The following is a 57,671-nucleotide window of genomic DNA, read 5'->3' on the forward strand; positions in this document are numbered from 1 at the left end:
CGCTACCTTTCTTGCTCTCGCTTTATTTCCTGTATTAATTAATTTTCAATACTGGACTATTCAAGCACCGTGGCCAGAATCGATAAAAATAATAGCCGAAAATCAAAAAGCGCTAAACGAAAAGATTATAGGAATATTTTTAAATGAACCTGGACTAGGAAATCTATTATTTATGATAGGTATGATAGGAATAGGAGCAGGACTGACCGAAGAGTTATTTTTCCGTGGATTGTTAATGCCATGGATAGAGCGAATTACAAAAAACACTTGGGCAGCCATCATTATGAGTGGTACAATTTTCAGTATGTTTCACTCTAATTTTTATGACTTTCTTCCTATAGTGGTTGTGGGAATCTTATTTGGCTATATATACTCAAAAACAAGAGACCTCAAACTCAACATATACATACACGCTCTATATAATAGCTCTCAGGTTATTCTGAATTATTTATATAAGAATAAAATGATAGCAGTTAATTTAGAAGAAATAGAGCAGGTTCCTATTTTAGCATGGGCCATCTGCCTTGCCGTAGTTATTTTTTTAGTATATAAAATTGTCAAAAACTATGAATACATTTCTGACCCGAGCTAGTACAGCTATTGTTTTTGCTGTTATCGTCATCGGCGGGTTGTTATACAATCGCTGGTCATATACCGCTCTGATTATGACTATTCTTATCGGCAGTGTTTTAGAATTTTATCGCATTAGTGCTCCAATGTTTAAAAAAGACAAGTCAAAGCTTAGTTTTTACAAAACTATGGTGCTCAGCATGTCTATTATTTGCGCATTCATCTCCTTTGGTGTAGCTTTCGATTATCTCTCTAGTGCTTATTTATTTTCTATACCACTATTTATTGCTGCTGTTTTCTACACAGAATTAGTTCTTAAGTCTCGCAAACCATTTCGAAGTATTGGTCTAAATCTATTAGCTTTATACTACATTGCGTTGCCATTAGCACTCACATTTTTTACAGCTAATCTTCAAAGTCAGTTTACGGGTGCCGTCCTACTGGGGGTATTGTTCATTATCTGGGGAAATGATAGTGGTGCCTATATAGTAGGTTCCCTCATTGGAAAAAACAAATTGATACCTCATGTATCCCCTAATAAGACTATTGAGGGATTTCTAGGTGGAGGTCTTTTTTGTGTTATTATAGCTTATCTCAATATTCATGTTTTTAAAAATATTTCTGCCCTTGATGCGTTATCCATAGTGAAGCCAAGTGTGTGGTATATGATAGCTGGGGTTGTGTTTATTTTTGCTACTATGGGCGATTTAGTAGAGAGTTTGCTGAAAAGAAGTCTTGATATCAAAGACTCGGGTAATATTCTTCCCGGTCACGGTGGTTTTTTGGATAGATTTGATGCCTTTTTATTTGTCTTACCTTTTGTAGTGGCCATTATCAAAATTTTTAATTAACTTTGTAGAAAAATTATAATTATGAGTGAGCTCAATATAGACGATGAATTTAAAAAAGTGAATGTCCATAAAGTAATGACCAAGGACATCATAGCTGCAAGCCCTAACAATAAGTTTTCTCAAGTGTTTCAATTTTTTAGTGAGCGAAATATAAATCATATACCCGTTTGTGAGGATGGTGTCATCAAAGGAATTATAAGCAACAAAGACATGATGCGAATTCTCTACAAATATATTGTATATGGAAAGAATTCAGATATTGCTGCTTTGGATGAGCAAATAAAGATTACGGATATCATGTCTAAAAATCCAATGACCATAGATGCTAACACGAATCTAGCTGAGGTCAGGGAGTTATTTTACAAACTTCCGTTTTCTTGCCTTCCGATCACTTATGAGGGTAAACTAGTAGGCGTTATGACTCCTAAAGATTTTGTAAAATTAAAAATCATCCAAATAGACGGCTCCGAATATGGAGGCTACTAGTACTTAGTGGTTTCAACAAAAAAAGAAAACCTCAAATAGAATTACTTCACGAGAGTGCAATAATTAAACAAAGGTCTAAGGCGAAAACTATTCAGCCTTTGACCTTTGTTTTTTTTGGCTGTGTCATATTATTATTACCTGCACCTCCAGCGTCTATTGCCATATCCATAACCTCTATTGGGTCTGTGTCCATACCAATAAGGTCTATAATACATAGGCGGAGGCGGAGCTATATATACTGGAGCACAATAGCTAGGGGGAGGAGTCACTACAACTACATTTCTTCGGCATGAAGGTGGAGGTGGAGGAGGACAACCTCTATAGCCGTAGTTTGTAGGGTAATAGTTAGGGTCTTGATAGGGGTTATCCCAACCGTTCTGACCTCGAGAGGATCCTCTTTGTGATTGATCCCAATTTCTATTATCTTGTCGATTCCAATTATTATCCTGATAATCATCCTCATTGCCCAAGGTCTGAGCATCCATGCTCATTGCGATTATGAAGGACAATGTTAAAAGTAAATTTTTCTTATTCATATCTTGAAATTTAAAATGAGTAATCAATTTAATTTTTAGAGATAAACTCGAAAGCTGGGGTTTAATGACTTAACGAAAAATAACAGACAACATATTTATCCCGAATTCAGCAATAGAGGTTTGAAAAACCGATTAGTGCTGATTATGAGGGTAATCTCTGACGGAGTCTGATACTCGTCAGAGTCATCAGACCCGACATTGCGATTGTTTTCAATTTATTGAATTACAAACACTTCGTCGAATCTGCATTTCTAATGCAGATTTTGGGATTATAGAAGTAGTTAGTCGCAGTTCTAAATCATAGCATATTGTATCGGTTCATAGTTTCATTGAGAGAAAACATCCTAATATCTGATACTAATAAGTCCCTATATTTGTTGCATGAATGTATTATTATTAGGTTCTGGTGGCAGAGAATGTACACTTGCATGGAAGTTAAAACAATCCGCGTTGTTGTCTCGTTTGTATATAACCCCAGGCAATGGGGGCACTCTTGAATATGGTAAAAATTTAGGTTTTTCTGCAACGGATTTTCCAGCTATTGAAAAATTTTGTTTAGAAAATAATATCCAACTTATCGTTTGTGGTCCAGAACAACCGGCGGTTGCTGGCATATGGGATTATTTTCAGAAACCAGAAATTAAACATATAAAAGTCGTAGCTCCTTCACAAAAATCTGCCATGTTAGAAGGAAGTAAAGCTTTTGCGAAAGAGTTTATGGGAAAAAACAACATTCCCACTGCTGACTATTTGGAAATAACTAAGGAAAATATAGAGCAGGCCTATCGATGGTTTGAAGAAAAAAATCCACCTTTCGTAATCAAGGCAGATGGTTTAGCAGAAGGAAAAGGGGTGGTATTACCTGAATCTAAGGAAGAGGCAAAACGACTAATTGATGAGTTTATTCTCAACGGTAAATTTGGAGCTTCAAGTGAGCGCGTGGTATTGGAAGAATTTTTGGACGGTATAGAATTTTCTGTTTTCGTATATACGAATGGAAGTCAATATATACTTTTACCTAATGCTAAAGACTATAAGCGCCGCTTCGAGGGCAACAAAGGTCTTAATACTGGCGGTATGGGTTGTATTTCTCCTGTACCTTTTGTAAATTATGAGCTTTTAGATCAAGTAGAAAAGAAAATTATTAAACCTACCATTGCTGGTCTTCAAAATGACCAAATGCCTTATACAGGATTTATTTATTTCGGGCTTATCTTAACCGATAAAGGCCCCAAGGTCATAGAATATAACTGTCGCTTAGGTGATCCAGAAACGGAAGTTATCCTTCCTAGAGCGAATTGTGATTTACTGGCTTTGTTTGAAGCTGGATTTTCAAACCAATTAGACCAATTCGATGTTCAAATTTCGTCTCATTCTGCTGCTACTATTATGCTCGTTTCAGATGGTTATCCCGAAACTTATGAAAAAAGCTTCCCAATTACAGGTATAGAGAATGTGCATCAGGCTCTCGTATTTCATGCTGGAACTACGATTAAAGACCATCAGCTCATAACTAATGGTGGCAGGGTCATAGCCGTAACAGGTATGGGAGAAACTTTACAGCAAGCTTTGTCTAAATCCTATGATGCCATAGAACGTATACGCTTCAAAGGCATGAAGTATCGAACGGATATTGGCTTTGAGTTTGAACATAGTTGACAAAAGCTTACTTTTTACATTAAACGAAATTTAACTACAATTTAAGTAACCTTTTAGAGTTATTAGCATCAAATAACCAAATTATCTTTAAGGCAAATTGAATTACATACACAATTTTCTTATCTACTGCGCCGGCAGTAACTTTTCTCTTATTCGTAAATCCCCTTCTGAAATCTCTAAGCACGTCGGAATAGGTGGGGTTATTTTTTTTACTGGGCTACTTGCAGCCTTGTCGAGCGGATATGCATTTTACACCATTTTTGACTCTAAGGTTTTTGCTACCCTCTTTGGAATTATTTGGGGATTGATGATATTCAACCTTGATAGATTTATCGTTACTTCTATGCGAAAAAGCGGGACTGCCTTTCGCCAATTTTTCATGGCACTCCCTAGAATGATACTTGCTGGAGTATTAGGTATAGTAATAGCCAAGCCATTAGAGTTAAAAATATTTGAGAAGGAAATTGACAAGCAACTCAATGTTATCATCAATCGAAATAAAGCCAAGCTACAGAAAGAAATTAAATCACGATACGATGAGCAAGGACAATATTACAGTAAAGAAAGAGACTCTATATTGAGTACTGAAAAAAGACTTAAAACAGAGCTCAACGAGGCATCTCTTGATTTAGAAAAGGAGATAGTGGGCACGACTACCGAAACCACTACAGGGAAAAAAGGTTATGGCACCAATGCCAAACGCAAGGAAGAGATAAAGAAGCTAAAGCAGATAGCTTACGACAATTTTATCAAAGAAAATAAAACCAAACTCGATTCTTTGGATTTAATGATAAAAATTGAAAATCTACAATTCGAACAGGAACTAAAGAATACCGATCCGCTAGAAGATCGATACAATGGTTTCGCTGCACGATTGCAAGCTCTGCAAGAATTAGGTAAGGAATATAAGATTTTAGGAATTGCTAGTTTATTCATCTCTTTGCTTTTCATACTTATAGAGATGTCTCCTGTTTTAGTCAAACTCATTATGCCTAAAGGGCCTTATGATCATCTACTTGAACTTCACGAATATCAATTCAAATGGAGAAATGATGAGGATACTCAAATAAAGTCCTCAATATCGAATGCCAAAGTGGATATACTCAAAGATGAGATAGCATATCTGACTAAGAAAAATAAGGATAGAAAGGGTATATAATTAATTTACAAAAAACTACAATATGTCCATCAACTGGGATTCACAAAAGCACTACAAAAAAAATCAACCAAAGAAACAACCGAAAGGAAAATTGGAGAAAATAGTAGCTTGGTTAAAATCGTTATTTAGCTAAGAATTTCCAGGAGCTGTTTAGCTGCATTTTTAGTATCAACTTTATCTATCAAATGAGTTACTTTGCCAACCTCATCGATTACAAATGTAGCCCGACTTGTACCCATATACTCTCTTCCCATAAACTTTTTCATTCCCCAAACACCAAAAGCCTCTACGAGTTTCTTATCCTCATCAGAAATTAACGGAAAGGGCAATTGATGATTTTCGATAAACTTCAAGTGGGATTTGACACTATCCACACTGACACCGTATAACTCATAGCCCAATTTTTTAATAGCACTATAACCATCTCTCAAACTACAAGCCTCAGCTGTGCAGCCGGGCGTATTATCCTTAGGGTAGAAAAATAGAATGTATTTCTTTCCACTTTCAGGAAATTGAATTTCTGAATTATCGTGAAGCTTCACAGAGATTTTATTGACTACTGAACCCAGTTTTAACATAATGAAATTTTAATATGTAAATATAGAGCATAACAATAATAAAAATAAAAAAGGTGCTTTTTCAAACACCTTTTAACTCAGATTTTAAGTGAAAACAATTTTAGTCCAGATTCGTATTGAACTTATTATTGTCCTTAAATAAATTCAAATTGTCCGTAATTAGCGTTTTTGACTTTTCAGAAATATTCTCTAGACCAAGCTCCAAATGATCTGAGCTTTTTAGTGGGGAATTGATATCAAAGCTAATTTTACTCAACATTCTCCGTCTTTTTTCTTCATCTGTCTCCTCAATAAACCTACCCATTTGATCTACAAATGTAGTCTCATCAGCATCTGTAATCGATATGGAAATATCATCTTCTGCAGATAATAGTTCCTTTCCCATTGTGTTCAAATCATCTATATGGTACATTTCATCATTATGCATGACTGGGGTACCGAAATCTATTAAGATTTGCTTTTCAGATTCTACGACTATGATATCTTTAGAATCTTCCACTAATTGATGATTAGGTTTGTCAATAGAAACCACTTCCTTTTTGACTTCTTGAACCTCTTTTTTCAGAACTTTAGCTTTATTAAAACCTGTGACAACAATAGTAACAGCAAGTTCATCTTCTAAGGTATTATCTACCGAAGTTCCATGAATGATTTCAATATCATTTTGTGCCGATTCGTTGACTGCTTCAATAATTTCACCAATTTCGTCCAATGTACATTCATGATCTTCAGAATATGAAATATTGACTAAGGCTTTTTGAGCACCTGTTATATCGTAATCACTCAATAATGGTGACTTTAAGGCGTTCATTACGGCTTCCTTAGCCCTAGACTCACCTGTAGCATGACCTATACCCATGATGGTCATTCCACCATCTAATAATACGTTTCGAACGTCATTAAAATCCGTATTATGAATCCCTGCACCTGTGATAATTTCTGCAATTCCTTTGGCTGCATTAGCTAAAATATCATCTGCCATAGCAAAGGCTTCTGAACCTTTTAGCTTACCATAAATTTCGAGAATCTTATCATTCGCTACTATAATGAGGGCATCCACATTTTCCTTTAGTCGCTCTATTCCTTCCTCTGCTTTGACCACAGCAGATTTACCCAGCATAGTGAATGGCGTAGTCACTATAGCTACCGTCAGAATACCCATTTCCTTCGCTAATTTGGCGACTACCGGAGAACCTCCAGTACCAGTACCTTTGCCCATTCCTGCAGCTATGAAGAGCATTCTCGTACCGTGACCTAATTCTTCCTTTATCTGGGCTATAGACTCCTCTGTAGCTCTTTTCCCAATCTCAGGGTCTGCACCTGTTCCCAGCCCCTTTGTTAATTCAGGACCCAATAAAATCTTTGTCTTTATTGGAGATAAATTCAAGTGCTGATCGTCCGTGTTAGCGATAATAAAATTAACTCCTTTTATACCTTTTTGGAACATATGGTTCAAGGCATTACTTCCTGCACCTCCTACGCCAATTACTTTAATGATAGAGGATTTCTCCTTAGGTAAATCAAATTCTAAATTATTCATTTTTTATAGTTTACTTAATTAATGGTTTTGTGAATACTATACTCCTTAGCTTCTTAATAATTATTTATCTTCAAACTCCTTTAAACTCGCCTCATCTAATAGAAAATTACCTATCTTATTTTGAATCTTATCTAACCAACTGAGGTTTTTCTGCTTGGTTTCGACTGGTTGTTCAAATTGTATAGGTGTTCCTAAATCATTCTCCTCTTGGCTAGTTTCTTTTTTCTCCATTCTCTCATATATATAGTCTTCAGAGTTATCTGCTGCTAATAAGGCTAAACCGATACTTGTAGAATATATTGTCTGAGCATAAGCTTTGTCTTGTAAATTAGATAGTCTGCTTATAGGAAAACCAATTTGCGCATGATATCCAGTAAACTGCTCTACAAAGTTTTTCAGATTTGGAATCATGGCGCCTCCACCGGTTACTACTATCCCTGCATTCAATTTATTTTTATAATACGAAGACGCGATTTCATTTTTAACCTGATTAAAAATTTGTTCTAAACAAGCATTAACCAATCGACAATAATATCGTTGCTGAATTTGAACTGGTGGCAAGCCTGTAAGATTATTCACCGTCAAAATTTTGTTCTCAGGGATATGCTGATATAGAGCGCTTGTGGCATGCACACTTTCTTTCAATTTCTTAGCAGCTTCATATCTCAACTTCAGTTTACTTTGAATCATTTGGGTGATATACTCTCCCGCATATGGGAATATAGCGGTATGGCGAATGATCCCCTTTGTAAATATGGCTATATCTGTGGTGCCTCCTCCTATATCTATCAAACATACACCTTCTTCCATTTGCTCTTCAGTGAGCACAGCCGATGCTGATGCCAGCGGTTCTAAATCAAAATCTAACAATTCTAATCCAGCCATCTGCACACTCATCTCTATACTTCTAGTAGAACTTACATTTCCTGTAATGACATGCCAGCTAGCCTCTAATCGATTTCCCATAACTCCTATAGGATTGTTTTTGATAGGTACTTTCTGGTCTACATAAAACTCTTGGGGTTGATAACTAATAATCTGCTCACCCGGCTCATTATTGAGGTTTTTCACCTGATCTTCTAGCAGTTTTATATCTTCCAAATCGATTAGCTTAGAAGAATTCTGTCTCGTATAACCCAACTTATAAACACTTGAGCGCACATGAGCTCCTGCGATACCTACAAACACTTTTTTAATTTCCACTCCAGTTTTGGCAGATGCCTTAGCACATGCAGCTTGTATATCTTCTGCCGTATCACGAATATTTCGAACTTCACCATCCTGAACTCCTCTGGAAGGTACAACTCCAGAGCCTAGAATTTCAATTTTCTTCCCTTCAACCTTCTGGGCTACAATACAACAAATTTTAGTAGTTCCAATATCTAAACCTACAATTATTTTTCCTTTGTTCATTTTTATTCTCTATTTTACTCTTTAGAATATTAACTCTTCTTTTTCGCTACCACCTGCTGGGAATATTGAAAATCCAGCTCCTCATACATGGATAAATCATGACACCGCACTGCTGTTTTAAAAAAATTATCGACCTTATGCATCCTCTTTTCAAAGTCATTATCTACATATCCTAATTTCACTATTGGCTCACAAAACGATAAGACTAAATCTATCTTTCCATTATCATTGATATATATCTGATCGATGACATCTCTCCATATGGTATTTTCTTCGGAGTATTTCAGGACTTTACTCAAAGACTGTTGAATAAAACTATCCAATTTTGTCTTAGGATTAGTAATTCCATGAACTCTGCCAGATACATATACTATACGCTTTGAATATTTATCACTTAAAGACATTCTATCCCAATCTTCAGACAAATAATAATCTCCGAATTCTGAATTAATGCGGGCAATAGGTTTTTTAGGAACCAATACCACATTTACATTATCTTGATTATCGATGTATAGTTCTGCCAACTTTACATACTCATTTTGTTTTACTCCATTTTCAATAAGATTGAACTTAATCTTAGATAATTTACTTCCTTTCCAGGAAGGAAAGGCTGAATTCACCTCTTTGAGTATATCTCTAGAATCAACAAAACCTAAATTGTCATCGTTTTTAAATCTAACTTTGATATTTTGAATATGCATACTATTTCTTTTTTCTATAGCAGCTGCTGATATCACAATAAATAAAGCTATCATGCCGATCCAGGATAGTGATTTTAAAAACAAGAGAACTTTTGGTTTACTCACGTGTACTTAGATAGTTTTTAATATCAGAAATACAGTTGCTTATATCACCTGCTCCTATAGTTAAAATCACGTCAAAATTAAGGGATTTCAGCACCTCTATGAGTTCTGCTTTATCCACAACTTCTACGTTAGTTTTCATCTTTTCAGACACTATATAGGAAGAAACACCTTCGATAGGCAACTCTCTCGCAGGATATAATGGCAGTAAGATGACTTCATCAGATAAATCCAGAGATTTAGCAAAATCTACACATAAATCCTTAGTTCGTGAGTATAAATGTGGCTGAAAAATACTAAGTATTTTCCTGCCCGGATAAATCTCTTTAACACTAGAGACAAGGGCTGCAATCTCTGCTGGATGGTGTGCATAGTCATCTATAAAAACCACTTTTTCATCACTATAAATCAACTCAAAACGTCTCTTGATGCCCCTGAACTTATCTATGGCATCTACCATTTGTTTCATTTCAAGCCCCAATTCCAACCCAACCGAAATAGCTGCTAAAGCATTCTCAATATTATGCCTACCATTGTAGTTTAATTTGAACACTTCCTTATTTTCATTGATAGTAAATGTCGAATAAGTGGGCAAAATAGTTGCGATCTTAGCTATGAAATCACCTTTATAGAATCCATAGATTTTTTTAGTGCCTGTTATGAATATTTCATCTTCCACTTTTTCATTATGAATAAGAATACCCTTAGCATCTAGTTTAGACAAAAACTCCCGAAAAGAATTGACTATATTTTCGCGATTACCATAGATATCTAAATGATCAGTGTCGATAGATGTGAGCACCACAATATCTGGAGATAGTGTCATGAAAGACCGATCAAATTCATCCGCCTCAACCACAACCACATTGCTGGATCCTTGTATATAGTTACTATTAAAATTAACAGAAACTCCTCCGAGAAAAGCACTGCAATCTACTCCACATTCCCGAAGTAAAAATGCTATCATAGAACTCACTGTCGTCTTTCCATGCGATCCAGAAACAGCAATAGTGAAGTTGTTCTCTGTAATAATACCTAATGCTTGAGAGCGTTTTATTAATGGGATATTGCTATTTTGAAAATGATTTAATAAAAAACTATCTTTAGGCATAGCTGGGGTATAAACTACCACATCATAATTATTTTCGGTCAATCTCTGATCATCAATATAAGAGACAAGAGCTCCCAATTCTGATAACACTGCCGTCATATCTGATGGAGTCTTGTCATAGCCATACACCTTGATTCCTTTGGCTAAAAAGTACTTTGCAATAGCTGACATACCTATACCACCTATGCCAAGAAATAAAACGGATTTTATGTTATCTAAATTCATTATTTGTCAATTCTCTTTAATATTTCTGAAGCTATCTCTGTAGCTGCATATGGACGTGCTAATGCCAACATTGCAGATTGCATATTACTCATTCGAGTTGTATCATTGAATATGTTTATAACTTCAGGGACTAACTTTTCTTTGCTTTCAGCATCCGTAATCATTACTGCAGCATTTTTATTAACTAATGCTTTGGCATTAGGGGTCTGATGATCATCTGCTACATACGGAGAAGGGAGTACGATTGCCGGCTTTCCTACTACAAACAATTCAAAGAGAATACCGCCTGCTCTTGTCACCACCAAATCACAGGCAGAATATACATAATTCATCTTATAGATAAAATCATAGACTCGACAATTCTCACTTTCAAGATGCTTGTACTTTTCAAAATGAGCCTTACCTGTATGCCATATCAATTGAATGTCATTAGCGTGAAATTGACTAATCTTATCTGCAATAGCCTCGTTGATGGCGCGAGCACCCAAACTGCCACCCGTGACAAACAGGGTTTTCTTATTTGGATTTAAATTAAAAAATTTAAATGCCTCACCTCGCGATACCACTTCGTTTACAAAAGATTCACGTATTGCATTTCCGGTATAGATGACCTCGCAAGTTTTAAAATATTTTTTGGACTCTTCATAAGAAACAAATGCACATTTCACTCCTGACGCTAGAAATAAATTCGTCTTACCAGGCAGCGCATTTTGTTCTTGTATAAATGTTGGAATTCCGAGCCACTGAGCCATTTTCAGAGTAGGCCCACTCGCATAGCCTCCCGTACCTATAGCTACATCAGGTTTAAATTTCAAAATAACACGCATTACTTTGAGTAAACTCGCTATAACTTTGAAAGGCAGTTGAATATTCTTAAGCAAATTAGAGAAGGATAATCCACGTTGAAAACCTGCAATTGGCAATCCGATGATCTTATATCCGCAAGCCGGTACTTTTTCCATCTCCATTCTACCATGTGCGCCGACAAAAAGTACTTCTATATCTCTTTGCTTCTGGAGCGCCTCTACTATAGCTATGGCTGGGTAGATATGTCCACCTGTGCCACCGCCAGAAACCAAAACTTTTATTTTTTTCAATGTCACAAATTCACTAATTATATTTTCTCTATATTGTCTTATTTCACTTACTTTTGAATACACCGCAAAGACGCAGAGAACACAGAGGATAAGTCATTATCCAATTCAAAATTAATATTCAAATCAACACACAAAACCATTTTCAAATTTTCAAATTGTTCCACTTTTAAATTAAGCACTAATTAAACTACCCCACTCAAATTCATTTCCACCTCGTCCATATAATTTTCCTTCGAAGGACTTTTACCCAATTCATCATCTTGCACACTTCTACTAACACTCAATATAATGCCTAAAGCCATAGCAATAAAAATGATGCTACTCCCTCCCATACTTACTAGAGGCAAGGTGACACCAGTAGCAGGCAATAAACCAATCGTAACACCTATATTAAAAAAAGCCTGAATGACAATACTCAAACCTAAACCCAAAGCTAAAAGAGCACCAAAAGTATATGGGCTTTTCATAACTAAAACAATCACACGAAACATCAATGCTAGATAAAGAAAAATAAGAAATACTCCGCCTAGAATGCTCCACTCTTCCACAATTATTGCAAAAACATAATCTGAGAACGCATTTGGCAGGAAATTTTTCTGAGAACTATTTCCTGGACCTTTTGGCAACCAGCCTCCCCTAGCTATAGCTATATTAGCTTGCTTTACTTGATAGGAAACATCCTTGTGCGATTTTTTAGCTTCAGCAAAAGAAATCAATCTAGATTTCGCTGTGCTAAGTCGCTTTATTAAAAATTCATCTGGTGCTTTTAATACAAATAAAATACCTAGTGCTACAAATGATAATCCAATAAAAATAGTACCGAAAAAATGCAAGTATCGTACTCTGCCCAAAAACATCATAATTAATGCCGTAACCATAATCATTATTGATGTAGAAATATTATCTATAAATACTAAAAATGCGACCAATAATGTCACACCAATTGCAGGTAAAAATCCTTTTTTAAAATCTGCTATGACATCTTGATTTTTACTGAGGTGTCTTGCTAAAAAAAGTATTAATGCTAAGCGAGCGAGGTCAGATGCTTGAAATGTCTGATTGATAAAAGGTATTCTAATCCAACGCCCCGCATCATTCACCTTTACACCCATAAAGGATGCATACAATAAGGCCAAGATGCCTAGAGGAAGTAATATTTTATACAATCCAGAATAATATTGATAAGAAATTTGATGCATAAACCACATAAATCCATACGCTGCCAGAATAAGAGCTATATGCTTAAATAAATAAACATGGATATCTCGATTATCCTTAAACGCTAAAAGAGACGTGCTGCTATATACCGTCATAACGCTAAATAACGTCAATAAAGTAACTATAATCCATATAGATCTATCACCTTGAAACGTTTTAGCAATCTGACGAAGGATGGTCATCTTTTATACCAATTATTATAAATTTCTTACACATTCTTTGAATTGGTCTCCTCGATCTTCATAATTTTGAAATAAATCAAAACTAGCGCAACATGGAGAAAGTAAAACTGCATCACCTTTTTCAGCTAATTGTGAAGCAGATCTCACTGCATCTTTCATACTGTCCGTACTAATAATAACATCAATTACACCACTAAATGTAGTTTGAAGTTTTAAGTTATCTACACCAAGACATACTAGAGCTTTCACTCGCTTTTTTACTAATGGAATTAAAGACTCATAGTCATTGCCTTTATCTACACCGCCGGCTATCCAAATGACATCCTTTTCCATACTCTCTAAAGCATACCAAGCTGAATTTACATTCGTAGCCTTGCTGTCATTGATATACTCAACACCTTGAATAGTCAAAACAGATTCTAGTCGATGTGGTATAGTCTTAAACGTCATGAATGCCTCACGTAAAACTTCGTCGCGAATCTCTTCATGTCTTGCTGCTAAACCAGCTGCTAAAGAATTGTACTGATTGTGTTTTCCTTTGATTGTGATCTCATTTGTTAGCATACTGAAATTGGTTTGTAAAATGTTTATGAATAATTTATTTTCTTTAATGAATCCACCTTCCTTTAATTCTTTTCGAATCGAAAAAGGATATTTTTTTGACGATATGGTTGAATAATTTGCTTTTAAATAATTCATTGTTTCTTCATCGTCCAGACAGTAAATAAATGCATCCTCCTCCGTCTGATTATTAGTTATCTTAAATTTAGAATTTACATAGTTTTTCATCTCATAATTGTATCTATCGAGATGATCCGGTGTAATATTGAGAAGAATAGCGATATCGCATTTAAACTCATGGATATCGTCTAATTGGAAACTACTTATTTCGACAACATACAAGTCCTTGGGCTCCTTAGCTACCATATAGGCAAAGCTTATTCCGACATTACCTGCCATACCAACATTGAAGCCCGCTGTTTTAAAAATATGATAGACTAGATTCGTTGTTGTTGTCTTGCCATTACTGCCTGTTATTCCTACGATTTTACCATTACAATATGGATAAGCAAATTCTATTTCAGATACTATTTTTATTCCATTAGCCCTTATCTTTTTTACAATTTCAGCTTTCTCAGGAATACCAGGACTCTTCATGACTAAATCAGCATTCAAGATTTTATCTTCACTATGTTGCTTCTGTTCATAAGGTATTTTATGCTCAATCAGCATAGCCTCATATTTATCACTGATAGATCCGTAGTCAGACACAAAGACTTCGTAACCTTTCTGTAAGGCTAGAATGGCAGTTCCTACACCGCTCTCTCCTGCTCCGAGTATGACTAGTTTCAACGTTTTTCTAGTTTAAGGTTTATAGATGAAAGTGATAAGACATAATAAACTCGCATATATATATTTCCATATATCATTACAACTAACAATAGTAATCGGGATACAACTAACTATCATTTTCACATTTTCAAATTGAGTCATTTTCAAATCCATCTATCTTACTTTTAAGAATACAATAGCCAGTATCGATAACAATATTCCCACTATCCAAAATCTCGCTACAATCTTAGCCTCATGAATTCCTAGTTTTTGAAAATGATGATGAAGTGGAGACATTAGAAAAATTCTTCTACCTTCACCGTACTTTCGTCTTGTGTATTTAAAATAAGCGACTTGAATCATGACGGATAAATTTTCTATCAAAAACACTCCACATAAAATTGGAATGATTAATTCTTTTCGAATAATGATACAGATAGTCGCAATAATGCCGCCTAATGCTAGACTTCCTGTGTCTCCCATAAAAATCTGTGCTGGGTAAGAATTCCACCATAAGAAACCAACACAAGCAGCAACAAATGCAGAAACAAAAATGACAAGCTCTCCTACATTAGGTATATATAAAATATTTAAATAATCGGAAAATATGACATTACCAGTAAGATAAGTCAGAATAGCAATAGTCACTCCTGAGATTGCAGAAATACCTGTACATAAACCATCGATTCCATCTGTAATATTGGCGCCGTTAGAAACAGCGGTAATAATAAAAATTAGTATAATAGAAAATGGTATGAAAAAGTAGAGAGGGTGAAAACCTAGAAATTCAAATACTTTGTCATAATTGAAATTATTTCCTTTTAGAAAAGGGACGTTTGTTAGGAGTGATTTGCTATCATGAGAATACCATAATCCATTTCTTTCAACTCCCTTTCCCTTGATTACGCTATCTGCGGCTTCTACATTGATAGGATTATATTGATCATGAATTTTACCTTCATTCAGAGTATATACATATACTTTAGTTAAATCCCGTACTTTTATGTCTGGATGAAAATACATCATCAAGGAAACAAAAATTCCCACGCCTATTTGCCCTACGATTTTAAATCTACCAGATAGACCTTCTTTATCCTTTTTAAATACTTTGATATAATCATCAAGAAAACCAATAACTCCTAACCATATAGATACTACTAACAACATCCATATATAAACATTGGTCAAATTAGCAAATAACAAGGTAGGAATAACAATAGAGGCTATTATAAGAATTCCTCCCATGGTGGGAGTCCCCTTTTTTTCTATCTGACCTTGTAATCCTAGGTCACGAACTGTTTCTCCGATTTGTTTTCTTCTCAAATAATCGATGAAACGCTGACCATTAAAAATCATAAGTATGATACTTAGTAGAACTGCCATAGATGCACGAAAAGAAAGATACTGAAATAAGGCAGCACCTGGAATTTTCCAATGCTCATTTAAATAAGTAAATAGATGATAAAGCATATTTATTCTATTTTATTCATTTGTGATTAATTCTAAATTTTCCTTTAAGCATATTTTATCATCAAAAGGAAATTTCTGACCGTTAATTTCTTGGTATTTTTCATGCCCCTTTCCGACAAGTGCTATGACATCTTCACCAGATGCTAAGAGACATGCGGTCTTTATAGCCTCTGCTCGATCAATTACTACCAAAGTTTTTTTCGTTGCGGTTTCATCTAAACCTTTTCTCATTTCATCAATAATCTCTTTAGGATTTTCATTTCGAGGATTATCAGATGTCAAGATGACTCTATCGCTATACTGAGCTGCTAACTTGGCCATTATGGGTCGCTTTTCCTTGTCTCTATTTCCTCCACAACCTATTACAGTTATAAGTCTTCCTTGCTTATTGATTTTCCCTATTTCTATCAAAAGTTTTTCTACAGCATCTGGAGTGTGTGCATAATCTACTATTCCCTTGACTTTGGTATTCTTGGTTTGAACTATATCTATTCTTCCTTCTACGGATCGCAGTTTTGATAACTGAACGAGCACGTCGACTTTATTCATACCTAATTCCATAGCTACTGCATAACACGAGAGGGCATTGTATGCATTGAACTCGCCTACTACATTGAGACTAATTTCATTACCATCCATTTTTACCAGCATAGATTCCATACCTAATTCTAGAATCTTTACAGTATAATCGGCCATGCTATGCATTCCCATAGATTTTTTCACAGCCTTTGTATTTTGCAACATCACCTTACCATTCTTATCGTCAATATTGGTTATAGCGAAGGCCTCAATAGTTAACCCATCAAAAAACTTCTTTTTTGCTTGAATATAATTTTGAAAGGTCTGGTGATAGTCCAAATGATCATGCGTTATATTAGTAAATACTCCGCCTCGAAATTCAATGCCTGCTATTCTATCCTGATCTACTGCGTGGCTACTCACCTCCATAAAACAATACTCGCAGCCTTTTTCTACCATATACTGCATTGACTTTTGAATGGAAACAGCATCTGGCGTGGTATGTGTAGCAGGAATTGTCTCTTCACCCACCTTAATCTGGATAGTGGAAAGTAGACCTACTTTATATCCAAGAAAAGAGAACAAATCGAAAAGCATAGTTGTAGTGGAAGTTTTGCCATTGGTGCCTGTCACTCCTACAACTTTTAATTTCTCTGAAGGTCTATCATAATAATTAGAAGCTAGTAATCCTAGAGATCTTTGACTACTTTCAACTACTATGTAAGTGATTTCTTCGTGAATATTATCTGGAAGGATTTCACATACAATAGTCGAAGCTCCTTTTTCAATAGCAGATTTTATATAGATATGACCATCTACCTGAGTACCTTTCGTGGCGACAAAAAGACAGTCTGGCACAACCATGCGAGAGTCAAATACAACAGCAGATACCGCTCTATCTTTTGACAGATGATGACTATTTAAAATTTCAATACCTACTAATAAGTCAACTAAATTTTTCACCTTACTTAATTCTATCCTAATGAAATTTTCACTTCTACTCCCTTCCAAATTCGCTCGCCCGGCATGATCGATTGACTTTTTACTTTTCCTTTTCCTTCAACTTTTACTCTCATCCCCATTGACTCTAATAGATACAGAGCATCTCTTACATTAAGTTGAATCACATTAGGCATAACTGATTTTGAAGAATAAAAATTGGGCTTAACGACAACCTTGTTTTTTGAGGAAATTACCGTCACTAAATCTGTATGCACATCGTTCGATAAAATATCCCAGTCAAAATGATTCGCTACTCTATCAACCTCTATTTTCATTCCTTTAAAAGGATTTAGAAAAAGCTCATGTTTATTCTTAACTAATTCCGGGTGAATGGTTTCATCTGTAGAATACAAGCGATCTGCAATATCCTTGAAAACAGGAGCAGCAACACCACTACCGTAGTAGCCAATACTTACATTAGGTTTATTCACCACCACAATGCAAGCATAAACTGGGTTCTGAGCAGGGAAATATCCAACAAAACTTGCTTGATACTTTTTCTCCGCAAATCCCTTATTGTTTTCAGCCAAAAGATTTGTACCTGTTTTTCCTGCAATTTTATAATATTGGTTTCGAATATTACTAGCTGTACCAGAGTCTACCACTCCCTCTAACATTCTTCTTACAGCCATTATTGTTGATGGTTTAGCTATTTGTTTGTTCAAAACCTTTGGCTCAAATTTCTCAACTACCTTATCATTGTCTCTGATCTCTTTAATAATATAAGGTTGCATCAATTTACCATTATTAGCTACAGCGGCATACAAGCCCAAAACTTGTAAAGGTGTCATTCGAATTTCATAACCAATAGATAACCATGGCAAAGTAACACCTGACCAGTCTTTTACAGGTTTTAAATCAGGCGCTGATTCTCCTTTTATACCTAGTCCATACGGCTTGGTTAAATGAAACTGCTCAAGTTTTTCATAAAATTCATCTTTATTTTTATGAAAGTGTTTGTATACTGGTTTTGATATACCCACATTTGAAGATAACTCTAGAGCTTTTGATAAAGTTACTTGACCTTTTACTGGATGATCATCTTTTAATGTCAGATCATAATATTTACACTCTCCATTTTCTAAATCTATAAGTGTATTTTCATCACAATAACCTTCATCAAGCAATGCCATTACTGACGCTAGCTTCATGACTGAACCTGGTTCATTTAACTCGTTAATTGCATAATTTTTTATCTCTCTATAATTTCCATCCTTTGTCTTACCTATATTTGCTATCGCTTTTATCTCTCCCGTTTTCACGTTGATCAATATAGCACTACCATGGTCAGCCATATGATGGGTGACTGACTTATACAAAGAAGCCTCCGTGATATCCTGAAGATTAACGTCAATGGTAGTATATACATCCAATCCAGGCTTGGAACCAAATTCACTATTGTCATTTACCGGCATATATACCCCACCAGCTACTTTTTGCATTAGTACTTCTCGATTCTCTCCAGATAATTCGTCATTAAACATCCCTTCAATTCCAATCATAGTCTTACCATTTGAAGACACATAGCCAATCGAGCGTTTAGCCAATTCACCGAATGGTAATTTTCGAGTATTACTCTGAATAGTAATGAAACCTGATTTATTCTTACCCAACTTGAAAAGTGGTATCTCTCTAATTTTTTTGAAATCTTGAAACTCTACGTTTTTTGCTAATAATAGGTGTCTTGCTTTGTTTGCTCTGGCTTCTACTAAATACGATTTCCAATCTTGTTCAGTCTTTTCAGGTAAATAAAAAGACAGCAATAAAGATAAACTATCGATATGTTTTTTCCATATCGTATCTGTCAATCCATCTGCCCTAGTATCCATACGAAGTTCAAAGGTGGGAATAGTTGTAGCAAGTATTCTGGCGTCTTCTGTAAAAATATTGCCTCGCTCAGCTTCGATCTTTACTTGGAACAAAGTTAAATCGTCACCCAATTTTCTCCAATAACCATCATGTGCAGTTTGAAGATTAACTATCTTGTATATAAAGACACATCCTAGAATTAGGAGTATGGCAAATACAAAATAGGCTCGACCTATTAAATTAATCTTGTCGCTGATATTCTTTATTTTTTACTGTTAACTTGTAAGGAGGCATATCCAACTCTTCTAACCCCATATTCTGTGCTCTAGGCAACACTTCTGTCAACTTACTCTCATACATCAAATCTGACTTAATAGTCAAATAATCCCATCTTAATTCTTTGAGCTCCTTTGCTTTTTTATTGATATCCCTCACTAAATTTTGCGCCATATGACTATTCCATATATATATCATACATAGCAAAAAACAAAAAAATAAAAATTGAATGTTCTTTGATATTTTCTCAAATACCATTTGAACTAGTTCTTCTAAATTTAAATTTTTCTCTGTTGTTGCCACGAATTATTTATTCTTTTGCCACGAATTAACGGATTAATAGTTTCTTATTACCGCAGAGACGCAAAGGATGCAAAGATTGAATACTTCAATTCTACACCTTCACATCAACCTATCACCACATTATCGTATCACCACATCCATCATTAACCTCATTTTCAAATTAACATATTGACCAATTTTCAAATTCAATCAACTCATCTTTACATCATCAAACCATCACATCATCCTATTTTCTCTATCACTCTCAACTTAGCACTTCTACTTCTTGAATTTTCTTTTACTTCTTCATCGGTTGGACCTATTGGTTTTTTATTGACCAGCTTCCAGTTCCAAGCTTTTCTCCGACCGAAAATATCGGTGGTAGGCTCATCGTTAAATTCTCCATATTTCATAAAATTTTTCACGGTTCTATCTTCTAATGAATGAAAGGTTATCACGGACAGTCTTCCTCCTATTTTAATGATATTCACAATCGACTCCAACATTTTTTCCAAAACTTGCAACTCTTGATTGACCTCCATTCGAATAGATTGATAAATTGGTGCGGCATAGGTCTCAAATGTCCCAAACTGAATTCCTCTCAGTACCTCATTCAAATCATCGCTATATTGAAATTTTTTTCCTTGACGCACTTCAACAATTTTTTGAGCCAATGTCTTTGCATTTCGAACCTCACCATATTTCTGAAAAATATCTTGGAGAGCTTCCTCCGAATAGCTATTCAGAATATCCTTAGCTGTCTTAGGCATTGACTTATCCATTCTCATATCTAAATCAATATGAGATCGATAGCTAAATCCACTCGCATCATCATTGAGCTGAAATGATGAAACACCAAGATCAGCCAACACGCCATCAACTTCTTCTACACCTAAAGCTTTTAGATAATCAAATGCATATTCAAAATTTTGATGAATGAGCATCAATCTGGTATCATCAATTATATTCTGAAAAGCATTTTCGTCCTGATCAAAGGCGTAGAGTCTTCCCTTATCACCAAGCTGATTCAAGATAAATCTGGAATGCCCTCCGCCTCCATAGGTCAAGTCAACATATACGCCATCTGGCTTTAAATTGAGTGCCTCGACGGATTCATTTAAAAGAACACTTTTGTGATATTCCATACTATCACAGATCTATAGCATCTTCACTATCTCCCATGACACGCTCAGCGAGTTCTTCAAATGAAGAAGCATCAGCTTGACTGATCATGTCATTATATTTTTTCTGATCCCACAATTCATAATAGTCTTTTACTGGTGTAAGGATGATATCCTTTTTCATACCAGCGAAATCCAATAATTGATTCGGTATATTGATTCGGTCACTGCCGTCGAGAGCACATATGGTAGCGCCACTATAAAACTTACGAACGAATTCACGCTTCTCTCTATTAAAGGTATTGAGTTTATCTACTTTGGACTTCACCACTTCCCATACATCATAAGGGTAAAGTGTCAAACAATTTTCAAAACCTCTATTCACCACAAATCGATGAGCAGCTTTATCAGACATAGCCTCTTTGAGGGCAGTAGGAATTCTCATCCTGCCTTTATCATCGAGTTTTATTACTATTTCTCCTAAAAATGCCATTTCAATTCTAAAATCTCCACAAAACTACACTTAATTTTTATTTTAACCCACATTTTCCCACTTATTTTTCCATAAAAATTTGCACAAAATCAATAACCTTTGTGGATTAAATGTTAATTATCTTCAAAACTATTATTAATAAAGAATTTAAAATATGGATAACTATACTAACATTTTCAAAGTCAGTGGATAAGTTCTAAGTTATCGACAAACAAAGAAGTGGGAATCGGTGGGTAAAATTTGATAGTTTTGTATCTCAACAAATAGAAATTACGATGAAGCTGATCATTTGGCACAATAATTCTTGCTCTACGAGCAGAAAAGCCTTAGAATATTTGGCGAACCTAGGTCATGAAATTACAATTAGACCTTATCTCACCCAGCCACCATCTGAAGCGGAACTGAGAGAAGTTATAAGCAAACTAGGGCAAGATGCTTCATTTATCTTGAGAAAAAAGGAAAAGGTTTTTCAGGAGAAATTTACGAATAAAAGCCTTTCAAATCAAGACTGGATAAAGGCTATGCACGAAAATCCTTCTATTATAGAAAGACCCATAGTCGTTTCTGATAAGAAAGCCTGGATAGCGCGGCCTTTTGATAAATGGGCGGAGGAGTTTGAGAAATCAATAAGGATTTAGAAACTCCGCCGCCCTTTTCTCTGTCCAAAAAACAGACTCTAAGGACCAAAAACCAACATGACCCCCAGTTTTGGGAGACTCAAGATGTATTAACGGACTGCGCTCGGCTATTTCATAAGGGAAACAAGATGGTGATAAAAAACTATCATTTTGGGCATTGACAATGAGAACTGGGATTTTTATATTCTCTAAATAATGCAGCGAGGAAGATTTTTTCCAATAATCGAAAGCATCGCGAAATCCATGAATAGGAGCTGTAAACTGATTGTCAAAACCTTTAAAACTTTTAATCGTATCGAAATTTTCAACACTGAGTTTATCGGGAAAAGAAGGAGCTTTGGCTTCCACTTTTTTACGAAGACTTCTTAAAAAACGTCGCATATAGAAGCGATTCCACCATTTGGAAAGAAGACGCGAACTTCCGATCAAATCCAAAGGAACAGAAAAAGTCACTGCCGCTTTAATTCTCGAGTCTAACTCTTCTCCTTTTTCTCCTAAATACTTCAATGAAATATTTCCGCCCATCGAAAAGCCAATGAGATAAATAGATTCATACATGTTCTTAGAAAGAGCGTATCGAATGATAGTATCTATATCTTCCGTGTCGCCCGAATGATAAAATCTGAGTTGTTTATTCATTTTAGAACCACAGGATCGGTAATTCCATGCTAAAACATTGTATCCATTTTCCAACATATACTTGGCCATACCCTTCATATAGCGTCGACGTGAATTGCCTTCCAGTCCATGAGATAAAATAACAAGCTTATTGCTATCTTTAATATCATACCAATCTAATTCTAAAAAGTCGTCGTCTGGAGTTTCGATTTCTTCTTGCCGAGGTTTAAACAATGATACTTTTCGCAAAACATTTGGAAGAATCGTCTGTAGGTGACCATTTTTTATAAAAGAATCATAAGAAGAAGTCAAAACCGGCATAGCTCAGATAGTATCTATATTTTAAACGCTTACAAGGTTAAAAAAGTTTTCATAATCTGCAATAATTTTTTCAAAAAAGCATAGAGTATAAAGAAAAATTGTTTATCTAATAAAAGCAGCTTTTTCTTTGTGGTTGATAGTGTTATCCCAGTGCCACTCGTATTTATAGAAAATAATGCAGTAATTAGGGTTTGCTGAAAAACGCCAAAACAAATGATAGCCATAAGATTGCAAAAACTTTTCCCCCTGAATATGCAAATTGTAAAAACAAGTTTACTGGAGTTCACGCCTAAATATCTTGCATTTACCGACAAGAATATTAGGCTACTCAGAAGCACACCAACTACTTCGCCATCTTCACCTCGCAGTATGTCTATACAGCTTCGGCTTGATGGCTCGTATTTGGCGCACTTCTGAGTTTTTCAGCAGACCCTAATTAAATAGATTATATTCTAAAAAATCATTAATAAACCAAGTAAAAACACTAATTAGCTTAATATTGCTTATCAAAATAAAGCAATGATCAATCAAGAAAACGTCCTCATAGCATTGAGCAGAGTGCCAGAACCAGATTTGAAAAAAGATTTGGTCACTCTCAATATGATACAAGATATCAAAATCGACGGACAAAAAATTTCCTTCACCATAGTATTGACTACCCCTGCCTGCCCCTTAAAAGAACTTATTCATAACAATTGCGTCAAGGAATTGAAGGCTGATTTTGGGGAAGATATCGAAGTAAATATTCACATGACTTCTAACGTATCCTCAACGAGAAATAAAGACATCAATATACTCCCCAATGTCAAAAACATAGTCTGCATTTCTTCTGGCAAAGGTGGTGTAGGAAAATCTACTGTGACAGTGCAGCTGGCATTGGCTCTCAGTAAAATGGGTGCTAAGGTAGGCATACTCGACGCAGATATTCATGGACCTTCTATTCCTATCATGCTCGGCATGAAAAATAAAAAACCACAGACACGAGAGATTAAAGAAAAAATTTATATACAACCTGTTGAGTATAATGACAATTTAAAAGTACTATCCATAGGTTTCCTAATCGATGAAAGACAAGCGATAGTTTGGAGAGGTCCCATGGTCACCTCTGCTCTCAAGCAGTTTATCAATGATGTCCTTTGGGGTGATCTAGACTACCTCATCCTCGATATGCCTCCGGGAACAGGGGATGTGCAACTCACCATCGCCCAAACACTAAAAGTTACTTGTGCCGTTATCGTCTCCACCCCACAAAAAGTAGCTATAGCCGATGCTCGAAAAGCCTTATCCATGTATCGGGTGCAAGGAGTAGAAATTCCAGTAGCTGGGGTGATAGAAAATATGGCTTACTTCGTGCCGCATGATATGCCCGATAAGAAATATTATATCTTCGGTAGTGGTGGAGCGAAAAATCTAGCTTCGGATTACGAAGTCGCCTTCCTAGGTGAAGTGCCCCTCACTGAAAATCTCCGCGAATGCGCCGATAATGGTCAAGAACTTACCGCCGATAACCAAATCGTCTTAGATAGTTTTCAAACTATAGCACAGAAACTGGCTAGGGAGATATCGGTGTTGAATAGTGAAAGCTTAGTAAACTCTGTAAATTAACATTTTCTTCAGTGTATATCAAATTACGCAACGATGACAGATATTAGAATTGCGTTATCTTACCTTGTACCTATACTAACGTATACATTTGCGACAATAGGCTCTTTAATTCTGCTTGCAGGTCTTTATGATTATTTTATTCAGGATAAAAAACAAATAGGAAAAAAACTAATACTTTGGTGGTTATACGGTGGTATTTTTATACTTGTTTGCTGGATTATATTAGGTGGTATATGCATTATATATCCAACTAAATCAAATATAACTATTCATTCATGAAAACCTTGCTTGAATATTATGCAGTAGTTAGTGGATTTATTATAATAGTATTGGTAGCAGCTATATTAATTCTTTTAATAATTTTATTAATCGTATTTTTGACTAGTAATGAGAAAGCTAAATTATCTTTTATTTTAAAACTACTTGTATATTCAATTTCTGCGTTGACATTACTTGGAGGAAGTTGTTTGGTTCTTTTTGAAACAGGAGTTTTGTCTTTGCATTAAATATAAAGTATGGGAATAGCAGCAATTTTATGGATTTTACTACCTCTGATAGGTGTATTTTTCATCATAACAGGGATAATTGTATGGTTAACTGACAATTTTAAAAAAGCATCAAAGTATCTTATTGCAGGTTTGGTATGTATATTGATTTCTGGTGGTTCTTGTTTTTTAGCTCTAAAGGATTTTAATCCTAATTGATAATATGATTCCTATCAGAATTGAGGGTCTACCGACTGGTTTCAATTTTCATTTTATAATGGAAAGTTTGGCTTTTATTGTTGCGTTTCGGGTTTATTGGTACCAAAGAAAAAATTATACCGATACGATTTCAACACTTGCCAGACTAAGCACTATTTTAGGAGCCATGATTGGCGCATTAATTGGCTCTAGGTTAGTGGGCTATCTGGAGGTTTCTTCAAATTTAACTTCCATAGATTTGCGACTTCTCATGTATAATAAAAGTATAGCAGGTGGCTTCTTCGGAGGAATACTCGGCGTAGAGTTGGTCAAATTTATTTTAAAAATTAAATCGTCTACAGGTGATGTTTATGTTTTTCCGATATTAATAGGACTTATTATTGGTCGAACAGGTTGTTTTCTATCAGGAGTAGATGATGGGACGATTGGATTACCTACAGATAGTATGTTAGGCATGGATTTAGGCGATGGTATTAAAAGATTCCCTACAGCACTTTTTGAACTTATATTCGCTTTCATTTTGCTATTATTTTACATTAGAATTAGAAATTATCCAATGCCTTTAGGATATAGATTTATGATATTAATGATTCTGTATTTTATGTTTCGATTTTTTATTGAATTCTTAAAGCCTTTATATATTAGTTATCTCGGGCTAAATGCAGTTCAATGCTGTTGTATTCTTGTTTTTATTTACTACACCTTCTATTTAAAATATAAACCTAAATAACATGGGATTTTCTTTCTTTTCGTTCAGCTTTATTCCTTACCTGTTATTTGCTTTGGGTCTTTATTTATACTTGAAAGGTAATACAGAACAGAAAAAGAAGGTAGGGAAATATATTCTATTTACCATCATTGGCATACATATTCTAGGGGCTATCCTCCTTATTGTTTCATTTGGTATGTGCTTATTAAATTTAAACTAACTATGGCAGAAAGAGACTACATTTATTACGATTACACAAAAAGCTTATGTCCAGAGTGCTTGCATTTAGTTGATACTAAAATAGTATTCAAAGATGAAAAAGTATGGATGTATAAACATTGCAAAGAACACGGCAATAGCAAAACTATCATTGCAGACGATATAGAATATTATAAAAATATCCGTAACTATAACAAAGCATCGGAAATGCCAGTTCATTTTGGGACACCAGTCAAATATGGGTGCCCATATGATTGCGGGCTTTGCACAGACCATGAACAACATTCATGTTTATCATTAGTAGAATTAACTGACCGATGTAACCTTACTTGCCCAACTTGCTATGCCTCTTCTTCCCCTACTCACGGAAGACACAGGAGTTTTGAGGAAATAGAAAAAATGTTTGATACCATAGTTCGCAATGAAGGGACAGCCGATGTAGTGCAGATAAGCGGTGGCGAGCCAACTGTGCATCCTAAATTTTGGGACATTATGGATATGGCAAAAACAAAAAAAATACGCCACATTATGCTCAATACCAATGGCGTTAAAATTGCGAAGGATAAGAGATTTGCTGAAAGATTAGCTAGCTACATGCCAGACTTTGAAGTCTATCTTCAGTTTGACAGTTTAAATCCTGAAATACTAAAGACTATCCGAGGAGAAGACCTTTCTGACATTCGAATGAAAGCCATTGAGCATTTAAATGAATTCAATCTTTCTACAACACTAGTAGTTACTTTACAAAAAGGACTAAATGACCATGAAATTGGAGACACAATCCGCTATGCCTTATCTCAAAAAGCTGTCCGAGGTGTTACTTTTCAACCTACTCAAGTAGCTGGGAGAAATGTCCATTTCGATGCAGCAAATCAAAAAATAACGCTTACTGAAGTGCGAAGAAAAATCTATGAGCAAACGGATATCTTTACTCCAGAAGATATCATTCCTGTTCCATGCAATCCTGACAATTTGGCTATGGCGTATGCTCTAAAATATAATCACGAAGTTTTCGCATTGACACGCTGGGTAAATCCGCAGGACTTATTAAACAACTCAAAAAATACAATTGTTTATGAACAAGATGAAAGACTTCAAAAATATTTGTATGACATGTTTAGCACAGGAATTTCGGTAGAAAAAGCAGAAACAAAACTAGCCGAACTCATGTGCTGCCTCCCATTGATCCCTCAAGGCAATCTTGACTATTCTAATCTATTTAGAATTATTATTATGAATTTTATGGATGCTTATGACTTTGATGTGCGAGCAGTTAAAAAATCCTGCGTACATATTATCGATGATAACATGAAACTCATTCCGTTTGAAACGATGAATCTATTTTATAGAGATGGAAAGGTAAAAGAATTTCAGAAATAAAATTAATAGCCAAACTTCGGATGCCATTCTTTATCTGAATGGTGCAGCATATCCATCATAGGCCAGATAGGAGAAAATAGGTCGCCTGGACCGAATAAATCACAGGCCACGCGATAGATTTTATCTTCCTTTTTTAGAAAAGTGGTGAAGCCTGGCGTATAGCGCACCTTGCCGTCCTCTGTTTGGTGCGAAAAGCCCATATCGGAAATAAAACTAGTTTCTACTCCTGAATAGTAAGGAAATTTCCAATCTCTATTCGCGGCGAAATCTGACATAGTCTGATAATCATTTGGAGAGACCAAGGCAAAGCCACATCTATTCTGAATATGGGGTGTACTGCTACTCAGCCCATCTGCCCATAAGGTGCAATAGGGACATGATTTTCCCATATTGTGAACGACGATGAGCTCGTCATGACTTTGAAACATATCGAGCAAAGTCACCACATTACCATTCTTATCCTTAAAAGAATAATTTTCTACTTCGCTAAGACCTTCGCTTTTCGCTATGGCTACTTGTTCTTTTCTTAGAGCGGCGATTTCATCGTATTTGTCTTGAATTTTTTTCTGTATTTCTGTGTGTCCGTACATAATTTTAGATGTTAGATATTAGTCCCGATAGCTATCGGGAAGATGTTAGATTTTGGGGGCAAGCACTTCATACTTTTGACTTTCACCTTTATACTTTTAACCTCAATTATTTATCCAAATATATGATGTTTTTCTTCCAATCCATCTTATAAAAATAGATAAAACAAAAGATAAGCAAGAAAATCCAATACTCGATTTCAGCCAGCCATGCAACAAATAGACTAGACTTCATGATATGGATAAATACAAACATGTAGAGCAGGTAAAAAAACAAATTAATTGTCTCTAGATATAGTGGAATTTTTGTACTCCCCAATGCAGAGATACTATTAAAAAGTACATTTGACGAAGGGATAACTAAATAAGCCATTAACAAGGCTATCAAAGGCATGGATATATTAGTAATCACAGCTGCATCCGTCGTAAATAAGGAAACTATAGGGTAACGAAAGATATATGTCAATATTGCAAGACTAATTAAGATGGTATAATTGAGTTTGACTACTTTCCAAATTGAAGGCATAATAAGATCAATTTTTCTACTTCCTACTAATTGTCCTACAATCGTATTCGCAGTGCTGGCTAGGCAAAAACCTGGAATGGTAATAGCGGAAAACAACTGTTTTAAAACCATAGAGATAGCCAATTCTTTCTCTCCCATTTTTTCTATCAAAGAAAAGAAATATACCCATGACCCTAAGCTAAAGGCATGTAAAACTACCATAGGAGCAGCCAAGCGCATTATTTCTCTCACAAGATGAAGACTAAACTTCTTTCGAATGAGAAGTTCATAACGTTTTAAAAGATCAGATTGAAAAGCCAGATATCCCAATAAAACTACCAGTGCTATACCCTCCGAAACGACCGTAGCTGTGGCACTACCCTGATAACCCATTACAGGCATTCCCAGTTTCCCAAAGACGAGTATATAATTGAGAATAATATTGGAAATAGCTGCTGCTGCTTGAGAAAATAATAAAATCTTGGTTTGCCCTAATCCGGTGAAAAAACCAGAAAAAACTAATGTCATCATGACAATAGGCATACCATAAGAACGAATAGAGCAAACCTCAGAGGCTATTTTATGAATGGAATCATTATCTATGATAAATTTTAAAAAATAAGCATTGGAACTATACAAGATGCCAAAGAGCAAAAGTCCAATCGGAAATAAAACAACCAAGGCATGTTGGACTATAGAGCCTATATTTGAAAAATTTTCGGCTCCGAAATTTTGAGAAACGAGAATCTGAATACTTCGTGAAAAACTCCAACCTATCATAATAATGATAAGCAGAAAAATATTGGCCATTCCCATACCATCCATAGCCAAAGTACCTAACTTCCCCATGAAAGCAGTATCTACGATAGCAGAAATAGTCTCGCTAATACCCCCTAACATGATAGGTAGAGCTATTTGGAAAATTTCTTTGTAACTTGGTATTCTTTCCATAACTTTGCAAAGTAAGAGAATTATATTTAAATTAACGTTTATATCAATCAAATCACCCATGGAGAACAAATTATTAAAAGTACTGCACGCCTATCATCCTAATGAAAACATGAAATTTGAAAAGGCTGATATACTTGTGTATAGAGATGCCTTGATTTTGACAGGATACGAAAAGATAGGCCAACCGATGAGTGCTTTCGTTCATTTCCAATTTCGTGATTTAAACATACCTGGGGTCTATTCTACACAGATTCAAATGGCATTAGACCAGATACCTGCAGCATACCGTTCTGCTGTGATTAAAAATGTATTTCATTGTGAATCTACATTTGTTCTCGTACCTCAAACCGAGTTAGCTGGCATAGATAGTTATTCTGCCTACCGAACTATATATAGCGAACCAGCAGAGAAGCTATTGGTGGATGATTTGGATACGATTCGTTCGCGTGAATTTTACAACTATCCGTTCAGAGTCTATAATGATTTGTTTTTCACCTTTGAGAATGCACAATTCTTTTCATATCATAGACCTAGCTTTGAAGTACTAAAAAGAAAATCAACTAGTAAAGATTTGACCTTTGTGTCTATCAAAACTAAATTCCTTGAGTTTATTCTTTTTAGAAATGGTGAATTAATCCAATGCAATACCTTTGATGCATCTTCTAAAGACTATGCGAGTATTATCGCTCGAAATATGAAGGAGTTTAATGTAGATCCTAATTCCTCTGATATCTTTATCACGAGTGTGAGAAAAGAAGAAAATGCTGAAATTTTCACTCAATTGAAAAATCATTTTCCTGCATTCAATTCAAAAGCGGAAGAGACCTTTGGTTTTCCTTTATCCTTCTGGGAGATTTATGGAGATTTAATTCTTTGCAGCTAAATAAAGTTTCAAGTTACAAGGTTATAGCTACTAGATAATGATATCAACTGGCAACTAGCGACTTAAAACTAGTAACTATCAAATGCGGATAATAGGCGGAATACATAAAGGCTACAAACTCAATCAACCCAAATTAGAGCCTACAAGACCTACGACAGATTTAGCTAAAGAGGCATTATTTAATATCCTCGATAATTATTTCAATTTTGATAATATCCGTTTTCTTGATTTATTTGGTGGAACAGGAAATATAAGCCTTGAGTTTGGATCGCGCGGCTGTAGCGATATCACGACGGTAGAACTCAATACTGAAGCCATCAAATTTATAACTAAAACATCTGAAAAACTGGAGTTAAAAGGGCATCGTATTTTACAAATGGATGTCTTTGACTATATCGAAAATTGTCGTGAATCTTTTGATGTCATTTTTGCAGGACCCCCTTATAAACTTCCAAATCTGGCCATGATTCCAGACCTTATAATTCAAAAAGAAATCATAGAGGGACAGGGCTGGTTCATTCTCGAACATGATCCGAAATACAATTTTGACACCCACCCGCATCTTTGGAAACGAAGAAACTATGGGCAAACGAATTTTAGTATTTTTACAAATGCTATTAACAACTAATAGTGAATAGTTAATAACGAATAGTTTTTTTGACAACATACAAACTGAAAATACCATATGAATATCATTGTTACTGGTTCTAGCCGCGGTATAGGCTTAGCCATTTTAGAAAAATACGCATATGTAGGATGGAATCTTGCTTTTTGTAGTAAGAATCCAGACAGCGTGACTAAGGCGAAACAGCATCTTCAAAGTATCAATGCGAATATAAAAATTTATGCGGAAGCACTTGATATGGAAAACCAAGACGCCGTATTGCGTTTTGCAAAGAACTGCCTTAAAGAATTCGGCAGTATAGATATCCTCGTCAATAATGCTGGACTTTTTCAACAAGGAGACCTGTGCGCTGAAAACTTTGATGATAGTTTAGACTACTTAATGCGAGTCAATTTATTTAGTGCATATTGGATGGGCAAATGTATCATTCCCCAAATGATAAAAAATAAATCCGGCCATGTTTTTAATATTTCTTCTATTGCTGGTCTGAAAGATTATGATAATGGAGGTGGATATACCGTAGCGAAATTTGCACTCACAGGATACACCAAACAAATCCGTAATGAGTTAAAATCTAAACATGTGAAGGTGACAGGTATTTATCCTGGAGCAGTATTGACGGATAGCTGGGCAGGGGTAGACCTACCTGATAATCGATTTATTCAGCCAAGCGATATAGCCGAAATAATATATACAACATCGCAATTATCACCCAGCGCCTGTGTCGAGGATATTATCATAAGACCACAAGAAGGGGATATCTAATACCAATGTTACAAATAATAAGCTAAGATAAATCGAAATACAGGAGTATTGTTCGAAACATCGCTATTGTTGGGATCCGTATTGTGATAGTAGCTTGTGTTAAAGCTAAAGGCCGTACGATTGATTTTATATTTAATGGTAGCCATAGCATATACGCTGGTAAGTGCCAATTGAGACTTAGTATTAGTAAAAGTTAAAGTTCTACCTTTTTTATTTCGCAAAACATTTGTCGTATAGTATTCCGATGTGCCACCAATAGCTCCTACTGAAAGAGGAATCGTTAGTTTTCCTTTTGGATGAAAAACAGATTTGAAAATAAAGATATGACTCAAGTCTAGCTGCACAGCAATATCTGTCGTCGTACCTAATAAAAACATAGGAGTGAGTGTGGGAGATAAAATTTTATTTTCCCAAGTGATGTAGGGGCTTATCATATGTGCAGCACTCGATGCTACTTGCTTGGTAGTATAATACTGACTAAACGTATAATCGATACCTGTCGAAAAATAGTCTGATAGATCGATACTATAGCCTGCGCTGAGGTTGAAATTATCTAACTTCTTCGAGCTATCCATAGGCATATAAGTGAGATTGGCTCCTGCATATAAACCCGATTTATGGTAAAAAACGGCTCCTGGTCTTAGGTAGAATACATTCGTAGTCATAGCCTGACCTACTTGTGCGAGATTGTTTCCTGTCTGAATAGAAAATTTAGCTTCGTTGTAGGTTTTGATTATTGTAGTGTCTTGTATAGTATCTGTAATAGCTGAAGTGCTATCTACCTGCGCTTCTGTATATAAGAAACTTATTGTAAAAATATTTACTACTATCCACTTCGATACCATTGATTAAATTAGAATTGATAAAAAAATTAGCGCCCTCTGCCTTCGCGATTTTCTCTGCGAGCTTCTTTCGATTCGCGCCTTGCTTCTTGTGCATCCCGCTTAGCCTCTTTCGCTTCACGTCGTGCTTCTTGAGCATCTCTTTTAGCTTCACGGGCATCCTTTCGAGCTTCTCTAGCTTCTTGCTTAGCTTCCCGAGCTGTTCGCTTGGCTTCGCGCATATCTTGTTTAGCATCTTGGATAGACTTGCGATTCTCTCTATTTTCTGCATTCGGCTTTTCTTGTGCAGAGGATACACTCATGAATAGGAAGTAAAAAACAACCAAGAAAAAATATCGTTTCATTTGCTTGTTATTGAATGACAAAACTACTAAGAATCTTATATACACAGACAAGAGATTATAGTCAGAAGTTTAAATTAGCCTATTGGTGAAGGCAGGACCAATTCACCAATAGGCTCTATATTTTCACTATGGCTTCTTATTCTCTCTAGCCTCTTTCTTGGCTTCACGAGCGTCCTTTCTTGCCTCTCTAGCCTCTTTTTTTGCTTCACGAGCTTCTTTACGCTCTTCTTTGGCTTCTTTTTTAGCTTCACGCGCCTCCTTACGGTCTTCTTTAGCTTCTTTACGATCCTCTTTGGCTTCTTTTTTGGCTTCTCTAGCCTCTTTCTTAGCTTGCCTTGCTTCTTTTCTTGCCTCCTTATTTTCTCTAGGAGCCTCCTGAGCAGCAAGTTGGTTCAAAGCAAAAAATCCAAATGCTAACAATAAAAATAATTTTTTCATGACTTAAAAATTTAATGGGTTAAAAACTGATACAAAAGTAAAGGCTATCTAGAGGGCATCAAAATTTAGTCGATGAATCGGGATAAATTTGCGACGAAAGGGTTGAGAGAGAAATCAAAAAGTGATAGTTGCGAGGTTTGGATTATTTTTGAAAATGTTTGATATATCTGACATAAAATGAATCTTTGTACATTTGCGCTAACAGAATTAGTATTTACATAAAAAAAATAACAATGATAAAAATGAATATTCTAGGACTTTTTTGTCTTTTCAGCTTAACTGCTAATTATGTTGCTGGACAAACAAGTACAATAGATATTGAATACTCGGATTTAGCAGAACTAACAATTAATACAAAGAAAATTGACGGCAAGACAAATGTTAATGCTTTAATAGAGAATCTGGGAAAACCAAGCAAAATAGAAGATTACCCTAGTGGTGAGAAAAGTTATTTTTATGAAGAGTTTGGAATAGTATTTTTCACTTCAAAAGGTCAAATAAAAGAACTTGGAATAAACTATAACTGGGATGGCGATAAAAAATTTCCTGAACAAGCCTTTAAGGGAACGTTAAAAATAGGAGGAACTGAAATTACTGGTGAGACAGTGAGTGAATCTATAGCAGGAATAGAATCTATTAAATTTGTTTGTCCTATGCCTATGATTTGTGCTTCAGAAAATCAAAATGTAAAAACAAATTGTTTAATTGCGTTTAAAGATAAAAAACTAACTCAAGTAACTTTCCTTATAAAATAAAGAAAACTACCTTTTGCCTATTTTTACAACTACTTTACTTCCATATGATGAGCATCTCAAAGAGAACTCGGCTAACATAACATCTTACTGCAACCTCTCTGAGTCCCTTGGTAGGAGAGTCAGAGAAGAGAAAGATTCCTAATTTACAAGAAAAAAACTTTGTGTCCTCTGCACCACCTTTGTGTCCTTTGCGGTAAAAAAATAAACATCTGGAGCATCATAATACATCTTATCCACAGCTATGCATATCTTCAGACTAGCTTCATGTGATAGTGAATATTCAAATTTACAAGGTTCTCTATTCTACCTCCCCCTTCACCTTCTCAAACAAATATTCTACTAAAAAGTAATTATTATAATTCATAGGTAATTCTTTTAAGTTATCTATCGATTGAAATATTTCAATGAATTTTTCATCGGTACCGATATAGCCATTATTGGTTTTTAAGGTATGAGCAGTAGCTTTGATAAGGTCTAAATTATCTTCAAAAAAGGCCTTCCGCAGCTTTTCATTTTCTATAGGTGTTTGTTTTAGAAATTCAGTTTTTAAATCTTGGATGAAAGCTTCATTGTCACCTGAGAGTTTTTTGAGATAGTCATGATTGATAAGATGGATATGCTGAATATGACTATACATGGACAATAAATAAAATAACTCGGACTTATCTATAGGTTTGGCGATGTGAGCATGCATGCCAGCTGCATAGCAGTCGAGTATATCCTGCTTGCGCGTATGCGCCGTCATGCCTATGATAGGAAGTTTAAGATTAAGTTCATTTCTGATATGTCGAGCACAGGTATAGCCATCCATGCCCGGCATTTGAATATCGAGTAGTATGATATCGAATACTTGATTTTTCAGTATATCTAAAGCTTCCATAGCTGAAACGGCATAGGTAGTATTGAGTCCTGGTGGTTCCAACCAATTTTGAATTAATTTGGTATTTAAACTATTGTCTTCTATGACGAGTATATTTGTTCCTCGAATGATTTCGTAGTCACTTGGAGCTATAGTTTGCTCTATTATAGTATTCTTTTCTATTTGAATAGGAATTGTAACCTTGAATCTACTTCCCATGCCCAGTTTGGAATCTAGTTCTATTTTCCCGTTCATGATATCTACGAGTTGTTTCACAATAGCCAGTCCCAGCCCTGTGCCTCCGTAGTTTCTTGTGATATTATTGTCTGCCTGCTCGAAGCGGTCAAAGATGGTCGATATTTTGGAGGCCTCGATACCGATACCCGTATCTGAAACGACAATCTCTAGTAAGTATTGGGTTTCTTCTTGGTGGAGATTTAATTGTAGAGTTATTGTACCCTTGGCGGTAAATTTTTGTGCATTGGAAAGAAGATTCGAACCTATTTGAATCAGCTTGACTTGGTCTCCTACAGCAGTATTACCTTGTTTGATATTACTTTGGATTTCTAATTGAATACCCTTATCCTCAATCATTTTTCTATAAGAACTATCGAGAATATGGACAAGTTGCTTCAACTGAAAAGGCTTAGCATTTAATTCTAATCTACCTTCCTCCATTTTCGCTACATCTAGAACTTGGTTGACAATAAACATCAATTGTCCGCCTGCATTTTTAAGCGTTTGCACCATTTCACTCAATCTTGCTGTCAGTTTTTCCCTTTCCATGAGTGAAGTAAAACCGAGAATCACATTGAGGGGCGTTCGTATCTCATGACTCATATTGGCTATAAAATCATCTTTGATTTTATGTAGTTTGATTTCTTTCATCTTCGCCTGCTCTAGCTCGGTGATCAATACTTGTTGACGTTTGATTTTATTGAATATATATATCAATGCCAAAGTAATTAGCAATGTGGATATGACGATAAGTATAACATTGAGTCGTTGGGTATTGCGTTCAGTCGTTTTAATTTCCTCAGATTTTTCTCTTACCTTTTTTTCCGTGATTTCTTCTAGCTGATACAATTGGTCGTTGATGATGTCATTCCATTCTGCGCTTGCTTTGATTTCTGTTATAATGTTTGGAGAAATTTTATCCTGCTTTTTAAAGGCATCTATTATCCTTTGACACAGATCTAATTTCTTCGACAAATATCGATCGAACTCTTGGTATATAGCTTCCTGCTTATGCTGATAATACATAGCTTGAAGATAATTTGATGAAAGTTTTATAATTTTAACTTCCCTTTCAATTTCGTCTATACTTTCTTTACTTCTATCGTTAATGACTCTGGATAGTGCATTGTCCATTAGCACCAGATGTATTTGAAAGAATTGAATATTACTCGATAGCTCCAGTTCTTCTACTAGCTCATCATTATTTTCTATAAGATATTTTGTAGAGGTATATGATTTATAGTTTAAAAAAACTAGGACTCCAAAAGCAAGTAGGAAGATAATGAAAACAAAAAACTGAGTGGATTTGCCAAACATATCTAGGAGTATCGGTTCATTTTCTCTAATAAAGATTTTTTATAGGAATCTGCTATGGGAATATCATTCGAGCCAATATGTATGGTATGGTCATGTAGCTTATCGATACAGTTCAGCGCCACAATATAAGAGCGATGTACGCGCACGAAATGTAGAGAATTTAATTTTTCTTCAATATTTTTCATCGTGATACGCATGGCATAATTTTTATACCTAGTATGTATTTTTACATAGTCGCCTAGTGCTTCGAAATAGGTAACTTCGGATAGAAGAATTTTTATCAATACCCCTTTATCTTTGATATAAAAATATTCTTCTTCATTCGAATTATTCTGCTGTCTATACTGATTTACTTCTTTGAGCTTGTCGATAGCCACAGACAGTCTTTCTATGCTCACTGGTTTGACTACATAGTCTATGACATTTGTATAGAATGCATCGATCGCATATTCTGTCTTACCTGTAGTGAAGATAATCCAGACTTTTTTCGCAGAGGCATGTCGTGCTAATTCCAGACCATTCATTTCAGGCATTTCGATATCGAGCAGCATAAAGTCAATGCTTCCTTTTGCAATAAACTCCATAGCTTCAGCTGCACTTTCACATTCCCCTAAGAATTCGATATTAGGTATTCCAGCAGCGATATGTTTTAATGCCATTCGCGCTAGTTTATTATCATCGACTATGATATATCTCACTAGATTCTATTTTACTTGTGTAAATATAATAAGAAGAGGCTGTTCAATAGAAATTAAACAGCCTCTCAAAACAAAAACTATGAAAACAAAATCTTATTTCTTTCTTTTCTTTCTTCCGTGCTTGTCTTTAACTGTTACGGTAGATACAAAATTTCCATTGGCATCAAAGGCGAGACCTTGATAGGTGCCATCTGCTAAAACCAAAATCACTTTATAAGTACTATCTTCCATTTTAATAGCTTTATGAATACTAGCGGTAGCATAGTTTGCAGTAATATATGCACTGGCATTTGCCGGCAAATCAGCTACAGCAATTTCTGTTCCTTTTCTATGTTTGTGACCTCTTAATAGTTCTTTGACAAAATTACCATTGGCATCAAACAATAAGCCTATATGAGAACCATCTGCTTTCACTATTTTGATAAAGAAATTTCCGAGTGAATCTACACCAGCTTTTTCTATACTAGCACCAGCATAGTTCGTGTTGATATAAGAAGTAATTTCAGAACGAACTGAAGCGACATCAATTTGGGTAATATCCCTACATTTTTTGCGCACCGCTGGTGAGTCTGTAGCATCAGCACTTGCGCCCATTTTTAGAAAATCGGTCACATCTTCTACATCGGCACTCGTATCCAAGGCATCTTCCTTTTGACAAGAAATGATGGTAAAAGCAAATAAAATTGCTAGTAACAAGCTGTTTTTAATTTGTGGTCTGTTCATAACTTTAAAATTTAAATTGTTCAAAAATCTAACGCAAAGTTAAATCAGCAAGTATGAAGGAGTATATGATATGCGATGAAAGGGGGAATATTTGCGACGAAGGGTTCCACGAGCTATAATTTTCGCCACTCCCAAGGAGCAACTGGCTCTTTTTCTCGCCATAATCCCATTTTATTTTTCCGTGCTTCGATTTCTAAATCGGCATATTCTTTGCTCTTAGAGTATTTTTTAAAATGCCAAGCCAATCCATTTCGAACCAACTCCTTGTTAAGGCATTTATCTTTATAATATATTTCTGCTATCCATCGTCCGTTTCTATCTTTCACCTTGTTCCATAATACTTTTACTTCTCTGCCAAAGCAAAAGTCCGAACCAAATTTCTTAGCAGCTTGACCAAAGGCTTGTTTCTTTTCAGGACAATCCACATGTTCGAGGCGTATCGTGACTTGGGTTTTTTCTATGAGTACAATGTAAGTATCTCCATCTTTCACACCAATGACTTTAGCGGAAATAAAATCGCTAGCATAAAAATATGTATGTGCAAAAAAGAATATAACAGCTAGAATGAATTTCATTAAATTCAAGATGAGAAAATTACTCTTCCACAAACACCCAATGGCAATTTTTTATTTTCTCCATAAGGAATAAACTGCTCCATGCATTGCGAAGCTTCTGACCATAATCCTACTTCTTTGAGAATATTTTCTAGTAAAAGCGGTGTAATATTGAGCGAATACAAATTAATAATGAGAAATGATTTATTTTCTTCTAGCACTTGCTTGCATAAGATCAAGAGATGAAATAATTCTTTTTCTAGCACCCATTTCTCTCCATTCGGTCCTCTACCATATGCTGGAGGGTCTAGGAGAATAGCAGTATATTTTTTACTTCGTTTTATTTCTCTTTGCAAATATTTGATAGCATCTTCTACTACCCATGAAATATTTGATTCTAATTTGGAAATTTCTCTATTTTCATTAGCCCAGTTAACCACTTGCTTCACCGCATCGACATGGGTTACTTTATATCCTGCTATATTTCCCACCAAGCTTGCTACGCCAGTATAGGCAAAGAGATTGAGCAAATTGCCAGATAAAGAATTTTCTCTGCTATGCTGACAAATAAAATTCCAATTATCCCATTGTTCGGGGAAAATACCCACATGTTTAAATGAAGTAAGCGCTAATTTTACTTGTACAGGTTGGTCTAAAAATTTACCTAAAGAAATTATCCAGTTGTTTGGAACTTTGGAACTTAAAATCCAATTTCCACTATCCTCTTTATTGGATTTGATGTCTTCTTTTTTCCGTTCATAAAATGCGTCCACTTCTTTTCGCCAATCATCTAGCGGCTTCTTCAGAGCCCAAAGAGCCTGCGGTTCAGGGCGAGCTAGAACGTATGCACCAAATCGTTCAATCTTATAAAAATCGCCGCAATCGAGGAGTTGATAGTCCATACATATAGTCTAAAGTTAAAAGCTGAAAGTTAATAGTAAAACGTGCAAATGTTTTACATTTTCTACTTTAAACTATTTAAAACTCCAATCAAATTTATCCAAACCTTCAATACATAAACCTAGCAAATCAATACTCAACTGAATATCTTCTTTGTGACAAGTCTCGATGGTCTGATGAATATGTCGTGTAGGTATAGACACTGCGCCACAGATAGCGCCATTCTTCGCCATACGCTGAATAGCTCCTGTATCCGTGCCACCAGCAGTCAATATTTCCATCTGATGCTTAATTTTATTCTTTGCAGCAATGTTTTTCATATACTCCACCATACGATAATCACAAATGACGGAGCCATCCATTATCTTGATAGCAGTTCCTTCTCCTAGTTTTGTTATTTTATCAAAGTCTTTATTGCCCGGCACATCGAACGCTATCGTAGTATCTAAACAAATACCAAAGTCTGGATCCAAATAATGAGCAGCTGTAGTAGCACCTCTTAAACCCACTTCTTCTTGCACGGTAAACACTCCATAAAAGTCATACGGAAGTTTTTTACCTTTTAATTTTCGTAGGGTCTCAATCAAAATGAAAACCGCTACTCTATTATCTAATGATTTACAATTGACACAATCTCCCATTTCAACCAAAGCTCGCTCTCGAGTAATTGGGTCACCTACAGCTATATGTTTTATGACCTCTTCTTTCTTCATACCGAGATCAATAAAATAATCTTGTATCTGAGGGGTCTTGCTGCGCTCTTCAGGTGTCATAACATGTATAGGTTTGGAGCCCATGACACCAAGCAATGTTTTATTCTTGCCATGAATTAAAACGCGCTGCGAGGTCAATGTTTTTGGATCAAAACCACCAAGAGTATGAAAGCGAACAAACCCATCATTGTCGATATGTGTCACGATAAATCCAATCTCATCCATGTGAGCAGGCACCATTACCTTTTTTGAACTATCCTTTCCTCGCTGTATGGCTAATATATTGCCTAATGGATCGACTGTAACCTCATCAGCCAAACCTTTAATGGACTTCAAAATTAATTCTCTAATAGGTTGCTCGAAGCCAGGAGCACCTGGTCTTTCACATATATTCGCCAATAAGGACACATTTAATTTTTCCTTAGAATTTGTTTTTTTTGCTGTTGTCTTTGCCATTTTAATTTAGTTAATAGATTATATGGTTTATAGTTTGTATAACTGGTAGTCACAGTTGTCAGTCGCAGTAGTCGGTGGTTAGTTGAAAGTAGGGAGATTCAAATAGATAATTCAAAGTAAAAGCCGAAAGTATTTTCTATTTTTCTAATTTCTAATATCAATAATCTAAAATAATACCTCAAACTCTATACTTAATACCTCAATAAAATCACCTCATCATCATTTCGACTTATCATTACATCTAAAAATCATCTCAATCTGCTCGACCCCTCTACTAGTTTTATATCTTTTCTAGTGAAATGGTTAGCTAATATATTCAGAATAATGGAAACTGCCAAAGGAATAATTTTCAATGCCTCGATACTGGATGGAGTATTCAAATGCTGCCCTACAAAATAACCCATATAGCCTATGATACAGAAGATAGCTAAGTAAGAAATTAAAATTTGTCTCTTTCTATTTTGAAAAGAAAAAATAGTGATGATATTAAATAGAATAGCTGCAGCTATTATTCCTTGAACAATAATTTCAATGTCAGGATTGGTGAAAAGAAAAAAGCCAAGTGATATTATAGAAGCTAACCAGAATAAAGATTGTATGCGTTGAATCATTTAATTGAAAAATTATTGAGAATTATAAAGCAGGTAATAACTTAGAAACACATTCCCCAAATCCTATCTTGACCCCATCTTTTTCTCCAAAGCCACGAATGATGCAGGTATCATTATCATTCATAAATACTCGGGTACTACCGTCTTTCATTGGGATAGGTTCGGTACCTTTCCATGCTAACTCTAACATGGATCCAAATTCATGCTTTTCTGGTCCAGAAATAGTTCCCGAAGCCAACATGTCACCTATTCGCATATTGCAACCATTCACCGTGTGGTGCGCCAGTTGCTGACACATATTCCAATACATATATTTAAAATTGGATTTAGAAACAATGGTTTCCTCTCCATTTTCAGGCGTCAAACTCACTTCTAGTTTGATATCATAATTTTTCTTTCCTTCAAATTCTAGATATGGTAAGACCTTAGGGTCTTGCTTCTCCCCTTCCACTCGGAATGCATCTAAGGCCTCGATAGTTACTATCCATGGGGAAATCACCGAACAGAAGTTTTTGGCTAAGAATGGACCTAAAGGCACATACTCCCATTGCTGAATATCTCTCGCTGATAAATCATTAAATAATACCAATCCGAAAATATGATCCTCGGCATCTTTGGTAGAAATCGATTGGCCTAGCTGAGTTTCCTTGCCTATGACAAATGCTACTTCCAATTCGAAATCCATTCTCTTCGAAGGTCCATATACAGGTGGTTCGGTTTCCACTGGCTTGGTCTGACCTTTGGGTCTATGATAATTGGTACCAGAGACTACGATAGAAGACGCACGTCCGTGATAGCCTACAGGCAAATGAAGCCAGTTGGGCAGTAAAGCATTTGCAGGGTCGCGAAACATCTTACCTACATTGGTCGCATGGTCGCGTGAAGAATAAAAATCAGTATAATCTCCTACCTGCACCGGCATATGCATAGTAGCAGCATCCATATCATCAAGGAACAAAGCAATATCCGCTCTCGTAGCAAACTCAATATTTTTTACATCTAATAAGTCTGCAATATCTAACCGCACTTTGTTAGTGATAGCTTTGCCTAAAGCAATAAATGCATTGAGACTTGAATTTTCCAAAACACTAGGAGATACTTGGATAAGCCCAGCCTTGGCTAGTGCTACTAAATCTACTATTTTCGAACCAATAGCTACACCTACTCTTTTCGACTTAGTGTGGTTACTATAAATACCAAAAGGTAAATTTTGGATAGGAAATTCAGAACTATCCGCTCCTGAAACCCAGCTTCTTCTTTTGAAATCTATCATATATAATTTTGAATATTGAATTCTTAATTTTAAATATTTAAATATACTAGGTCAGAACAACTTAGCTTTTTTACGCTTTTGATTCTTTATTTTATATTCCTCTTTTTGATTTTCCTGATAGGCAGGACAAGTTTTTTTCTTACAAGAATAATTTCCCAAACAAATAATCATCATAAAAAAGAAAAGAAAAGAATACTTCATATTAATTGTTTTTTATTATCACATTTATTTCTGCCACAAAGACTCTAAGGCTCAAAGATAATATTTTCACTGTCGAAAGCTATGCCTACAAATTGACTCAATACCTCATCTTCATATCAACTCATCATCACATTCTTATTTGCAACAAAGAGGCTTAGGCTCAAAGACAGCATTTTCAAATTTTCATATTGAATCATTTTCAAATTAACCCAAATTCGCTCAATACCATGGGTACCCACTTATCTAAACGTGACTCTGTCAAATCATCTTGATTATCCACATCGATACAAAGACCTACTAGCATGCCATCGCGCTCCGCTTTGCTTGCATCGTATTCATAGCCATCTGTCGGCCATTTGCAGCATATCGTCGCACCGTTTTTCAAAGCCATATCATGAAATATGCCCAAGCCATCGCAGAAATAAAATGAGTAACCATACTGATCTCCAAGACCAAAAAAGGCTACTTTCTTATTCGTAAAATCAATAGTTTCAAATTTTGGTAAGAAGGTTTCCCAATCACCCTGTAACTCTCCATCATACCAGGTAGGCATTCCTATAATTATATAGTTATATGGGGCAAATGCCTCTGCTTCTTTCTTATAAATTTCAATGACATCGACCGTATCCGCACCTAATTTAGCATCAATGCGCTCTTTGATTTTATTAGAAATAGTTTCTGTATTTCCAGTATCGGTTCCGTAGAATAAACCTATTTTTATCTGACTCATAAGGTTGCAAATTTATTCATTTCTAACCTTGTATTTCGAAAAATTCTCTCGACTAAGGGTTATGGCTCTCTGGACACTCGGGTCAATATCCATAATGACTTTATAAAAGGCCTGTGAATTATACAAATAGCGAGCTATATTGGCTTTGAGCACCACCTGAAACAACTTTTCAGATTTTTGATAACTAGAATCATTTCGAGGGATATCCTCTTTCGCACCCTTTTCCAATAGTTCATCCATTGTGGTTTTATCAACAGAAAATTTATTGACAAAATAATCTTCATTAGGATAACTGGCTAGCAGTTGCGGCTTATTTTTCGTCACATAATCTTGAGCGAAATTGAAGAGTACGCCTTTACGTAAAAATTTAAAGTAATAGTCCGTGTTCATACTAGTATCGATAGGCACAATCACATCAGGGGTTACGCCTCCACCTCCGAAAACCTTACGACCATTCGCCGTTTGTTTAATTTCAGAAGCAGGAATAGTCACCATCGTATCTTTTCCATCTTTCTTTATTTTCATTTTACCATCTTTCATATCTTGTAAATCCTCACTCGTTAGCTCGCCTGATTGCATTCTATTCCAGATATCGGAGCGGTATTCCTTGCGATCAGAGGTATAAGGTTTTTGAATGCATCGTCCTGATGGGGTAAAATACTTGGCCGTAGTTAATCGAATTTGAGAATTGTCATTAAGTGTAAATGGGCGTTGCACAAGGCCTTTTCCAAATGTTCTGCGACCTACTATCAAGCCCCGATCCCAGTCTTGGATAGCACCCGATACAATTTCACTAGCACTAGCCGAACTTTCATTCACGAGTACAATCAATTTACCGTCTTTGAAATTGCCCCCTTTATCGGTTTTGTATTCCGTTTTTGGGCTTTTCTCACCTTCGGTATATACTACGAGTCTGTCTGCTTCTAGGAATTCATTGCTAAGTGCTACGGAAGCGGTCAGTAGGCCTCCACCATTATTTTGTAAATCGAGAATCATCGTTTTCATACCTTGATTCTTCAATTTTTTCATGGCTGTATCTATCTCTGCTGGTGTCGTGTGTGCAAATTTGTTGAGCTTGATATATCCTAAAGTCTTATCTATCATAAATGCAGCATCAACGCTATGAAGAGGTATCACATCTCTTGTAATCACAAATGTGAGCACATCCTTATTTCTCAATACAACCACCTTTACCTGAGTACCTTTTTTACCGCGCAGCCTACTCACATAGTCATCTGCTTTCATGGAAGCCTTACCAGCCCAAAGCGTATCATTTATCTTAAGCATTTTATCACCAGGCATGAGTCCTATCTTCTCACTCGGTCCTCCAGCTATCACTTCGCCGATATTGAGAGTGTCGCGTATGATATTGTATGAAATACCTATTCCTTCAAAGCTACCCTGTAATCGATCATTTTCGCTTGAAGCTTCTCTAGGTGGGAGATAAGCTGAGTGCGGATCGAGGGTCTCCAAAGCCTTGCTGATAGAGGTTTCTACAATTTTTGGGAAATCTACTGTGTCCACATAAAAGCTATAAAGCAAGGAATAAAATTGTTTGTATTTCTCAAATGACTTTTCTGCTTTGTCTTGTGCTTGTATTTGAGAGGATATTAGGAGAATGAAAACAAATATTTTCTTCATTTTTTTCAATTTCTGAATGACTGTGTTTTTTTTACTAAACAATTATAGCCCAATTTGATTGAAAGGAAATTTAAAATATATTAAAGGCATGTTTTGACAAGTTAAACCTAATCTAAAACTTAAACGAACTAATTACCACAGGTTAAAATCCTACTGTCGAGCAGGAATCTTGTTTACATCTTTTATAGGAATTGGTCGAATAGGTTGATTGGACTCTTCATCTGTGAGTTTTACATAATCTAGCCAAACCCACTTGTCCTTTTTCCATTGAAGTCCTTCGTATGTGCCGTCAGGAACCTTTATAAATCCTATATCATGCGTTTTCCCATCCATAGGTGGCGTATGGTCATGGGTAATTAGGTCTTTCGACTTATGATATTTTAAAGATACATTAGAGTTTTTTCTATACTCAAGAACATACCTATAGAAAGTCTTGGTTTTTATAATAGGTGGTTCAGGTCTCGAGGGAGCATCTCCAAATTTTTTGGGCTTAGGAGGCAAAGACTCTCTTGTGGTTTTTTCAAAAATGGGTAAACCAAATTTAGCAATAGAATCTTTCTCAATTTGCATGGGTTCGATATACTTTTTATCTGACAAAACATCATTTTGATCAAATCCAAATAAAAAATATACTGGTTTATTATTAACCAATTTAGTTATAACACGATAATATACAGCACCCAACCAGTTATTATTGGTGATAGTGTATTGAGGAGTGATTGGAAATGTATCCGAAAAATCTCGAAGAGGAATTAATTTGATATTTTTTCTATTCAACTGTATAGCACCATAATGTCTAAAGGTATAGTTATTCAAAACAACCTGAAAAGTAAAAATGCGAAAGCTGGAATCCTCTGGCATGACCGTGGCAAGATATGGCAGACTATCAAATTTATATTGAAACGAATTTTCAATCTTGAGTGCTTCGACCAATAGTTTCACAAAATCTCTAGTACCTTTCAATCTGGCATCTTGACTGCTATCTGCTAAAAATTGAGCACCGATACGTTGCATTTTCTTTTCAATGACCATAATACTTCCTCTCTGTGCAGGCGTCAAATTTGTACTTCGCTGTGCTTCCAGATTTAGAAGAATTATTGAAAACTGAATTATAAAAACAAATCTTTTCATACCCTAGATATAACTCCTATATTTAAATTTAATTGTACAATTCTAGCGGTAAAACTATTTTAAATATGAAATTTACTTTCAAAAGATTTCCACTAAAATAATTTTATCTTTGCCTATTAGAGTTCCAACATGTCTGTACGTTTAAAATTATCTTCTACCATCGAGTCCATAGCAGGACTAGCTGCGGCTCGCTGCGAACTATTGAAGAAAAATTTTCAGATATTCACTGTATATGATTTACTACATCATTTTCCATTTCGATATATCGATAAATCAAAAGTATATCAAATAGCTGAGGTCGATGAATCCCTTCAATATATTCAGCTCTATGGTACTATTTCAAATTTTCAAATGATAGGTGAAGGACCGAAAAGAAGACTAACAGCCAAGCTGCGAGATAAAAGCGGTGATATAGAGCTTGTGTGGTTTCAAGGTGTTCAATATTATCAAAAAGGAATTTCTTCTACAGATTCTTACCTCGTATTTGGCAAACCGCAGAAATTTGGAAGTAAATACACGATAGCGCATCCCGAACTCCGAAAAGCCCTGCCTGAGGATATAGAAAAGTTATCCGGGTTTCAGCCACTTTACCCTTCTTCCGAGGCCATGAAAAAAAAGGGTTTAGACAGTGCAGGAATTTTCAAAATAATTAAGCAAGCTTATACAGACCTAGATGAAAACGAAATTTTTGAATTTCTACCTAAAGAAATTTTATCCAATCATCAGCTAATCAGCTATCCCGAAGCCATATATCAGATTCATTTTCCCAAATCGAATCAACAAATATTGAATGCAACCAAACGTATCAAGTTTGATGAATTTTTTCAAGTGCAGATTCATCTTAAAAAATTAATGGCTCATAGAGTGCAAGTGCAGCATGGCTATGTATTTCCTAGTGTGGAGAATTATTTCGATCGGTTTTACCATCAGCATTTGCCTTTTCCGCTCACCCATGCTCAAAAGCGTGTCTTGAAAGAAATACGACGTGATACTATGCAAGGTCGACAGATGAACCGACTGCTTCAAGGCGATGTAGGAAGTGGCAAGACTATTGTAGCCTTTATGACTATGCTTATGGCGGTGGATAATGGCTTTCAGGCGAGTATCATGGCACCTACAGAGATTTTAGCTAGGCAGCATTATGAGCATATTTCTGAGCTTGCAAATAAACTAGGTGTAAAAACTGAAATTCTCACAGGGACTACTAAAGCTAAGGATAAAAAAAGAATATTAGACGAATTGGAACATGGGAAAATAGATATATTGATAGGTACCCATGCTCTTATCGAACCGACCGTAATTTTTAAAAATCTTGGAATTGTAGTTATCGATGAGCAGCATAGATTCGGAGTGGCACAACGAGCAGCCCTATGGAAAAAAAATGATTTACCCCCACATGTTTTGGTGATGACAGCGACGCCTATACCTCGAACTTTAGCTATGACGCTGTATGGTGATTTGGACTATTCGGTTATCGATGAATTACCTCCTGGCAGGAAACCTATCAGCACCAAACATTTTTTCTACACCCATCGTCAGCAATGCCATGAGTTTATTAAATCAGAAATTGCTAAGGGACGGCAAGTATATATCGTATATCCTCTAATAGAAGAAAGCGCCAAAATAGATTTGAAAAATTTATTAGATGGATATGAAGATTTGAAAAAAATTTATCCTGAGTCACAATATAGTATGACCATGGTTCATGGCAAAATGAAGAATGAAGAAAAAACGGCGAACATGGAGCTATTCGTCACTAGCAAAGTTCAAATTTTAGTATCTACTACCGTAATAGAAGTAGGGGTGAATGTCCCCAATGCTTCAGTCATGCTCATCGAGAATGCCGATAGATTTGGGTTATCGCAGCTGCATCAGTTACGAGGTAGAGTAGGGCGTGGTGCCGGCCAGTCATATTGCCTCCTAATGACCGAATTTCAATTATCGCTCGATGCAAGAAAGCGCATGCAGGTCATGGTAGAAAGCACCGATGGATTTTTTATAGCTGAGGAAGACCTCAAATTAAGAGGACCAGGAGACATAGATGGCACTAGACAGAGTGGGGATATTCAACTCAAACTAGCCAGTATTTCCAAAGATGCTGACCTCCTACAATTAGCTAACCAAGTAGCCCAAAATATCATAGACGAAGACGCTGAGCTCACATCAGAAAAATATAAAGCACTGAGACACTATATTCACAAAACGAATAAGGAAGTGAAGCAGTGGGGCAAGGTAAGTTAGAATTTTGCACAAAATTTAATAAAAACGCAACATGGTTATTTTCTTCTTAGAAAAGAAGAGTCTAATTTTGTAATTGAAAATAAACTCGAATAAAAGATAGGCTATAAAATATGTTAGACTTGTCTTAAAAACCTTACCTAGGGGGAACTACTGCATGTCTATCACGACTGAGCATGGAGTAAAAAACTTCAGAATCACTAAGTAGAACCAAACAAAAAATAAAAACCCAAGCCTTGGCTTGGGTTTTTTATTTGTAAATGACAGTGTAGCTCTATTTAATCTCCATCATTTCGGTATCAAAAATTAGTGTAGATTTTGGAGGAATAACTGGCTGACGACCATCTACTCCATAAGCTAACCAATAAGGGATAATCAATTTGGCTTTCGCTCCTTTGTTAAGAAGTGCAATACCCTCTTCCCATCCTGGGATTACCATACCCTGACCAAGAGGGAAGGTAATTGGCTCATTGCGGTCATAAGAGGCATCGAATTTTTTACCATCTGTAAAGGCACCACTGTAGTGCACACTAACAGTATTTCCTGGTTTAGCGCGCTCTCCTGTTCCTTGCTTTTCAATGATGTAAGCTAATCCTGTAGCTGTAAATGTAGCTGTAGGATATAATTTTTTGATTTCTGCTCTAAACGCTGGCTCATCAGTTCTTGCTGCTTCCATATTTTTTCTCTGCATTTCTTTCATCATTTCTTCCATTTTGGCTCTTTCTGCCTTTTGAAGCTCTTCCATTTTGGCTTGTGCCTTTACCTTATAGGTTTCAAATGATGCCTTATCTACCTTGAAAGCTTGGGCTTCAGCACCTACCCTCTCGATTCTTACTTTTTTCATGACATCATTGACTTTAATATTATTCACAACATCCATGCCAGAAATGACTCGTCCGAATACGGTATGTTTCCCATCTAACCATGGTGTGGCAGTAACTGTTATAAAAAACTGAGAACCGTTTGTTCCAGGACCAGCATTGGCCATAGATAAAATACCAGGTACATCATGCTTTAAGCTTGGCTCTATTTCATCAGGGAAGTTATAACCAGGACCGCTAGTTCCTGTTCCCGTTGGGTCTCCACCTTGTATCATAAAGTCTTGTGGATCACCATTTCCTTTAGTTATCACTCTGTGAAATTTGATACTATCATAATATGGTACGCCCAATGGTTTTGCAGTATTCTCCATCTTACCTTCTGCTAATCCTACAAAGTTAGCGACGGTCATAGGAGTTTTTTTGTGCTCTAGAAGGATAACAATATTTCCTTTATCTGTTTCAATAGTAGCATAAATGCCGGGTTGCTTTTGATTACTCATTTTAGTTTTTGTTGATGTGGTTGTAGCTTTCTTCTTAACAGCCGGAGTGGATTTTTTCTGAGCCACAGCGAATATGCTAATCAGACAAAGCATGATAAATAAATTTAGTTTTTTCATTTGATACTATGTTTAACTTATTAATAATTTCATTCTATTTGCACTAAAATATCACATTAAGTTTTTGCATGGAAATTCTTTTGGAGGTCAACTATTGAAAATCTACCAAGTAAACTTCAAAAATAAGTGGTTCATTAGGTCCAATGGCACCTTGCACTCCTTTTTCTCCATAGGCCAAATAACTCGGTATTATGAGCGTGGCTTTTTCTCCCTTACGAAGTAATGCTATACCTTCATCCCAGCCTGCTATCACTTGACCTCCACCTAAAGGAAATTGTATAGGCTCTTTGCGAGAATAAGACTCATCAAACACTTTACCGCTGGTCAGCATACCTTTGTAGTGGACTTTGACAATATTTCCAGCAGCTACTTGAGCATCTTCTGTGACTGTAGTCTTCAGATAGTATAATCCTGAAGTCGTTTTCACTGCTTGCGGATAAACTTTTTTGGCATATTCCTCGAACGCTTTATACATAGGCGATGCTAAATGATGTTCGTATTTCATTTTCAATTCTGCCAGTGCTTTCTGATTTACGATTTCTTTTTGTCCATTAAAAACCTTTACGGCATCAAAATTTTGCGCTTCGCTCGTATTTCGCAATATGCGAATACTATCAATAACATCGTCCGCTGTTATTTTATTGACCACATCCTGCCCTTCTATCACACGTCCAAAAATAGAATGAACTCCATTGAGCCATTCGGTTTTCATATGGGTAATGAAGAACTGAGAGCCATTTGTATTTTTGCCAGAATTTGCCATGGAAAGAATACCTGGTCCATCGTGACTTAACTCTTCATGAAATTCGTCCGGAAACGTATAACCCGGATTACCATTACCTTTGCCAAATGGACAACCACCTTGAATCATAAAATTTTCAACTACTCTATGAAACTTTAAACCATCGTAATATGGCTTTCCGAGAGGTTTGTGCTTATTTGGCATTTTTCCTTCTGCCAAGCCTATGAAATTAGCAACAGTCATAGGAGCTCTTACAAATTCAAGACCTACTTTGATGATGCCTTTTTTGGTATAAATATTGGCAATCATATCTTTATTGGCCTCGAAAGGCGCAACACCAGTGCTTATTACTTGTGTATCTGAATTTTCCGTTTTTTCTTTACAAGAACCCAAAATGAGCAGAAGCCCACATATCAATAGATGCCTCATGGATTGTACTATAAATTTAGAATTAATTTTTCGGTGTAGATTCCATTCTTTTGAAATCATCGTAAGACATAGATAAGTATTTATTTTCACCGAAAAATTTCAATATCAACACCATTTCTTCTGCATTAATATATCCTGGTACATTGGTCAATAAATCATGATCTACACCTAGAAACGAGGTAGTAGGATATCCCATTTTACCACTCAATAGATGTATGGCAAATTCATGAGTACTTCTGATTCCTTGAGCTTTCATTTCATATTTAGTACCTTTGTACATAACTGGATCTTCTCTTTCTGCATTGAACTTTACTGGCAAGAAATATCTATTCAATGTTTCAATAACACGAGGATCTTCATAGGTGGTCTTATCCATTCTTTTACACCATCCGCACCAATCTGTAAAAAAGTCTACCAATATTTTTTTCTTGGTAGATTTTGACTTTGCTAGTGCGTCATTCAATGTCATCCAAGTCAATGTTTTGGATACAGGTTCTGTACTGACGGCTGTTTTACCTCCACCCAATTCTGATACCATCTGGGCTTCCTGCTTTTTTCTAGCTTCTATCTTGGCCTGAGCAGCAGCCTGTGCTTTTTGTTTATTTGTTTGACCATAGCATATTTGGCTAGCTATTATCAATGCGACTAAAAGAGTTAATTTATTCATTGTAGTTTGATTTTAAAATTATTATCATAGACTAGCTAAGCCTATCGTTCGTTTAATGTTTTTACCTTATTTATCAAGCTCTTGAGAGGATTTCTTTGACTATTTTAGAAATGATAGCCCCTTCGGCTTGTCCAGCTAACTTTTTATTGGCTGCACCTATTACCTTTCCCATTTCTTTAATATCTGAAACACATAATTCGGATATTAAATCCTGCACTATGGGTTTGATTTCTTCTTCTGACAATTGTTTCGGCAAGAATTTTTCCAAAACCTCCAATTCTTCTCTTTCCTTGGTGGCTAGTTCCGTCATTCCTTGTCCACTATAGATTTCTATACTCTCTTTACGCTGTTTAGCTAGCTTTTGAATTAACTGCATTTCGCGCTCAGGAGTCATTTCTCCCGCATTTTTCTCTGTTTTGGCTAATAAGATAGCTCCTTTTATGGCTCTCAAGGTGCGCAATGAAGCCTCATCCTTGGCTTTCATAGCCTCTTTGAGCATGTCCATTACCTTTTTCTCTAGTTCCACTTCATTATTAGTTTTAAGTACTGAATTCTTAGTTATAAGTTATATAAAGGAGGACAAATTTAATATTTTGAATCCTAATGCAAGATTAAAAGTTTAGTAAAGTGGTTAAAAGTTGTTCAAATAATGATTTAAAACTAACCTTAGCAAATTAGCACCTTATAGGTATGATCCTATTCTACCTCCATTTCATAAGCCCCCAGCACCACACTTTTCTGATATTCTCTAATCATTTTTTCTCTTCCTTTTTGACCCATTGCTATTCTTTGATTTTCTGTTAAGGCATATAATTTCATCATGGAATCAGCTAAAGCATGAGGGTTGCGAACTTCACTGAGATAACCTGATATACCATCAACAATGAGATTTTTACAACCCGTGACATTGGTCGCTATTAGCGGCTTGGCCATCGAAGCTCCTTGCATCAGCACATTGGCGCAGCCTTCACGATAGGATGGCAGCACGATAGCATCTGCCTCAGCCATGTAAGGACGCACATCAAGGGTATAGCCGAGATAGTTTATGAGTCCCTCCTTTTCCCAGGTCTTGACTTCAACTTCTGATATCGTATTCTTACTTCTACTTTGTTGCCAGTAGGGGCCTAATAATTGAAATTGAATTTCAGGATATTTGGACTTCACTATTTTAGCAGCTTCAATAAAATCTCGGACTCCTTTATCTGCTATTAGACGACTCACCATGAGAAAGCTAAAGCCATTCTTTGTTTTAAGTCTCGGATAATAATAATCCGTATCTACACCACTCCCTGGGAGAAGCTTGGCTTGGTCACTTCTCACAAACTTATTCTTTATAAAGAAATCAAAATCATCTTGATTTTGAAAAAAGACCCGTTGGTTTTTAAGAAATACAAATTTATAGGCCAAACGGATTAGAAGATATATAAATCCTTTGTCTGTAGTCAAAGGTCCAGTGCCTGTAACATTGCTCACAATAGGGATTCCTAAACATCGAGCTGCCAGACTACCAAAGATATTGGGGCGAATGGTAAATGAAAAAATGACATCAGGTTGTATCTTTTTTATCTCTACAATAAGTCTATAAAAAAATTGAATGGCTTTCAAAGGATTCAAAACGACTGTCCCTACGGGACGACAGATAAAGCCTTCCTTCTCAAGAACTCCATTATCGTCTTTTTCAGCTTTGGACAGAATGTAAACTTCATATCCTTTATTCTTAAAATGTCGCAAAATCTCCATACGCAGCGAGAGCACGGTATAATAGGTATTTTCAAGAATGATGATTTTCAGCTTTTTAGCCACGAATTCACAAAATATTATTAAGGCATAGAGGTCGCAAAGAAAAAAATCCTTTTCAAATATTGATTAGATTATTTTTAACTTGCTTTTCTAACCGTTCGCTGCTCTATTCGTTTTTCAAATTTTTCACCTTGGAAAATTCTATGAACGTAAATCCCAGGAGTGTGTATCTGATTAGGGTCTAATTCTCCTGCGGGCACTAATTCTTCCACCTCTGCTATGGTAATCTTGCCTCCTATAGCCATGGCAGGATTAAAATTTCTGGCAGTAGACTTATAAATTAAATTACCCATAGTATCTCCTTTCCAGGCCTTGACAATAGCGAACTCTGCTTCAAAAGCATATTCTAGTAAATATTCCTTACCATTGAATACTCGCGTCTCTTTTCCCTCAGCCACCTCTGTGCCTACTCCAGCAGGAGTCCATACAGCAGGCATGCCGTAGCCGGCTGCCATGCATCGAGTAGCTAAGGTGCCTTGTGGAATAAGCTCTACCTCTAACTCTCCCGACAGCATTTGCCGCTCAAACTCTGCATTTTCTCCCACATAACTAGATATCATTTTTTTTATCTGCTTGGTTTGTAAAAGTAGCCCTAGTCCGAAATCATCTACACCCGCATTATTGGATATACAAGTCAAATTTTTCGTACCCTTTCTCACCAAAGCAGCAATTGAATTCTCTGGTATACCGCATAAACCGAACCCTCCTAACATCAGAGTCATACCATCTTGAATTCCCGCTAGAGCTTCATCTGCTGTTTTATATACTTTATTAAATCCCATGATTAGGTTATTTGAAACAGAGCAAAAATAGAGAAATTAGATTTTGAGTATTGAATATTCTTAACTTTATAGTTATTATGTTTAAACTTTACTAGACATAAAATATCTTAGGATTGTGAATAGAGGATAAGTATTTAGTCCATATATTCACTCAATGAGTATTTTTGCTGATATGCCTAGAATCCTGTTTTTAATTTTTGTCTCATTCATGTCTGCCTCCATACTCATTGGTCAACAAGTGGTATTCACTAAATCGGATACACTCTGGGCTTTGAAAACCATGAATAGGTTAAATACGAAAGAAAAAATAGCCCAGCTATTCATGACAGAGGTCTATCCAAAACCTGAAAACAAAGACAACAAGAAAAAAGTATTGCAACTGATTAAAAAAAATAAAGTCGGAGGTCTAATCTGTATGAAGGGTGACTATGGTCTCACTGGCGAATGGCTTCGAGAGTTTCAGAAAACAAGTGATGTTCCTCTTTTAGTATCTATAGATGGTGAATGGGGCATCAATATGCGTATAGCGAATACTACAAAATTTCCTTATCAATTGACCATGGGGGCATTGGCGAATGATAGCCTAATTTATGAAATGGGACGGGCAATAGCTAGAGATTGTCGCAGATTGGGAATTCATGTAAACTTCGCTCCAGTAGTCGATATAAATATCAATCCTAATAATCCGGTAATTAATTATAGGTCCTTCGGTGAAAATAAATTAAAAGTGGCAAATAAGGCACTTAACTACGCCCTAGGTATGCAGTCAGAAAATGTTATGGCTTGTGCTAAGCATTTTCCAGGACACGGTGACACTGATGTGGATAGTCATCACGATATTCCTGTAATAAATAAATCAAAAGAAAAATTAGAAGATATAGAGCTCTTCCCTTTTATAAGAATGGCAGAAGAGAATGTATGGGGGACCATGATTGCCCATCTTAAAGTACCTAGTCTCGATTCAGTTAATACTGCCTCTTTATCCTACGATGTCGTCACCAAGTTGCTAAAACAAGATTTGGGATTTCAAGGTTTGGTATACACAGATGCACTCAATATGGGCGGAGCTACTAAGAGTTCAGAGCCGGGATCTCTAGAGCTAGAGGCTTATATAGCAGGAAATGATATTTTGCTCATGTCGCAAAATATTGAATCTGGAATAGAAAAAATCTATCAACACATCATGTTGAGTTCGAATTCTAAAACAGAACAAGATTTAAATAATCGGGTATTTAAAATTCTCTTATTCAAGCATAGACTAAAAACGGAACAAATATTAGCTACTGAAAATGCACCCGATGAGTCTTATAATAAAAGTCTAAGAGATAGAATCTATCAAGATGCCCTTACTTTTGTATCACAAGAGAAGACAATTGAATCCCTAATACTAGATAAATCACGTTCTGCTTTACTCATTTCATTCTCTGATAAGTCTACTAATTTTGCTCATATGATGCAAGGATTTAAGGAGATGGCTCAAATACGATTATCCAAAAATTCTTCAGACAAAGAGTATACCAGTGTATTGGAAGCCACAAAAAATTATGAGCAGGTTTTTATAGCTTACCATGACTTATCACAACATAGCGCCAATAATTTTGGATTGACAAATCGTCAAATCAACTTCATAGAAAGTGTAAGCAATTTGCCAAACATTACACATATATTATTTGGCAATCCTTATGCATTAAAGTATTTTCAAAAGGCCAAAAATGTACTTATCACCTATGAAGATAATGAGATTGTTCAGATAGTTGCATTTAAAAAATTATATTTAAACGAAAAGTTTTTAGGGAAACTACCTGTTTCTGTTGGTGTGTTTCCTGAAGGCAGCCAATATCTCATTTCTCAAAAAACGCTACCCAAACAAGAAGATATAGCCGCTGATACTGCTTTTATAGATGAAGCATATCTTACACAGATAAGTAAAGCCGATGCCTTAGCCAGAATAGAAACGCTCTGTATGGAAATTCAAAATAAAGGTGTAGCTCCTGGTGGGCAGCTTTATGTCATGCATAAAGGTAAAGAAATTTATAAAAAATCATTTGGAAAGCACACATATGCCACTCAATCTAGAGAGGTAAAAAACTCAGATATTTACGATCTGGCTTCGGTCTCTAAAATTATTGGGACAACACTCGCATTAATGAAAATGAACGATGCAGGTATGATTTCAATTACTGATAGAGTAGGCGACTATTTAACCCTTGGAGAATTTAATACAGTTTCTAATGTAACATTAGCTCAGCTCCTGACCCATGAAGCTGGGTTAACCCCGTTCATACCATTTTTCGAGCGATTTAATGATAGCAATTTTTTCAATTATTTCAGGACAAATTCAGAGGCCAACTTTACCACAAAAGTAGCCAATGACCTTTATGTTAGAGACGACTACAAAGATAGCATGTGGTATGAAACAACACATCGAGAGCGTAAGGGCGAAGGACGATATAAATACTCTGACCTCAGCATGTACATACTGCAAAAGATAGTAGAGACCGCTTCAGGGTTATCCCTTGACCAATATTTATACACCCAGATATATAGACCTATGGGGCTTGAATTGTGTTATAATCCAACGGAAAAAATAAAACTTGAGCGAATTGTCCCTACGGAATATGACTTTAAATTTAGGCTTCAACAAATCCATGGCTATGTCCATGATCAAGGGTGTGCACTATATGGTGGGGTTTGTGGTCACGCCGGGTTATTTGGGAAAGCAGAAGATGTAGGCAAAATTATGCAAATGCTACTTGATGGTGGTCGGTACAAAGGTAAACAATATATAAAACCTGAAACTATAGCACTTTTTACAAGCCAACAAAATCCAAATTCTAGACGTGGATTGGGCTTTGACAAGCCTAGTGTTGACAATTTAGGTTCTAGTCCTACCTCACCACTATGTTCTTT

56 protein-coding genes (2 of these 56 cut by a window edge) are annotated in these 57,671 nt (G+C 35.8%); 17 read left to right on the top strand and 39 right to left on the bottom strand.

Annotated elements, in window-relative coordinates:
* The 3 genes in view from JNL75_10315 to JNL75_10325 are tightly spaced (at most 21 nt apart) and all read left to right on the top strand, a layout consistent with a single transcriptional unit that may run on beyond the window.
* Positions 1–592 carry the 3' portion of a CPBP family intramembrane metalloprotease gene (locus JNL75_10315; protein ID MBL7790209.1) on the top strand. It extends 296 nt beyond the left edge of the window, so only the last 592 of its 888 coding nucleotides appear in the window; its start codon lies beyond the left edge, outside the window; the stop codon is at positions 590–592.
* Positions 567–1,421, top strand: a complete 855-nt coding sequence (locus JNL75_10320) for a phosphatidate cytidylyltransferase (protein MBL7790210.1) — start codon at positions 567–569, stop codon at positions 1,419–1,421. The genes JNL75_10315 and JNL75_10320 overlap by 26 nt, the downstream gene beginning before the upstream one ends.
* A 21-nt stretch (positions 1,422–1,442) precedes the next feature.
* Positions 1,443–1,907: a CBS domain-containing protein gene (locus tag JNL75_10325; GenBank protein ID MBL7790211.1), complete on the top strand. Its 465-nt coding sequence runs from the start codon at positions 1,443–1,445 to the stop codon at positions 1,905–1,907.
* 134 nt (positions 1,908–2,041) lie between these two features.
* On the opposite strand, the gene JNL75_10330 is transcribed toward JNL75_10325, so the two are convergent.
* A complete protein-coding gene (locus tag JNL75_10330) occupies positions 2,042–2,443 on the bottom strand; it encodes a hypothetical protein (GenBank protein ID MBL7790212.1) in 402 nt (133 codons plus the stop codon).
* A 381-nt stretch (positions 2,444–2,824) separates the two neighbouring features.
* Between JNL75_10330 and purD the strand changes: the two genes are divergently transcribed.
* Together purD and JNL75_10340 are read left to right on the top strand one after the other, a co-directional pair.
* Complete coding sequence (purD, locus tag JNL75_10335; protein MBL7790213.1) at positions 2,825–4,102, top strand: phosphoribosylamine--glycine ligase; 1,278 nt, start codon at positions 2,825–2,827, stop codon at positions 4,100–4,102.
* Positions 4,103–4,199: 97 nt separating this feature from the next.
* Complete coding sequence (locus JNL75_10340; protein MBL7790214.1) at positions 4,200–5,261, top strand: DUF4407 domain-containing protein; 1,062 nt, start codon at positions 4,200–4,202, stop codon at positions 5,259–5,261.
* Between the two features lie 125 nt (positions 5,262–5,386).
* Here JNL75_10340 and JNL75_10345 read toward each other — a convergent pair whose 3' ends face one another.
* The 14 genes from JNL75_10345 to mraZ form a co-directional block, all read right to left on the bottom strand.
* Complete coding sequence (locus tag JNL75_10345) at positions 5,387–5,839, bottom strand: peroxiredoxin (protein ID MBL7790215.1); 453 nt, start codon at positions 5,837–5,839, stop codon at positions 5,387–5,389.
* A 100-nt stretch (positions 5,840–5,939) separates the two neighbouring features.
* Positions 5,940–7,379 carry a cell division protein FtsZ gene (gene ftsZ / locus JNL75_10350; GenBank protein ID MBL7790216.1) on the bottom strand — a complete coding sequence of 480 codons (1,440 nt, stop codon included), beginning with the start codon at positions 7,377–7,379 and terminating at the stop codon, positions 5,940–5,942.
* 60 nt (positions 7,380–7,439) lie between these two features.
* A complete protein-coding gene (ftsA, locus tag JNL75_10355; GenBank protein MBL7790217.1) occupies positions 7,440–8,792 on the bottom strand; it encodes a cell division protein FtsA in 1,353 nt (450 codons plus the stop codon).
* Positions 8,793–8,821: 29 nt separating this feature from the next.
* Positions 8,822–9,598 carry a hypothetical protein gene (locus tag JNL75_10360; GenBank protein MBL7790218.1) on the bottom strand — a complete coding sequence of 259 codons (777 nt, stop codon included), beginning with the start codon at positions 9,596–9,598 and terminating at the stop codon, positions 8,822–8,824.
* Positions 9,591–10,931, bottom strand: coding sequence for a UDP-N-acetylmuramate--L-alanine ligase (locus JNL75_10365; GenBank protein ID MBL7790219.1), 1,341 nt, complete (start codon positions 10,929–10,931; stop codon positions 9,591–9,593). Before JNL75_10365 ends, JNL75_10360 begins: the two co-directional genes overlap by 8 nt.
* Positions 10,931–12,028 (bottom strand): undecaprenyldiphospho-muramoylpentapeptide beta-N-acetylglucosaminyltransferase, encoded by a 1,098-nt coding sequence (gene murG / locus JNL75_10370; GenBank protein MBL7790220.1) that lies wholly within the window; start codon positions 12,026–12,028, stop codon positions 10,931–10,933. The genes JNL75_10365 and murG overlap by 1 nt, the downstream gene beginning before the upstream one ends.
* 182 nt (positions 12,029–12,210) lie before the next feature.
* Positions 12,211–13,428 carry an FtsW/RodA/SpoVE family cell cycle protein gene (locus JNL75_10375; protein MBL7790221.1) on the bottom strand — a complete coding sequence of 406 codons (1,218 nt, stop codon included), beginning with the start codon at positions 13,426–13,428 and terminating at the stop codon, positions 12,211–12,213.
* Between the two features lie 15 nt (positions 13,429–13,443).
* Positions 13,444–14,781 (bottom strand): UDP-N-acetylmuramoyl-L-alanine--D-glutamate ligase, encoded by a 1,338-nt coding sequence (murD, locus tag JNL75_10380; protein ID MBL7790222.1) that lies wholly within the window; start codon positions 14,779–14,781, stop codon positions 13,444–13,446.
* A gap of 153 nt (positions 14,782–14,934) precedes the next feature.
* The gene (locus JNL75_10385) at positions 14,935–16,230 is read right to left on the bottom strand and encodes a phospho-N-acetylmuramoyl-pentapeptide-transferase (GenBank protein ID MBL7790223.1); all 1,296 of its coding nucleotides are present in this window, start codon (positions 16,228–16,230) and stop codon (positions 14,935–14,937) included.
* Positions 16,231–16,242: 12 nt separating this feature from the next.
* Complete coding sequence (locus JNL75_10390; GenBank protein ID MBL7790224.1) at positions 16,243–17,712, bottom strand: UDP-N-acetylmuramoyl-L-alanyl-D-glutamate--2,6-diaminopimelate ligase; 1,470 nt, start codon at positions 17,710–17,712, stop codon at positions 16,243–16,245.
* 11 nt (positions 17,713–17,723) lie between these two features.
* Complete coding sequence (locus JNL75_10395) at positions 17,724–19,673, bottom strand: transpeptidase family protein (GenBank protein MBL7790225.1); 1,950 nt, start codon at positions 19,671–19,673, stop codon at positions 17,724–17,726.
* A gap of 127 nt (positions 19,674–19,800) precedes the next feature.
* On the bottom strand, positions 19,801–20,034 hold the full coding sequence (locus JNL75_10400) for a hypothetical protein (protein MBL7790226.1): 234 nt from the start codon (positions 20,032–20,034) through the stop codon (positions 19,801–19,803).
* A gap of 326 nt (positions 20,035–20,360) precedes the next feature.
* Positions 20,361–21,263 (bottom strand): 16S rRNA (cytosine(1402)-N(4))-methyltransferase RsmH, encoded by a 903-nt coding sequence (rsmH, locus tag JNL75_10405; protein MBL7790227.1) that lies wholly within the window; start codon positions 21,261–21,263, stop codon positions 20,361–20,363.
* A gap of 4 nt (positions 21,264–21,267) precedes the next feature.
* Positions 21,268–21,732, bottom strand: a complete 465-nt coding sequence (mraZ, locus tag JNL75_10410; GenBank protein ID MBL7790228.1) for a division/cell wall cluster transcriptional repressor MraZ — start codon at positions 21,730–21,732, stop codon at positions 21,268–21,270.
* A gap of 275 nt (positions 21,733–22,007) precedes the next feature.
* Here mraZ and JNL75_10415 point away from each other — a divergent pair, with 275 nt between their 5' ends.
* Positions 22,008–22,370, top strand: a complete 363-nt coding sequence (locus tag JNL75_10415) for a hypothetical protein (GenBank protein MBL7790229.1) — start codon at positions 22,008–22,010, stop codon at positions 22,368–22,370.
* Here JNL75_10415 and JNL75_10420 read toward each other — a convergent pair.
* On the bottom strand, positions 22,356–23,309 hold the full coding sequence (locus tag JNL75_10420; GenBank protein MBL7790230.1) for an alpha/beta fold hydrolase: 954 nt from the start codon (positions 23,307–23,309) through the stop codon (positions 22,356–22,358). The genes JNL75_10415 and JNL75_10420 overlap by 15 nt on opposite strands.
* Positions 23,310–23,828: 519 nt before the next feature.
* On the opposite strand from JNL75_10420, the gene JNL75_10425 reads away from it, so the two are divergent.
* The 5 genes from JNL75_10425 (at position 23,829) to JNL75_10445 (ending at position 27,926) form a co-directional block, all read left to right on the top strand.
* Entirely contained in the window at positions 23,829–24,914 is a 1,086-nt protein-coding gene (locus JNL75_10425; protein ID MBL7790231.1) for an Mrp/NBP35 family ATP-binding protein, read from the top strand.
* 275 nt (positions 24,915–25,189) lie between these two features.
* Positions 25,190–25,420: a hypothetical protein gene (locus JNL75_10430; protein MBL7790232.1), complete on the top strand. Its 231-nt coding sequence runs from the start codon at positions 25,190–25,192 to the stop codon at positions 25,418–25,420.
* A 9-nt stretch (positions 25,421–25,429) separates the two neighbouring features.
* On the top strand, positions 25,430–25,618 hold the full coding sequence (locus JNL75_10435) for a hypothetical protein (protein ID MBL7790233.1): 189 nt from the start codon (positions 25,430–25,432) through the stop codon (positions 25,616–25,618).
* A 4-nt stretch (positions 25,619–25,622) separates the two neighbouring features.
* The gene (locus JNL75_10440; protein ID MBL7790234.1) at positions 25,623–26,348 is read left to right on the top strand and encodes a prolipoprotein diacylglyceryl transferase; all 726 of its coding nucleotides are present in this window, start codon (positions 25,623–25,625) and stop codon (positions 26,346–26,348) included.
* A gap of 201 nt (positions 26,349–26,549) precedes the next feature.
* Positions 26,550–27,926, top strand: a complete 1,377-nt coding sequence (locus tag JNL75_10445; GenBank protein MBL7790235.1) for a radical SAM protein — start codon at positions 26,550–26,552, stop codon at positions 27,924–27,926.
* 2 nt (positions 27,927–27,928) lie between these two features.
* Here JNL75_10445 and JNL75_10450 read toward each other — a convergent pair whose 3' ends face one another.
* Both JNL75_10450 and JNL75_10455 read right to left on the bottom strand, forming a co-directional pair.
* Entirely contained in the window at positions 27,929–28,516 is a 588-nt protein-coding gene (locus JNL75_10450; protein ID MBL7790236.1) for a DUF899 family protein, read from the bottom strand.
* Between the two features lie 106 nt (positions 28,517–28,622).
* The gene (locus tag JNL75_10455; protein MBL7790237.1) at positions 28,623–29,969 is read right to left on the bottom strand and encodes an MATE family efflux transporter; all 1,347 of its coding nucleotides are present in this window, start codon (positions 29,967–29,969) and stop codon (positions 28,623–28,625) included.
* A 58-nt stretch (positions 29,970–30,027) separates the two neighbouring features.
* On the opposite strand from JNL75_10455, the gene JNL75_10460 reads away from it, so the two are divergent.
* The 3 genes from JNL75_10460 to JNL75_10470 all read left to right on the top strand — a co-directional run bounded on the left by JNL75_10460 (position 30,028) and on the right by JNL75_10470 (position 32,242).
* Positions 30,028–30,852, top strand: a complete 825-nt coding sequence (locus tag JNL75_10460) for a DUF3822 family protein (protein ID MBL7790238.1) — start codon at positions 30,028–30,030, stop codon at positions 30,850–30,852.
* Positions 30,853–30,934: 82 nt separating this feature from the next.
* Positions 30,935–31,480, top strand: coding sequence for an RsmD family RNA methyltransferase (locus JNL75_10465; GenBank protein MBL7790239.1), 546 nt, complete (start codon positions 30,935–30,937; stop codon positions 31,478–31,480).
* 57 nt (positions 31,481–31,537) lie between these two features.
* Complete coding sequence (locus JNL75_10470) at positions 31,538–32,242, top strand: SDR family oxidoreductase (GenBank protein MBL7790240.1); 705 nt, start codon at positions 31,538–31,540, stop codon at positions 32,240–32,242.
* Between the two features lie 8 nt (positions 32,243–32,250).
* Here the strand turns inward: JNL75_10470 and JNL75_10475 are convergent, their stop codons facing one another.
* The 3 genes from JNL75_10475 to JNL75_10485 all read right to left on the bottom strand — a co-directional run bounded on the left by JNL75_10475 (position 32,251) and on the right by JNL75_10485 (position 33,866).
* Entirely contained in the window at positions 32,251–33,087 is an 837-nt protein-coding gene (locus JNL75_10475; GenBank protein MBL7790241.1) for a hypothetical protein, read from the bottom strand.
* Between the two features lie 26 nt (positions 33,088–33,113).
* The gene (locus tag JNL75_10480; GenBank protein MBL7790242.1) at positions 33,114–33,386 is read right to left on the bottom strand and encodes a hypothetical protein; all 273 of its coding nucleotides are present in this window, start codon (positions 33,384–33,386) and stop codon (positions 33,114–33,116) included.
* Between the two features lie 168 nt (positions 33,387–33,554).
* The gene (locus JNL75_10485; GenBank protein MBL7790243.1) at positions 33,555–33,866 is read right to left on the bottom strand and encodes a hypothetical protein; all 312 of its coding nucleotides are present in this window, start codon (positions 33,864–33,866) and stop codon (positions 33,555–33,557) included.
* A gap of 242 nt (positions 33,867–34,108) precedes the next feature.
* On the opposite strand from JNL75_10485, the gene JNL75_10490 reads away from it, so the two are divergent.
* Positions 34,109–34,621 (top strand): hypothetical protein, encoded by a 513-nt coding sequence (locus tag JNL75_10490; protein MBL7790244.1) that lies wholly within the window; start codon positions 34,109–34,111, stop codon positions 34,619–34,621.
* Positions 34,622–34,919: 298 nt separating this feature from the next.
* Here the strand turns inward: JNL75_10490 and JNL75_10495 are convergent, their stop codons facing one another.
* The 12 genes from JNL75_10495 to JNL75_10550 form a co-directional block, all read right to left on the bottom strand.
* On the bottom strand, positions 34,920–37,034 hold the full coding sequence (locus tag JNL75_10495) for a response regulator (protein MBL7790245.1): 2,115 nt from the start codon (positions 37,032–37,034) through the stop codon (positions 34,920–34,922).
* Positions 37,035–37,036: 2 nt separating this feature from the next.
* Positions 37,037–37,732: a response regulator transcription factor gene (locus JNL75_10500; GenBank protein MBL7790246.1), complete on the bottom strand. Its 696-nt coding sequence runs from the start codon at positions 37,730–37,732 to the stop codon at positions 37,037–37,039.
* 93 nt (positions 37,733–37,825) lie between these two features.
* The gene (locus tag JNL75_10505; protein MBL7790247.1) at positions 37,826–38,455 is read right to left on the bottom strand and encodes a PepSY-like domain-containing protein; all 630 of its coding nucleotides are present in this window, start codon (positions 38,453–38,455) and stop codon (positions 37,826–37,828) included.
* 113 nt (positions 38,456–38,568) lie between these two features.
* Positions 38,569–39,030 (bottom strand): thermonuclease family protein, encoded by a 462-nt coding sequence (locus tag JNL75_10510; GenBank protein MBL7790248.1) that lies wholly within the window; start codon positions 39,028–39,030, stop codon positions 38,569–38,571.
* Between the two features lie 5 nt (positions 39,031–39,035).
* Positions 39,036–39,911, bottom strand: coding sequence for a class I SAM-dependent methyltransferase (locus JNL75_10515; GenBank protein MBL7790249.1), 876 nt, complete (start codon positions 39,909–39,911; stop codon positions 39,036–39,038).
* 72 nt (positions 39,912–39,983) lie between these two features.
* The gene (locus tag JNL75_10520) at positions 39,984–41,078 is read right to left on the bottom strand and encodes a M42 family metallopeptidase (GenBank protein ID MBL7790250.1); all 1,095 of its coding nucleotides are present in this window, start codon (positions 41,076–41,078) and stop codon (positions 39,984–39,986) included.
* A 248-nt stretch (positions 41,079–41,326) separates the two neighbouring features.
* A complete protein-coding gene (locus tag JNL75_10525) occupies positions 41,327–41,689 on the bottom strand; it encodes a DUF4293 family protein (protein ID MBL7790251.1) in 363 nt (120 codons plus the stop codon).
* A 22-nt stretch (positions 41,690–41,711) separates the two neighbouring features.
* Positions 41,712–42,962: a fumarylacetoacetase gene (gene fahA, locus JNL75_10530; GenBank protein MBL7790252.1), complete on the bottom strand. Its 1,251-nt coding sequence runs from the start codon at positions 42,960–42,962 to the stop codon at positions 41,712–41,714.
* 51 nt (positions 42,963–43,013) lie between these two features.
* Entirely contained in the window at positions 43,014–43,163 is a 150-nt protein-coding gene (locus JNL75_10535; protein ID MBL7790253.1) for a hypothetical protein, read from the bottom strand.
* Positions 43,164–43,362: 199 nt separating this feature from the next.
* Positions 43,363–43,893 (bottom strand): flavodoxin, encoded by a 531-nt coding sequence (locus JNL75_10540; GenBank protein ID MBL7790254.1) that lies wholly within the window; start codon positions 43,891–43,893, stop codon positions 43,363–43,365.
* A gap of 12 nt (positions 43,894–43,905) precedes the next feature.
* A complete protein-coding gene (locus JNL75_10545; protein ID MBL7790255.1) occupies positions 43,906–45,534 on the bottom strand; it encodes a S41 family peptidase in 1,629 nt (542 codons plus the stop codon).
* A gap of 150 nt (positions 45,535–45,684) precedes the next feature.
* Positions 45,685–46,665: a hypothetical protein gene (locus JNL75_10550; GenBank protein MBL7790256.1), complete on the bottom strand. Its 981-nt coding sequence runs from the start codon at positions 46,663–46,665 to the stop codon at positions 45,685–45,687.
* Between the two features lie 129 nt (positions 46,666–46,794).
* On the opposite strand from JNL75_10550, the gene recG reads away from it, so the two are divergent.
* A complete protein-coding gene (gene recG / locus JNL75_10555) occupies positions 46,795–48,906 on the top strand; it encodes an ATP-dependent DNA helicase RecG (protein MBL7790257.1) in 2,112 nt (703 codons plus the stop codon).
* 271 nt (positions 48,907–49,177) lie between these two features.
* Here recG and JNL75_10560 read toward each other — a convergent pair whose 3' ends face one another.
* From JNL75_10560 to JNL75_10585, 6 genes are all read right to left on the bottom strand, one after another.
* On the bottom strand, positions 49,178–50,341 hold the full coding sequence (locus JNL75_10560; GenBank protein ID MBL7790258.1) for a peptidylprolyl isomerase: 1,164 nt from the start codon (positions 50,339–50,341) through the stop codon (positions 49,178–49,180).
* Between the two features lie 91 nt (positions 50,342–50,432).
* Complete coding sequence (locus tag JNL75_10565; protein ID MBL7790259.1) at positions 50,433–51,512, bottom strand: peptidylprolyl isomerase; 1,080 nt, start codon at positions 51,510–51,512, stop codon at positions 50,433–50,435.
* 22 nt (positions 51,513–51,534) lie between these two features.
* A complete protein-coding gene (locus JNL75_10570) occupies positions 51,535–52,179 on the bottom strand; it encodes a DUF255 domain-containing protein (GenBank protein MBL7790260.1) in 645 nt (214 codons plus the stop codon).
* A gap of 73 nt (positions 52,180–52,252) precedes the next feature.
* Entirely contained in the window at positions 52,253–52,705 is a 453-nt protein-coding gene (locus JNL75_10575) for a GatB/YqeY domain-containing protein (protein ID MBL7790261.1), read from the bottom strand.
* A 170-nt stretch (positions 52,706–52,875) separates the two neighbouring features.
* Positions 52,876–53,982, bottom strand: coding sequence for a glycosyltransferase family 4 protein (locus JNL75_10580; GenBank protein ID MBL7790262.1), 1,107 nt, complete (start codon positions 53,980–53,982; stop codon positions 52,876–52,878).
* A gap of 74 nt (positions 53,983–54,056) precedes the next feature.
* A complete protein-coding gene (locus JNL75_10585) occupies positions 54,057–54,761 on the bottom strand; it encodes a CoA transferase subunit A (GenBank protein MBL7790263.1) in 705 nt (234 codons plus the stop codon).
* 208 nt (positions 54,762–54,969) lie between these two features.
* On the opposite strand from JNL75_10585, the gene JNL75_10590 reads away from it, so the two are divergent.
* Positions 54,970–57,671, top strand: the 5' portion of a protein-coding gene (locus tag JNL75_10590; protein MBL7790264.1) for a serine hydrolase. The gene runs 178 nt beyond the window's last position; 2,702 of the gene's 2,880 nt are visible here — the first part of the coding sequence; its start codon is at positions 54,970–54,972; its stop codon lies off the right edge, out of view.

Source organism: Chitinophagales bacterium (assembly GCA_016787225.1).
In the GTDB taxonomy this organism is placed as follows: Bacteria; Bacteroidota; Bacteroidia; order Chitinophagales; family JADJOU01; genus CHPMRC01.

Excerpts from the sequence above, each read along its gene's own strand:
- JNL75_10320 (MBL7790210.1), top strand. The coding sequence starts at position 567 with ATGAATACATTTCTGACCCGAGCTAGTACAGCTATTGTTTTTGCTGTT.
- JNL75_10325 (MBL7790211.1), top strand. The coding sequence starts at position 1,443 with ATGAGTGAGCTCAATATAGACGATGAATTTAAAAAAGTGAATGTCCAT.
- JNL75_10330 (MBL7790212.1), bottom strand. The coding sequence starts at position 2,443 with ATGAATAAGAAAAATTTACTTTTAACATTGTCCTTCATAATCGCAATG.
- purD (MBL7790213.1), top strand. The coding sequence starts at position 2,825 with ATGAATGTATTATTATTAGGTTCTGGTGGCAGAGAATGTACACTTGCA.
- JNL75_10345 (MBL7790215.1), bottom strand. The coding sequence starts at position 5,839 with ATGTTAAAACTGGGTTCAGTAGTCAATAAAATCTCTGTGAAGCTTCAC.
- ftsZ (MBL7790216.1), bottom strand. The coding sequence starts at position 7,379 with ATGAATAATTTAGAATTTGATTTACCTAAGGAGAAATCCTCTATCATT.
- ftsA (MBL7790217.1), bottom strand. The coding sequence starts at position 8,792 with ATGAACAAAGGAAAAATAATTGTAGGTTTAGATATTGGAACTACTAAA.
- JNL75_10365 (MBL7790219.1), bottom strand. The coding sequence starts at position 10,931 with ATGAATTTAGATAACATAAAATCCGTTTTATTTCTTGGCATAGGTGGT.
- JNL75_10375 (MBL7790221.1), bottom strand. The coding sequence starts at position 13,428 with ATGACCATCCTTCGTCAGATTGCTAAAACGTTTCAAGGTGATAGATCT.
- JNL75_10385 (MBL7790223.1), bottom strand. The coding sequence starts at position 16,230 with ATGCTTTATCATCTATTTACTTATTTAAATGAGCATTGGAAAATTCCA.
- JNL75_10400 (MBL7790226.1), bottom strand. The coding sequence starts at position 20,034 with ATGATATATATATGGAATAGTCATATGGCGCAAAATTTAGTGAGGGAT.
- rsmH (MBL7790227.1), bottom strand. The coding sequence starts at position 21,263 with ATGGAATATCACAAAAGTGTTCTTTTAAATGAATCCGTCGAGGCACTC.
- mraZ (MBL7790228.1), bottom strand. The coding sequence starts at position 21,732 with ATGGCATTTTTAGGAGAAATAGTAATAAAACTCGATGATAAAGGCAGG.
- JNL75_10415 (MBL7790229.1), top strand. The coding sequence starts at position 22,008 with ATGAAGCTGATCATTTGGCACAATAATTCTTGCTCTACGAGCAGAAAA.
- JNL75_10420 (MBL7790230.1), bottom strand. The coding sequence starts at position 23,309 with ATGCCGGTTTTGACTTCTTCTTATGATTCTTTTATAAAAAATGGTCAC.
- JNL75_10425 (MBL7790231.1), top strand. The coding sequence starts at position 23,829 with ATGATCAATCAAGAAAACGTCCTCATAGCATTGAGCAGAGTGCCAGAA.
- JNL75_10430 (MBL7790232.1), top strand. The coding sequence starts at position 25,190 with ATGAAAACCTTGCTTGAATATTATGCAGTAGTTAGTGGATTTATTATA.
- JNL75_10435 (MBL7790233.1), top strand. The coding sequence starts at position 25,430 with ATGGGAATAGCAGCAATTTTATGGATTTTACTACCTCTGATAGGTGTA.
- JNL75_10440 (MBL7790234.1), top strand. The coding sequence starts at position 25,623 with ATGATTCCTATCAGAATTGAGGGTCTACCGACTGGTTTCAATTTTCAT.
- JNL75_10445 (MBL7790235.1), top strand. The coding sequence starts at position 26,550 with ATGGCAGAAAGAGACTACATTTATTACGATTACACAAAAAGCTTATGT.
- JNL75_10450 (MBL7790236.1), bottom strand. The coding sequence starts at position 28,516 with ATGTACGGACACACAGAAATACAGAAAAAAATTCAAGACAAATACGAT.
- JNL75_10455 (MBL7790237.1), bottom strand. The coding sequence starts at position 29,969 with ATGGAAAGAATACCAAGTTACAAAGAAATTTTCCAAATAGCTCTACCT.
- JNL75_10460 (MBL7790238.1), top strand. The coding sequence starts at position 30,028 with ATGGAGAACAAATTATTAAAAGTACTGCACGCCTATCATCCTAATGAA.
- JNL75_10465 (MBL7790239.1), top strand. The coding sequence starts at position 30,935 with ATGCGGATAATAGGCGGAATACATAAAGGCTACAAACTCAATCAACCC.
- JNL75_10470 (MBL7790240.1), top strand. The coding sequence starts at position 31,538 with ATGAATATCATTGTTACTGGTTCTAGCCGCGGTATAGGCTTAGCCATT.
- JNL75_10475 (MBL7790241.1), bottom strand. The coding sequence starts at position 33,087 with ATGGTATCGAAGTGGATAGTAGTAAATATTTTTACAATAAGTTTCTTA.
- JNL75_10480 (MBL7790242.1), bottom strand. The coding sequence starts at position 33,386 with ATGAGTGTATCCTCTGCACAAGAAAAGCCGAATGCAGAAAATAGAGAG.
- JNL75_10485 (MBL7790243.1), bottom strand. The coding sequence starts at position 33,866 with ATGAAAAAATTATTTTTATTGTTAGCATTTGGATTTTTTGCTTTGAAC.
- JNL75_10490 (MBL7790244.1), top strand. The coding sequence starts at position 34,109 with ATGAATATTCTAGGACTTTTTTGTCTTTTCAGCTTAACTGCTAATTAT.
- JNL75_10495 (MBL7790245.1), bottom strand. The coding sequence starts at position 37,034 with ATGTTTGGCAAATCCACTCAGTTTTTTGTTTTCATTATCTTCCTACTT.
- JNL75_10505 (MBL7790247.1), bottom strand. The coding sequence starts at position 38,455 with ATGAACAGACCACAAATTAAAAACAGCTTGTTACTAGCAATTTTATTT.
- JNL75_10510 (MBL7790248.1), bottom strand. The coding sequence starts at position 39,030 with ATGAAATTCATTCTAGCTGTTATATTCTTTTTTGCACATACATATTTT.
- JNL75_10515 (MBL7790249.1), bottom strand. The coding sequence starts at position 39,911 with ATGGACTATCAACTCCTCGATTGCGGCGATTTTTATAAGATTGAACGA.
- JNL75_10520 (MBL7790250.1), bottom strand. The coding sequence starts at position 41,078 with ATGGCAAAGACAACAGCAAAAAAAACAAATTCTAAGGAAAAATTAAAT.
- JNL75_10525 (MBL7790251.1), bottom strand. The coding sequence starts at position 41,689 with ATGATTCAACGCATACAATCTTTATTCTGGTTAGCTTCTATAATATCA.
- fahA (MBL7790252.1), bottom strand. The coding sequence starts at position 42,962 with ATGATAGATTTCAAAAGAAGAAGCTGGGTTTCAGGAGCGGATAGTTCT.
- JNL75_10535 (MBL7790253.1), bottom strand. The coding sequence starts at position 43,163 with ATGAAGTATTCTTTTCTTTTCTTTTTTATGATGATTATTTGTTTGGGA.
- JNL75_10540 (MBL7790254.1), bottom strand. The coding sequence starts at position 43,893 with ATGAGTCAGATAAAAATAGGTTTATTCTACGGAACCGATACTGGAAAT.
- JNL75_10545 (MBL7790255.1), bottom strand. The coding sequence starts at position 45,534 with ATGAAGAAAATATTTGTTTTCATTCTCCTAATATCCTCTCAAATACAA.
- JNL75_10550 (MBL7790256.1), bottom strand. The coding sequence starts at position 46,665 with ATGAAAAGATTTGTTTTTATAATTCAGTTTTCAATAATTCTTCTAAAT.
- recG (MBL7790257.1), top strand. The coding sequence starts at position 46,795 with ATGTCTGTACGTTTAAAATTATCTTCTACCATCGAGTCCATAGCAGGA.
- JNL75_10560 (MBL7790258.1), bottom strand. The coding sequence starts at position 50,341 with ATGAAAAAACTAAATTTATTTATCATGCTTTGTCTGATTAGCATATTC.
- JNL75_10565 (MBL7790259.1), bottom strand. The coding sequence starts at position 51,512 with ATGAGGCATCTATTGATATGTGGGCTTCTGCTCATTTTGGGTTCTTGT.
- JNL75_10570 (MBL7790260.1), bottom strand. The coding sequence starts at position 52,179 with ATGAATAAATTAACTCTTTTAGTCGCATTGATAATAGCTAGCCAAATA.
- JNL75_10585 (MBL7790263.1), bottom strand. The coding sequence starts at position 54,761 with ATGGGATTTAATAAAGTATATAAAACAGCAGATGAAGCTCTAGCGGGA.